The 56,738-nt window shown below is 61.9% G+C and carries 52 protein-coding genes, 1 tRNA gene, 2 pseudogenes and 3 riboswitches (2 of these 58 only partly in view); of the genes and pseudogenes, 30 read left to right on the forward strand and 25 right to left on the reverse strand.

All coding sequences use genetic code 11. The annotated features are described in order from the left end of the window. The 5 genes from WBK23_RS01625 to WBK23_RS01645 all read left to right on the forward strand — a co-directional run. On the forward strand, nt 1–793 hold the 3' portion of the coding sequence (locus tag WBK23_RS01625; protein ID WP_424482248.1) for a glutamine synthetase family protein. It extends 575 nt beyond the left edge of the window; only the last 793 of its 1,368 coding nucleotides appear in the window; its start codon lies off the left edge, out of view; the stop codon is at nt 791–793. 85 nt (nt 794–878) lie between these two features. Then, complete coding sequence (locus WBK23_RS01630) at nt 879–1,610, forward strand: substrate-binding periplasmic protein (protein WP_424482249.1); 732 nt, start codon at nt 879–881, stop codon at nt 1,608–1,610. A gap of 58 nt (nt 1,611–1,668) precedes the next feature. Further along, nucleotides 1,669–2,154: an acyl-CoA thioesterase gene (locus tag WBK23_RS01635; protein ID WP_424482250.1), complete on the forward strand. Its 486-nt coding sequence runs from the start codon at nt 1,669–1,671 to the stop codon at nt 2,152–2,154. Nucleotides 2,155–2,218: 64 nt separating this feature from the next. Then, nucleotides 2,219–3,757: a diguanylate cyclase gene (locus tag WBK23_RS01640; protein WP_424482251.1), complete on the forward strand. Its 1,539-nt coding sequence runs from the start codon at nt 2,219–2,221 to the stop codon at nt 3,755–3,757. A gap of 61 nt (nt 3,758–3,818) precedes the next feature. Then, nucleotides 3,819–4,223: a DUF3301 domain-containing protein gene (locus WBK23_RS01645; protein WP_424482252.1), complete on the forward strand. Its 405-nt coding sequence runs from the start codon at nt 3,819–3,821 to the stop codon at nt 4,221–4,223. A 43-nt stretch (nt 4,224–4,266) separates the two neighbouring features. On the opposite strand, the gene WBK23_RS01650 is transcribed toward WBK23_RS01645, so the two are convergent. Together WBK23_RS01650 and WBK23_RS01655 are read right to left on the reverse strand one after the other, a co-directional pair. After that, a complete protein-coding gene (locus WBK23_RS01650) occupies nt 4,267–5,145 on the reverse strand; it encodes an alpha/beta fold hydrolase (protein ID WP_424482253.1) in 879 nt (292 codons plus the stop codon). Between the two features lie 56 nt (nt 5,146–5,201). Next, nucleotides 5,202–6,167: a CobW family GTP-binding protein gene (locus tag WBK23_RS01655; RefSeq protein WP_424482254.1), complete on the reverse strand. Its 966-nt coding sequence runs from the start codon at nt 6,165–6,167 to the stop codon at nt 5,202–5,204. Nucleotides 6,168–6,310: 143 nt separating this feature from the next. On the opposite strand from WBK23_RS01655, the gene WBK23_RS01660 reads away from it, so the two are divergent. Further along, nucleotides 6,311–6,664: an NADH:ubiquinone oxidoreductase gene (locus WBK23_RS01660; RefSeq protein WP_424482255.1), complete on the forward strand. Its 354-nt coding sequence runs from the start codon at nt 6,311–6,313 to the stop codon at nt 6,662–6,664. Nucleotides 6,665–6,952: 288 nt separating this feature from the next. Here WBK23_RS01660 and zigA read toward each other — a convergent pair whose 3' ends face one another. Further along, entirely contained in the window at nt 6,953–8,161 is a 1,209-nt protein-coding gene (zigA, locus tag WBK23_RS01665) for a zinc metallochaperone GTPase ZigA (protein ID WP_424482256.1), read from the reverse strand. A gap of 260 nt (nt 8,162–8,421) precedes the next feature. On the opposite strand from zigA, the gene WBK23_RS01670 reads away from it, so the two are divergent. Both WBK23_RS01670 and WBK23_RS01675 read left to right on the forward strand, forming a co-directional pair. Then, a complete protein-coding gene (locus WBK23_RS01670; RefSeq protein ID WP_424482257.1) occupies nt 8,422–8,907 on the forward strand; it encodes a GNAT family N-acetyltransferase in 486 nt (161 codons plus the stop codon). Beyond that, nucleotides 8,904–9,140, forward strand: coding sequence for a hypothetical protein (locus WBK23_RS01675; protein WP_424482258.1), 237 nt, complete (start codon nt 8,904–8,906; stop codon nt 9,138–9,140). The genes WBK23_RS01670 and WBK23_RS01675 overlap by 4 nt, the downstream gene beginning before the upstream one ends. Before the next feature lie 83 nt (nt 9,141–9,223). On the opposite strand, the gene WBK23_RS01680 is transcribed toward WBK23_RS01675, so the two are convergent. Next, nucleotides 9,224–11,155, reverse strand: coding sequence for a DUF2207 domain-containing protein (locus WBK23_RS01680; protein ID WP_424482259.1), 1,932 nt, complete (start codon nt 11,153–11,155; stop codon nt 9,224–9,226). Between the two features lies 1 nt (nt 11,156). Next, a complete protein-coding gene (locus WBK23_RS01685; RefSeq protein ID WP_424482260.1) occupies nt 11,157–11,819 on the reverse strand; it encodes a LemA family protein in 663 nt (220 codons plus the stop codon). A 49-nt stretch (nt 11,820–11,868) separates the two neighbouring features. On the opposite strand from WBK23_RS01685, the gene WBK23_RS01690 reads away from it, so the two are divergent. The 3 genes from WBK23_RS01690 (at nt 11,869) to WBK23_RS01700 (ending at nt 16,502) form a co-directional block, all read left to right on the forward strand. Then, entirely contained in the window at nt 11,869–13,743 is a 1,875-nt protein-coding gene (locus tag WBK23_RS01690; RefSeq protein WP_424482261.1) for a DUF294 nucleotidyltransferase-like domain-containing protein, read from the forward strand. Continuing rightward, nucleotides 13,740–14,450 carry a 3'-5' exonuclease gene (locus tag WBK23_RS01695; protein ID WP_424482262.1) on the forward strand — a complete coding sequence of 237 codons (711 nt, stop codon included), beginning with the start codon at nt 13,740–13,742 and terminating at the stop codon, nt 14,448–14,450. Before WBK23_RS01690 ends, WBK23_RS01695 begins: the two co-directional genes overlap by 4 nt. A gap of 1,032 nt (nt 14,451–15,482) precedes the next feature. After that, a complete protein-coding gene (locus WBK23_RS01700) occupies nt 15,483–16,502 on the forward strand; it encodes a TIR domain-containing protein (RefSeq protein WP_424482263.1) in 1,020 nt (339 codons plus the stop codon). Nucleotides 16,503–16,941: 439 nt separating this feature from the next. On the opposite strand, the gene WBK23_RS01705 is transcribed toward WBK23_RS01700, so the two are convergent. Next, a complete protein-coding gene (locus WBK23_RS01705) occupies nt 16,942–18,609 on the reverse strand; it encodes a BCCT family transporter (RefSeq protein ID WP_424482264.1) in 1,668 nt (555 codons plus the stop codon). A gap of 274 nt (nt 18,610–18,883) precedes the next feature. Here WBK23_RS01705 and WBK23_RS01710 point away from each other — a divergent pair, with 274 nt between their 5' ends. Continuing rightward, entirely contained in the window at nt 18,884–19,633 is a 750-nt protein-coding gene (locus WBK23_RS01710; RefSeq protein ID WP_424482265.1) for a substrate-binding periplasmic protein, read from the forward strand. On the opposite strand, the gene WBK23_RS01715 is transcribed toward WBK23_RS01710, so the two are convergent. From WBK23_RS01715 to cbiE, 5 genes are all read right to left on the reverse strand, one after another. Continuing rightward, nucleotides 19,634–20,149 (reverse strand): DUF3617 domain-containing protein, encoded by a 516-nt coding sequence (locus WBK23_RS01715; protein WP_424482266.1) that lies wholly within the window; start codon nt 20,147–20,149, stop codon nt 19,634–19,636. It lies immediately after the preceding gene. A 44-nt stretch (nt 20,150–20,193) separates the two neighbouring features. Then, a complete protein-coding gene (locus WBK23_RS01720) occupies nt 20,194–20,700 on the reverse strand; it encodes a GNAT family N-acetyltransferase (protein ID WP_424482301.1) in 507 nt (168 codons plus the stop codon). Nucleotides 20,701–20,782: 82 nt separating this feature from the next. After that, entirely contained in the window at nt 20,783–21,499 is a 717-nt protein-coding gene (locus WBK23_RS01725) for a (2Fe-2S) ferredoxin domain-containing protein (protein WP_424482267.1), read from the reverse strand. Nucleotides 21,500–21,578: 79 nt separating this feature from the next. Beyond that, the gene (locus tag WBK23_RS01730) at nt 21,579–22,298 is read right to left on the reverse strand and encodes a cobalt-precorrin-6A reductase (protein WP_424482268.1); all 720 of its coding nucleotides are present in this window, start codon (nt 22,296–22,298) and stop codon (nt 21,579–21,581) included. Next, nucleotides 22,295–23,497: a precorrin-6y C5,15-methyltransferase (decarboxylating) subunit CbiE gene (gene cbiE, locus WBK23_RS01735; protein ID WP_424482269.1), complete on the reverse strand. Its 1,203-nt coding sequence runs from the start codon at nt 23,495–23,497 to the stop codon at nt 22,295–22,297. Before cbiE ends, WBK23_RS01730 begins: the two co-directional genes overlap by 4 nt. A 57-nt stretch (nt 23,498–23,554) precedes the next feature. After that, a riboswitch (cobalamin riboswitch) is annotated at nt 23,555–23,740 on the forward strand. Between the two features lie 96 nt (nt 23,741–23,836). Here cbiE and cobG point away from each other — a divergent pair. The 14 genes and pseudogenes from cobG (at nt 23,837) to WBK23_RS01805 (ending at nt 36,276) form a co-directional block, all read left to right on the forward strand. Continuing rightward, nucleotides 23,837–25,180: a precorrin-3B synthase gene (cobG, locus tag WBK23_RS01740; RefSeq protein WP_424482270.1), complete on the forward strand. Its 1,344-nt coding sequence runs from the start codon at nt 23,837–23,839 to the stop codon at nt 25,178–25,180. Next, on the forward strand, nt 25,173–25,799 hold the full coding sequence (locus WBK23_RS01745; protein ID WP_424482271.1) for a precorrin-8X methylmutase: 627 nt from the start codon (nt 25,173–25,175) through the stop codon (nt 25,797–25,799). The genes cobG and WBK23_RS01745 overlap by 8 nt, the downstream gene beginning before the upstream one ends. Next, the gene (locus tag WBK23_RS01750) at nt 25,796–26,548 is read left to right on the forward strand and encodes a precorrin-2 C(20)-methyltransferase (protein ID WP_424482272.1); all 753 of its coding nucleotides are present in this window, start codon (nt 25,796–25,798) and stop codon (nt 26,546–26,548) included. Before WBK23_RS01745 ends, WBK23_RS01750 begins: the two co-directional genes overlap by 4 nt. 95 nt (nt 26,549–26,643) lie before the next feature. Continuing rightward, complete coding sequence (cobJ, locus tag WBK23_RS01755) at nt 26,644–28,305, forward strand: precorrin-3B C(17)-methyltransferase (protein ID WP_424482273.1); 1,662 nt, start codon at nt 26,644–26,646, stop codon at nt 28,303–28,305. Nucleotides 28,306–28,411: 106 nt separating this feature from the next. Beyond that, nucleotides 28,412–29,547, forward strand: a protein-coding gene (locus WBK23_RS01760) for an IS3 family transposase (RefSeq protein ID WP_424482274.1) whose coding sequence is annotated in 2 segments (ribosomal slippage) — nt 28,412–28,664 and nt 28,664–29,547 — 1,137 coding nt in all. Because the reading frame shifts where the segments join, the coding sequence is not laid out codon by codon here. Nucleotides 29,548–29,787: 240 nt separating this feature from the next. Next, complete coding sequence (locus WBK23_RS01765; protein ID WP_424482275.1) at nt 29,788–30,426, forward strand: hypothetical protein; 639 nt, start codon at nt 29,788–29,790, stop codon at nt 30,424–30,426. Nucleotides 30,427–30,841: 415 nt separating this feature from the next. Further along, nucleotides 30,842–31,102 (forward strand): annotated as a pseudogene (locus WBK23_RS01770) (hypothetical protein); the annotation flags it as partial. Nucleotides 31,103–31,253: 151 nt separating this feature from the next. Continuing rightward, nucleotides 31,254–31,550, forward strand: coding sequence for a hypothetical protein (locus tag WBK23_RS01775; protein WP_424482276.1), 297 nt, complete (start codon nt 31,254–31,256; stop codon nt 31,548–31,550). A 146-nt stretch (nt 31,551–31,696) separates the two neighbouring features. Then, the gene (locus WBK23_RS01780; protein ID WP_424482277.1) at nt 31,697–32,035 is read left to right on the forward strand and encodes a hypothetical protein; all 339 of its coding nucleotides are present in this window, start codon (nt 31,697–31,699) and stop codon (nt 32,033–32,035) included. Between the two features lie 528 nt (nt 32,036–32,563). Then, entirely contained in the window at nt 32,564–32,773 is a 210-nt protein-coding gene (locus WBK23_RS01785; protein ID WP_424482278.1) for a DNA-binding protein, read from the forward strand. 5 nt (nt 32,774–32,778) lie between these two features. Next, entirely contained in the window at nt 32,779–32,949 is a 171-nt protein-coding gene (locus tag WBK23_RS01790) for an Arc family DNA-binding protein (RefSeq protein WP_424482279.1), read from the forward strand. Nucleotides 32,950–33,160: 211 nt separating this feature from the next. Beyond that, a complete protein-coding gene (locus WBK23_RS01795; protein WP_424482280.1) occupies nt 33,161–33,550 on the forward strand; it encodes a hypothetical protein in 390 nt (129 codons plus the stop codon). A 452-nt stretch (nt 33,551–34,002) separates the two neighbouring features. Next, nucleotides 34,003–35,275: pseudogene (locus tag WBK23_RS01800) on the forward strand (hypothetical protein). Then, nucleotides 35,275–36,276 carry a phage integrase gene (locus WBK23_RS01805; RefSeq protein WP_424482281.1) on the forward strand — a complete coding sequence of 334 codons (1,002 nt, stop codon included), beginning with the start codon at nt 35,275–35,277 and terminating at the stop codon, nt 36,274–36,276. The pseudogene WBK23_RS01800 and the gene WBK23_RS01805 overlap by 1 nt, the downstream one beginning before the upstream one ends. Nucleotides 36,277–36,335: 59 nt before the next feature. On the opposite strand, the gene WBK23_RS01810 is transcribed toward WBK23_RS01805, so the two are convergent. From WBK23_RS01810 to WBK23_RS01865, 12 genes are all read right to left on the reverse strand, one after another. Beyond that, a tRNA-Gly gene (locus WBK23_RS01810) sits at nt 36,336–36,409 on the reverse strand. Nucleotides 36,410–36,505: 96 nt separating this feature from the next. Beyond that, a complete protein-coding gene (locus WBK23_RS01815) occupies nt 36,506–37,390 on the reverse strand; it encodes an alpha/beta fold hydrolase (protein WP_424482282.1) in 885 nt (294 codons plus the stop codon). A gap of 373 nt (nt 37,391–37,763) precedes the next feature. After that, nucleotides 37,764–38,456 carry a pseudouridine synthase gene (locus WBK23_RS01820; RefSeq protein WP_424482283.1) on the reverse strand — a complete coding sequence of 231 codons (693 nt, stop codon included), beginning with the start codon at nt 38,454–38,456 and terminating at the stop codon, nt 37,764–37,766. A gap of 2 nt (nt 38,457–38,458) precedes the next feature. After that, nucleotides 38,459–38,665, reverse strand: a complete 207-nt coding sequence (locus tag WBK23_RS01825) for a cysteine-rich CWC family protein (protein WP_424482284.1) — start codon at nt 38,663–38,665, stop codon at nt 38,459–38,461. Beyond that, nucleotides 38,662–40,134 carry a sensor domain-containing diguanylate cyclase gene (locus WBK23_RS01830; RefSeq protein ID WP_424482285.1) on the reverse strand — a complete coding sequence of 491 codons (1,473 nt, stop codon included), beginning with the start codon at nt 40,132–40,134 and terminating at the stop codon, nt 38,662–38,664. Before WBK23_RS01830 ends, WBK23_RS01825 begins: the two co-directional genes overlap by 4 nt. 219 nt (nt 40,135–40,353) lie before the next feature. Beyond that, nucleotides 40,354–43,953: an urea carboxylase gene (gene uca / locus WBK23_RS01835; RefSeq protein WP_424482286.1), complete on the reverse strand. Its 3,600-nt coding sequence runs from the start codon at nt 43,951–43,953 to the stop codon at nt 40,354–40,356. Nucleotides 43,954–44,161: 208 nt separating this feature from the next. Then, nucleotides 44,162–44,797 (reverse strand): urea amidolyase associated protein UAAP2, encoded by a 636-nt coding sequence (locus tag WBK23_RS01840; protein WP_424482287.1) that lies wholly within the window; start codon nt 44,795–44,797, stop codon nt 44,162–44,164. An 11-nt stretch (nt 44,798–44,808) separates the two neighbouring features. Then, on the reverse strand, nt 44,809–45,537 hold the full coding sequence (locus tag WBK23_RS01845) for an urea amidolyase associated protein UAAP1 (RefSeq protein ID WP_424482288.1): 729 nt from the start codon (nt 45,535–45,537) through the stop codon (nt 44,809–44,811). A 10-nt stretch (nt 45,538–45,547) separates the two neighbouring features. Next, a complete protein-coding gene (locus WBK23_RS01850; protein WP_424482289.1) occupies nt 45,548–46,342 on the reverse strand; it encodes an ABC transporter ATP-binding protein in 795 nt (264 codons plus the stop codon). Further along, nucleotides 46,339–47,154 carry an ABC transporter permease gene (locus WBK23_RS01855; RefSeq protein WP_424482290.1) on the reverse strand — a complete coding sequence of 272 codons (816 nt, stop codon included), beginning with the start codon at nt 47,152–47,154 and terminating at the stop codon, nt 46,339–46,341. Before WBK23_RS01855 ends, WBK23_RS01850 begins: the two co-directional genes overlap by 4 nt. A gap of 99 nt (nt 47,155–47,253) precedes the next feature. After that, nucleotides 47,254–48,321 (reverse strand): putative urea ABC transporter substrate-binding protein, encoded by a 1,068-nt coding sequence (locus tag WBK23_RS01860; protein WP_424482291.1) that lies wholly within the window; start codon nt 48,319–48,321, stop codon nt 47,254–47,256. A 66-nt stretch (nt 48,322–48,387) separates the two neighbouring features. After that, nucleotides 48,388–48,497, reverse strand: a riboswitch (guanidine-I (ykkC/yxkD leader). Between the two features lie 184 nt (nt 48,498–48,681). Further along, on the reverse strand, nt 48,682–49,758 hold the full coding sequence (locus WBK23_RS01865; RefSeq protein ID WP_424482292.1) for a putative urea ABC transporter substrate-binding protein: 1,077 nt from the start codon (nt 49,756–49,758) through the stop codon (nt 48,682–48,684). A 54-nt stretch (nt 49,759–49,812) separates the two neighbouring features. Further along, a riboswitch (guanidine-I (ykkC/yxkD leader) is annotated at nt 49,813–49,935 on the reverse strand. A 253-nt stretch (nt 49,936–50,188) separates the two neighbouring features. On the opposite strand from WBK23_RS01865, the gene WBK23_RS01870 reads away from it, so the two are divergent. After that, entirely contained in the window at nt 50,189–50,617 is a 429-nt protein-coding gene (locus tag WBK23_RS01870) for a hypothetical protein (protein ID WP_424482293.1), read from the forward strand. A 23-nt stretch (nt 50,618–50,640) separates the two neighbouring features. Here the strand turns inward: WBK23_RS01870 and WBK23_RS01875 are convergent, their stop codons facing one another. After that, the gene (locus tag WBK23_RS01875; RefSeq protein ID WP_424482294.1) at nt 50,641–51,558 is read right to left on the reverse strand and encodes a LysR family transcriptional regulator; all 918 of its coding nucleotides are present in this window, start codon (nt 51,556–51,558) and stop codon (nt 50,641–50,643) included. A 97-nt stretch (nt 51,559–51,655) separates the two neighbouring features. Between WBK23_RS01875 and WBK23_RS01880 the strand changes: the two genes are divergently transcribed. Together WBK23_RS01880 and WBK23_RS01885 are read left to right on the forward strand one after the other, a co-directional pair. After that, nucleotides 51,656–53,443: an alkyl/aryl-sulfatase gene (locus WBK23_RS01880; RefSeq protein WP_424482295.1), complete on the forward strand. Its 1,788-nt coding sequence runs from the start codon at nt 51,656–51,658 to the stop codon at nt 53,441–53,443. A gap of 180 nt (nt 53,444–53,623) precedes the next feature. Beyond that, the gene (locus WBK23_RS01885) at nt 53,624–53,890 is read left to right on the forward strand and encodes a DUF1145 domain-containing protein (protein ID WP_424482296.1); all 267 of its coding nucleotides are present in this window, start codon (nt 53,624–53,626) and stop codon (nt 53,888–53,890) included. 9 nt (nt 53,891–53,899) lie between these two features. Here WBK23_RS01885 and WBK23_RS01890 read toward each other — a convergent pair whose 3' ends face one another. Further along, nucleotides 53,900–54,538 carry an ion channel gene (locus WBK23_RS01890; RefSeq protein WP_424482297.1) on the reverse strand — a complete coding sequence of 213 codons (639 nt, stop codon included), beginning with the start codon at nt 54,536–54,538 and terminating at the stop codon, nt 53,900–53,902. Between the two features lie 396 nt (nt 54,539–54,934). On the opposite strand from WBK23_RS01890, the gene lapD reads away from it, so the two are divergent. Then, nucleotides 54,935–56,738: the 5' portion of a cyclic di-GMP receptor LapD gene (gene lapD, locus WBK23_RS01895; RefSeq protein ID WP_424482298.1), read on the forward strand. 131 nt of this gene lie beyond the right edge of the window; 1,804 of the gene's 1,935 nt are visible here — the first part of the coding sequence; the start codon lies at nt 54,935–54,937; the stop codon falls past the right edge of the window.

Consider the following 56,738-nt stretch of genomic DNA (forward strand, 5'->3'; position numbering starts at 1 on the left):
CGCCGCCTGCGAAGTACAGGGCCTGCCGGTGCGCACGGCGATCTCCGAATACGCCCCCGGCCAGGTCGAGCTGACCCTGGAGCACCGCTTCGATGCGCTGCAGGCCATCGACGAAGGCGTGCGCTACAAGCGCCTGGTCAAGGGCGTGGCCAACAAGCATGGCTTGCAGGCCTGCTTTATGGCCAAGCCGTTCGGCGATCAGGCCGGCAGCGGCCTGCATATGCACGTCAGCCTGGCCGACGAGCACGGCAATAACCTGATGGCATCCGAAGACCCCCATGGCACGCCACTGCTCAAGCACGCCATCGGCGGCATGATGGCCACGCTCAACGACGCCCTGGCGATCTTCTGCCCCAACGCCAACTCGTTCCGCCGCTTCCAGGCCAACAGCTACGCGCCGCTGGCCAAGAGCTGGGGGGTGAACAACCGTACCGTGTCGTTCCGCGTACCGGGCGGCCCGGCCAAGAGCCGGCATGTCGAGCACCGCATCTGCGGTGCCGACGCCAACCCTTACCTGGCAGCGGCGGCGATTCTTTCCGGCATTCATCACGGCATCCAGAACCAGATCGACCCGGGCGAGGAAATCATCGGCAACGGCTACGAGCAGGCCCGCGAAACCCTGCCGACTGACTGGCTGACCGCCCTGCGCGCCCTGGAAAACTCGACCTGGGCCAAACAGACGCTGGGGGAAGAGTTCCTCAAGGTGTTCCTGGCGATCAAGTGGGCCGAGTTCCGCCAGTTTATGGGTGAAGTCGGCGAGCAGGACTGGCGCTGGTACCTGACCCACGCCTGAGTAACCCCACTGGATGGGTGGCACGCAAGGCTCAACCCATCCGAGCCGACTACGCTGTACGGAAATGTGCGAACCGGAGTAGTCCATGCGCCTTGGCATCATTCTGGCCTGCTGGCTGTGCAGCTGCCTGGCTTGCGCCGCCCCCCTGCGGGTCGGGCTGGAAAACCATGACTACTACCCCTACTACAGCGCGGTAGAGGGCAAGCCGCTCGACGGTTATTGCATCGCCCTGCTGCAGGCCTTTGCCAAGCACGCCGGGCTGACGCTTGAGCTACGCCCGCAACCGGTCAACCGCCTGTACCACAGCATGCTCGACGAGCAGAACCTCGACCTGCTGTTCCCCGATAACCCCGAGTGGGGCCGCGAGGCCAAGGTCGGGCAGCAGCTGTATTACAGCCGCCCGGTGGCGTTGATCGTCGATGGCAGCCTGGTCCGCCGTGAACGCCTGGGCCAAGGCCAGGCCGCCATCAAGCAACTGGGCATCGTCCGTGGTTTCACCGCGCAAGCCTGGTTGCCGGCAATCGCCACAGGCCAGGTGACACTGGTCGAAGTGCAGGATATTCAGAGCCTGATCCATATGCTCGAGCGCGGCCGCATCGATGCCCTGTACGCCAACCCGCAGGTGGTGCGCCATCACCTGCGCCTGCTGGGTATCGACGAACAACGCCTGCAGCTCGACCCGCAGCTGCCGCTGATCAACACCAGCTTCCACCTGAGCAGCTACAAATACCCCGAACTGATCACAGGTTTTGATCGCTTCCTGGTCGAGGAAGCGGGTACCTTGCGCGCCCTGCGCCAGCAATATGGCCTTCCCTGAGGCTGCGGCGCACACCCCATCCGCTATGGTTGGCCCACGTCCCTGCACAGAGCACCCTATGGAACCTGGAAACGCCCAGCTGTCGATGACCGTACTGATGACCCCGGACATGGCCAATTTTTCCGGCAATGTGCACGGTGGCACCCTGCTCAAGTACCTCGACGAAGTCGCCTATGCCTGCGCCAGCCGTTATGCCGGCTGCTACGTGGTGACCCTGTCGGTGGACCAGGTGACCTTCCGCCAGCCAATCCACGTCGGCGAGCTGGTGACCTTCCTCGCCTCGGTCAACTACACCGGGCGCACCTCGATGGAGGTCGGCATCAAGGTGGTTACGGAAAACATCCGCGAACGCTCGGTGCGCCATACCAACAGCTGCTTCTTCACCATGGTCGCGGTCGATGAGCGCGGCCAGGCCGTGCCCGTACCGCCGCTGCAGGCCGAGTGCGCCGACACCCAGCGCCGCCAGCGCCAGGGCCAGCAACGCCGCGAGATACGCAACGAGCTGCAACAGCGCTACCGCGCGCTGAACGAAGAAAATGGCTGAACGAGCAGACAAGCGATGACGTGCTCGGCACAATTCACAGCCTCTCACCGCAGCGAGTAAGGCAATGGAAAGCCTGTATTTCTCCCCCATGTTGCTGGGTCTTAACCTGATGCTGGCAAGTGCCATCGCCTGCAGCGGCCTGTGGTATTTCTCCCGGCCCTACCGCGGGCCCGGCCTATGGATGTTCGGCAGCTGGGCGCTGATCGTCGGCATCCTGCTGTTTATGGGCTTTATGGTCAGCGGCAGCAAGCTGCTGAATATCCTCGGCAATGCCCTGCAACTGGCCGGCGAGGCCATCATCCTGCTCGGGGTGTTCCGCTTCCTCGGCCTGCCGCTGCCCTGGTGGACGGTGCCCGCCAGCGCCGGGCTGATGAGCCTGGCACTGAGCTGGCATTGGTGGCTGGCACCGATCAATTCGGAATACCTGATCGCGCTGTATGCCGCGATTGGCGGCCTGCTGCCCCTGCAAGCCTGCTGGGCACTGTGGCGTACGCCCCGCGAAGCGGAGCTGCGCAGCGTCTGCCGGTTTGTCGCCATTGCCTTGCTCGGCTATGCCCTGGTGACCCTGCTGCGTGGCGTGGTCGGCATTCACGACGGCCTGCAAGGCATCGTGCACGACGATGTCACCCGCTCGGTTAGCTACCTGTTGCCGTACAACTTTGGCATTCCGCTGTGGCTGATGGCCCTGGTCGGCCTGGTGCTGATGACCATGCGCCGCATCCTCGCCGACAGCCAGCGCAACGCCCAGCAGGCAGCGGCCAACGCCGAACGCTTCGAGCGCCTGATGCGGGTCGGCAATGCCGGGATGCTGGTGCTGCAAGGCGAGCGCATCATCGACGCCAACCCCATGCTGGAGCAGCTGTTCCAGCGCAGCCGCGAGCAGCTGCTCGGCCAGCCAGTGGCCAGCCTGTTCGATAGCGCCAGCCAGGTGCATGTCGCCGAGCTGCTGCAACAGGCCGATGGCCGCCCCCACGACCTGCTGGCGCAACGCGACAACGGCCAGCAGTTCGCCGCCGAGCTGAGCATCGCGCGCCTGGCCGAGGCCCAGCAGCAGGTGGCGGAAATCCGTGATGTCAGCCACCGCAAGGCCCTGGAAGAACAGCTGCTGGTGCTCGCCACCACCGACCCGCTGACCAGCGCCCTCAACCGCCGAGCCTTTCAGGAACGCGCCGACCACGAACTGCAACGCAGCCAGCGCCAAAGCAGCCCGCTGTGCCTGGCGATGCTCGACCTCGACCACTTCAAACGGGTCAACGACCAGTACGGCCATGCCGTCGGCGATCAAGTGCTGGTGGCGTTCAGCGCGCTGTGTCGCCAGCAGGCACGCAGCACCGATCTGTTCGCCCGCTTTGGCGGCGAGGAATTCGTCATCCTGCTGCCCGACACCTCTCTTGAGGCGGCTCAACAGCGCCTGGAACGCCTGCGCGGCGCGCTGCAAAACCAGGCAATCGACACCAGCCAGGGACCGCTGCAGGTCACCGTAAGTATTGGCCTGGCCTGCGCCAATCGCGCGTGCACCCTGCAACAGCTGCTGCAAAGCGCCGATGCGCGCCTGTATACGGCCAAAGCCATGGGTCGCAACCGCATCAGCCTGACCGATTGATGGCCGCGCAGGCGGCACAGGCAGGGTCTGTTAAGCTCTGCCTTCTCTAGCCGGAGCCGCCATGATCGACCTCTTCGATATGTTTCTACTGATGCTGTTCGCCACTGCCTGCGCCTGGCTGTGGCACGCCCACGGCTTGCGCGAGCGTGCGCTGACGCTGGTGCAACAGCATTGCGCCAAGGCCGATGTGGAACTGCTCGACGGCAATGTCGCGCTGCGCAAACTCGCCCTGCTGCCCGATGCGCGCGGGCGCAAACGCCTGGCGCGGGTGTATGGCTTCGAGTTCACCGTCACCGGCGAACAGCGCCACGCCGGCAGCATCGTGATGTTCGGCCAGCACCTGGGGCGCATCGAACTGGCCGCCCACCCGTTCCGCCAACCGGCGGCAGACAGCGCCCAGGTGATCGAACTGGAGCAGTGGCGCAGCCAGCGTCAGCTGCCCGACGACAGCCTCCCACGCCACTGAATAAGGCCGGTTGCCGTTGCATCAGCACGGCACACAGCCGCGGTTAACCACGCTGCAATAGAAAGTTGGCCACCCGCGCGGCGCTGTCGTCCGGCTGCTCCTGCATAAAGCAGTGCCCGCCCGGCACCACATGAGCGCTGACCTGGGCATTGCTGGCGCACCAGCGCGCCACCGATTTAGCGACAAAGGGGTAACTGCGCTGGCCGTAAAGCACCTGGGTCGGGGTCGTCACCTTGGCCAGCGACGGCCATAGGCGCTTGGGGAACGAGCTGAAGATATCCGCCTCACGGCTTGGCCGGCATTTCAACTCGACGCCTTTGTCGCTGTCTTTCAACGCATGCTGGATATAAGCGACGAAAGCCTCCTCGGTCCAACCGCGAAACATCCCGCGACCATGCAGGGCTGTATGCGCGGCGGCGCGATCCGGCCAGCTGCTGCGCCGCTTGAGCGCCTTGCTGGCCAGGGTGGTACGCCGGCTCAAACCGACCACATCGGACAGCGCCATGACCCCGATCATCGCCGGGCTGAACAGCACCGGATCGAGCAGCACCGCACGCTGGAACAGCTGCGGCTGCTGGGCCAGCATCAGGCTGGTCAGCACCCCGCCAAAGCTATGGCCCAGCGCATACACCGACGCATCGGCAAAGCGCTCATGACCGGCAGCAAATGCCTCCAACGCCAACTCGGCGCTGCGGTTCCAACCATGAAAACGTCCGCCATGCTCGGTATCGCCATGCCCCTGCACATCACACAGCCACAGGTCGAAATCCTCGGCCAGGCGCTGCAACAACGGCGTGTAGACCCGCCCGCAATAGCCATTGCCATGCAGAAAATGCAGCAGCGGCTTGCCCGAAGGCGGCGAATGCCAGCCGCGCAGGGTGAAACCGGCGGAACAGGCGTGGGACCAGGGAAGCAGTTGCATGGTCGATATCCAGAAAAAAGTGTGCGCAGTTTATCAACACCCGCCGTCCCTTTGCCTCAGGGTAGACGGCAGCCGTAAAACGCCGCCTGCAAAGCCGCTGCATCCTGCGCCTGGGCAAAGATCAGCTCCAGCCGCGAGTCCTTGCGCCATTCGCTGTTCTGCCAATGCAGCGCCTGGCCCTCCAGGGCATTGGCCGACAGCCAGCCGGCGTTGGTCTGCAGCACCAGCTTGGCGCGCCGCCAGGGTAATGCGTTCAGCCACTGCTGCACCTGCATCAGCTCGAAACGCTGGCTCGGGTGCCAACGCCAGCCGATGCTCCAGCCCTGCTCCTGCTGCTGAACCTGACAGATCGGCTCGTCGACTACGCGCCAGATCTGGGCAATGGTGGCCTCGCCCTGCGGCAGTTGATCGAGGCCGGAGCCGGCTTCAGCTTGGGCGGCAAAACCGGGCAGTTGCGCCAACGTCAGTGCGCCATGGCTGGTCCATAACAGGGGGCGTGCGGGCAGCTGCGCCTGAATCCGTGCCTTGCTAGCGTCATCCAGAGTTTCCGCCTTATTGAGCAGCAGCAAACCGGCGCTGTTCAGGGTCGCCTGCTGACTCTCTGGCAGCGCAACACCGGCGGCCAGCGCCATGGCATCCAGTACCAGCACCGGCTCCTGCACGGCCAGCACACCCGCCCAGGGCGCTTCGCGCAGTTGTTCGAGCAGTTGCAGGGGATGGCCAAGGCCAGACGGTTCGATCAGCAGCCGATCCGGCTTGGCCTTGCGCAGCAGGCGACTCAAGCCGACCTGAAATGGCACGCCGTTGACGCAGCACAGACAACCGCCCGCCACTTCGCCCATGGCGATGTCGTCGTCATCCGTGGTCAGCAGGGCCGCATCCAGGCCGATCAGGCCGAACTCGTTGATCAGCACCGCCCAGCGTTCAGTGGCTGGGCGCTGCGCCAGAAGATTACGGATCAGGCTGGTCTTACCGGCACCAAGCGGCCCGGCAATCAGATGGGTTGGGATATTTTTCAGCATGATCGGCGCTTGCCAGTGTCCATCGAGAAGAGGGTTTCTGCTGCGGCCATTCTAACGGCGTACAACACCGCAGGAGCGGCCCTACGCAGACTGATTAAAAACAGCATGCTAGAGTCGCCGGCATATTTTTAGAGGGTCATTTGATGCGCGTTTTTCTGCTGCTGAGCCTGTTCGTACTGTCCGGCCTGGCCTGGGGTGAAGCCTGCGTGGTGCATAGCCAGGCCGAGCGCCTGGATGTGAAGGTCTGCCAGCAGAACCGCAGCATCCCGCCCAACCTGTTCCGCACCGGCTTCTGCCAACCGCAACTGAAGGGGCAGAAGGTCGAGGTCGAGTTTGTCGAGCAGTGTCCCATGGGCGCGTTCGGCGTCTGTCGCAACTCCACGGTGGGCGGCACTCCCTACAAACAGGACGTGCACTATTACGGCGTCGCCAGCGATGCCACCTACCTCAAACCCTTCTGCGAGCAGCAGAGCAAGGGTGTATGGATGGCGCGCTAGCAGGCCGTTGAAAAACGTTAGCGAGGCAGCCAGTGCAAGGCAAAACAGGCGAAAAAGCGGAGTTTACGAGCTGTAAATGAGCATTTTGAGCCTGTTTTTAACGCCGCAATGGCAACGTAGGTAGTTTTTCAACAGCCTTCTAGCCGTCATCAAAGCGTCACCCTATCTATGTTCTAGTGGCCTTGGGTACCTCACCCCTGCATGCCGGTTCACGCGTCGGCATGCCTTTCTGGTGCTTAAGGCTGCCATTATCCGCAGCCTATTTTTTTGCCTGAAATTTATAGCTTTTCAGGCCGCCAGCTCCTCGATCCAGGGCCCGAACGGATCCGCCATGGCCAGCCAGGCATCCACGCCCAGAGCCATTTCCGCATCATCGAGCAGGCAGGCATCCAGTTCGGCACTGAGCCGGGCGAAGTCGATGTTCTGGCCGATAAACACCAGCTCCTGGCGACAGTCGCCGCTGGCCGCATGCCAATGCTTGATGATCGCCTGGCGGCCTTCGTCATCCTGCGGCCACTGGGTTTTCGGCACGAAACGCCACCAGCGCCCGGCACAACCATGGCGCATCAGGCCGCCGGCCTGGGACCAGCTGCCAGCTTCCTGATACTTGCTGGCCAGCCAGAAAAAGCCCTTCGAGCGCAGCAGCCGGCCGTTGCTCCACTCGCGATTAATGAAATTGAAGAAACGCTCAGGGTGGAACGGCCGCCGCGCGCGATAGCCGCTGGATGCGATGCCGTATTCCTCGGTCTCCGGGACGTGTTCGCCGCGCAGCTCCTTGAGCCAGCCCGGCGCTTGTGCCGCGCGCGCGAAGTCGAAACGACCGGTGTTAAGAATCGTCGCCAGTGGCACCGCACCCATGGCCATCGGCACGATCTCGGCATGAGTGTTGAGGCCGCGCAGAATGGCCAGCAGCTCTTCGCGCTCGTGGCTGCTGATCAGGTCGGTCTTGCTCAGCAACAGCACATCGGCGAATTCCACCTGCTCAATGAGCAGGTCGGTGATCGAGCGCTGATCCTCCTCGCCCAGGCTCTCGCCACGGCTGGCCAGGCTTTCGGCATCGTGAAAGTCGCGCAGGAAGTTCACCCCGTCGACCACCGTGACCAGGGTGTCGAGGCGCGCCAGGTCGGCCAGGCTTTGCCCATCGTCGCCACGGAAGGTGAAGGTCTCGGCCACCGGCAACGGCTCGGAGATACCGGTGGACTCGATCAACAGATAATCGAAGCGGCCATCACGGGCCAGCCGGCCAACCTCTTCCAGCAGGTCTTCGCGCAGGGTGCAGCAGATGCAGCCGTTGCTCATCTCCACCAACTTTTCCTCGGCACGGTTCAGGCTGACATCACGCTGAACCTCGCTGCCATCGATATTGATCTCGCTCATATCGTTGACGATCACCGCGACCTTGAGGCCTTCGCGGTTTTTCAGGATGTAGTTGAGCAGGGTGCTTTTGCCGGCCCCGAGAAAGCCGGACAGCACGGTGACGGGAAGACGGTTGGGCATAGCGGGTGGCTCCAGCATTGATCAGGCACGATGAATTATGAGTTATAACATAACACTTAATCCAATCAACGAAAGCCCGATTGCACCTGAGCGCCCTGCCCTACTGCCGCGATAACCGCCTGCAGCCGGCCTGAGCGCCAGCATCCATAGGGGTTTCACGTGGAACCGCTGTATTTCCACTGCCACGGCTGTTGCGGCTAGTCGCAACAGCCGGGCTAACCTGCCAAGCTTGCCGGCACCGTTCCTCGCCGATGCAGACCATGCCAACGCCGAACCTGACCGTGCGCACTTACCAAGCCAGCGACCTGACTGCACTGGTCGCGCTCTTCAATGCCTCGGTGCATGGCCTGACGGCCGATCACTATGACGCGGCGCAGCGCCAGGCCTGGGCTCCAGCGGCTACGGACATGCCGGAATGGCAAACCCGTTTGTCTGCACTTGAGCTGCTTATCGCCGAAGATGGCCAGGCTATCGCCGGTTTTATCGGCTTCAGCCTGGCTGGCCATATCGACCTGCTGTTCACCGCGCCGGGTTATGCCCGCCAGGGTGTCGCCACGGCCTTGTATGCAGCCGCCGAACAACGCCTGCGGGCGGCGGGAGCCCGCGAGCTGTTTACCGAGGCCAGCCTGGTGGCCCAGGCATTTTTTGCCGGCCAGGGATTTTCTGTGCAGCAGGCACAGACGGTGGCGCGCGGCGCTGTTATTTTGCCGCGCATGCTGATGCGCAAACCTCTGGAGCCCCGATGAACACCCTGACGATGATCGTGCTGGCCGCCGTTGTGCTGTCCGCCTGCGCCATGGCGCTGTGGAGCTGGCACAACCAGCGCAAGCTGGAGAAGCTGGATGAACGCATCAACCGCCAGCGCGAGTTGATCGAGCAGATCGACAGCGTGCTGGAAAACCCGCAGCTCAGCGAAGCCGAGCAACTGGCACAGAGCGAGGCGCTGCTGGCCAAGCTGCAGGAAACCCGCAAGCCCTAGTGTTGCTGAGGTCATGATGTGTGGGAGGGGCTTTAGCCGCGACTAACCTTGATCGCGGCTAAAGCCCCTCCTACAAAAGCGTTCTACCAGCCGCCGCCTCCCCCACCGCCGCCACCGCCGCCAGACGAGCCACCGCCGGATGAGCCGCCGCCACCGCCCGATGAACTGCTCGACGGCGGCGATGAAGCCAGTGCCGTGGCGCTGCTCAGGCCAGCGGTCAGGGCGCTGCTCATCGCCAGTGGGCTGCTGAAATTGCTGCGGCTGTGGTACCACTGCGGTTGATAGTCACGCTGCGCCGGGTCGATCAGGCCGCTGGCCAGCGCCGCACTAAAGCGCGCACTCCACTGCTCTTCCACACCCAGGGCCATGGCGTAAGGCAGGTGTTTCTCGTACAGCGCAATGCTCATCGCCGGGGCATTCCCGGCCAGGGCCAATGCATCGCTTTCGGCCAGCTGCAGGTAATCGCGATAGCCCTCAAGACCATCGAGCAGCCGCCGTCCTTCGACCGACGGTGCTGGCAGCAGGTAATAGAACACCGCCACCACCAGCACATACACGCAGAGCAGCAGCAACGCCGGCACCGACGCCGCATCGCTGAGCATCCACAGGCCAACCGGCACCGGCCAGACAAACATCAAGCCCACCAGCGCCAAGCCGATCCGCTTGCCCCAGCCGGGTTCATGCCAGGCCATATACAGCACGAACAGCGATGGCACGCCAAAGCCCAGGGTAAACAGCACGCCGGCGAATCCAGTGGCCACATCGTCCTCACCCTGCGCCCCGGCAAACACCATCAGCAGGCACGCGGACACCGCCCAGGCCAGGCCCCAGGCCCAGATCCCGCGGTTAGTGCTGAACCAGGCCTTGCCCTGCACCTGCAGGTGGGTTTTCAACCCAGCCACGGCATCGGCCAGGCGCGGCTGGTAATCACTGCCGATCCGCAGCGCGACGCCTTCCTTGTTTGCCGGGAACAGGCGCTTGCACAGTTCGCGATCAATTTCGCTGGCGTCGTCAGGCTCGCCCGCGCCACGGGCCAGAGTAAAACCACTGGCACTGGCGTCATCTTCGATCTGCAGCTGCTTGTGGATGGCCCTATCGGTGAGCCACACACTGAACGCCCGCGCGTCCTGATAGCGGCCCTTCAAGCCGCGGTGCCAGAGGTAGCCGGCCTGCACCGCGCTCATGCCCTGCGGAGCCTCGAACAGCGCGATGATCAAGCCTTTGTCGGGGTCACGACCGACACGCTTCCAGGCGCGCAGGTAGAACAGCAACAAGCCGACCAGCAGCAGCGCACCCAGGCACGGGCCGAGGTTATCCAGCAGCAGATAGCCTGCGCGCGACAACGCACCCGGGCGCGCTACCTGACCCGCCGGCCAATCCACGGCAACCGTCAGGCCGTGGTAGGCCGGCAGGGCTTGCGTAGTGACCAGACGCAGGTAGTCGTCGCGTTGCTCGGCCACCTCGAACGCCTTGCCCTGTTCACCCGCCGCGCCGGTATAGGCGGCCAGCTCGCCGATCCGCGCGCCCTGCGGCAACTTGACCTCGACCGAGGCCTGGAGAATCGGGAAAACCCAGTCATTACCGGTGACGTTCCAGTACAGCTCGTCGCGGCCGGCGTGATGCAGCAGCTGCCGCTCGACCCGATAACGCAGCTCGTATTGATAGCGCCCCGGCTGCAGCAGAATGGACTCCGAGCCAAGGTAGTAACGCACCCAGGCACCGTTGCGCTCGGTGCTGACGTTCTCCGGCTGGCCGTCACGGGTCACCCCCAACAGGCTGATCGGGCCGCTCTTGCGCAAACCCAGCGGCAGCGCATAGCTGACCGGCAGATCACGGTAGATGCCGCGCTTGATCTGCTCACCCTCGGCCTGCACGGTAATCCGCTCGGTCACCAGCAGGCTGCCATCGGCTTGCACCTGCAGGGTGACGGCAAAATCCTCGATCACCTCATCGGCAGCGGCCCAGAGCGGCAACAGGCACAGGCTCAACAACAGCGCGCGGGCTAATCCTGGCATCTTAAAACTCCATTTTCGGCGGTTGGGCGTCATTCGGCTCATCCAGGCTGAAATACTCGGCCTGGGTAAAGGCAAAGGGTCGCGCCACCAGGTTGCTCGGCACCGACTCGACCAGCACGTTCAACTCGCGCACCGCGCCGTTGTAGTAACGCCGGGCCATCTGGATCTGCTCCTCGGCCTCACTGATGTTGCGCTGCAAGTCGAGGAACTGACCATCGGCCTTGAGCGTCGGGTAGTCCTCGACCAGGGCGAACAACTGGCGCAGCTGCGTGCTCAGGTGCGCTTCCACCGGTGCGCGCTGGCCCAGCGGCGCATCGGCCAGCTGCACCGCGCGCATGCGCTCCTGCACCAGTGCCTGCAGCGCGCCCTGCTCGTAGCTCATGTACTGGCGCACGCACTCGACCAGCGCCGGAATCAGGCTGGAACGGCGCTTGAGCTGCACGTCGATGCCACTCCAGGCCTCGGCCACCCGCGCGCGGTTGAACACCAGGCGGTTGTAGTAATAAATCCCCAGGCCACCCAGCACCAGCAGCAGCGCCACAACCCACCAGAATCCCGCACCTTGCATAGCCACTCCTTGATTGCCCATCTCACCCGCCCCCTCACCATAGCCGGCGCTGACCGAGCGTGCTGGCACACCCAGTAACGCCAGCAAGGCGGACATCCCCCGGCGATGCTCGTATCCTGTTGCAGGCCAACCCGCGAGGAACCCCATGCAAATCGAGTTACTGGAGATCCGCGACCACCTGCAGCGCTTCCCGCCCTTCGATGCCCTGCCAGGCGAGAGCCTCGACGCCATCGCCCGCCAGGTCGAGGTGGCCTACTTCAAGGCCGGCACGGATATCCTCCTGCATGGCGCGGCCATCCATGAGCTGCATTACGTACGCAGCGGCGCGGTTGAAATCTACCGACGCAACGGCGAGCTGTACAACCGTCTGAGCGAAGGCGACATCTTCGGCCAGGCCGGCCTGCTACGCAGCCACAAGGTGCGCTTCCCGGCGCGGGCCATCGAAGACTGCCTGATCTACTTTATTCCGGCCGCCCTGTTCGAGCAGTTGTGCGAACAGCACGACAGCTTTGCTGAGTTCGTCGAGGCCGAAGGCCAGTCGCGGCTGAAATCTGCCGTGGAAAACCAGGGCCAGGCCAGCGAGCTGATGCAGATCAAAGTGCGCCAGCTGATCTCCCGTCAGCCGGTCTACGTCAGCCCGCACACCCCGGTGCAACAGGCCGCCCAGCTGATGACCGAGCAGAGCGTGTCATCGCTGGTGATTGTCGACGGCAGTGAGGCCAGCGGCGCTATGGTCGGCATCCTCACCGACCGCGACCTGCGCACCCGCGTACTCGCCGTGGGGCTCGACAGCACAACGCCGGTGAGCCAGGTTATGTCGCCAGATCCCATCACGATCCAGGCCGATGACAGCGTGTTCGACGCCATGTTGTCCATGCTGCGCCACAACATCCACTACCTGCCGGTGGTGCAGCGCCGCCGGCCAATCGGCATCATCAACCTCAGCGACATCCTCCGCTACGAGTCGCAGAGCAGCCTGTACCTGGTCAACTCGATCTTCAATCAGCCCGATGTTGCCGGTCTGCAAAGCCTGCTACCCGACCTGCGCGGCACCTTCGTGCGCCTGGTCAACGAGCAGGCCACCGCGCACATGGTCGGCAGCGCCATGGCCGGCATCGGCCGCGCCTTTACCCAGCGCCTGCTCGAACTGGCCGAACAGCAACTCGGCCCGCCGCCGGTGCCCTACTGTTTTATGGTTGCCGGCTCCATGGCCCGTGACGAACAGCTGCTGGTCACCGATCAGGACAACGCCCTGGTGCTCGATGACCGCTTCGACCCGGTGCAACACGACGCCTACTTCGCCGCCCTCGCCCAGTTTGTCAGCGATGGTCTGGCCGCCTGCGGCTACAGCTACTGCAAGGGCGGCATCATGGCCAGCAACGCCCAGTGGCGACAGCCGCTGCGGGTCTGGCGTGGGTATTTCAGCCAGTGGATCGAGCAGCCCAAGGCGCAAACCCTGCTCAACAGCTGCATCTTCTTCGACCTCGACGGCGTGTATGGCGAGGTCGACCTGGTGGAAAACCTCAAGGACCTGCTCGCGCAGAAAGCCAGCAGCAACCCGGCCTTCCTCGCCGCCCTGGCGCACAACGCCCTCAACCGCACGCCGCCGCTGGGCTTCTTTCGCACCTTCGTGATGGAAACCGACGGCCAGCAGAAACACATCATCAACCTCAAGGGCCGCGGCACCGCACCGCTCACCGACCTGATCCGCGTGCACGCCCTGGCCTGCGGCAGCAAGGCACAGAACTCGCTGGAACGCCTCGACGACATCGGCAAAACCAAATTGCTGCAGCCCGAAGCCCTTAGCCAACTGCGCTACGCTCTGGAATTTCTCAGCCTGGTGCGCGTGCGCCATCAGGCCATGGCCGTGACCGCAGGCGTGCAGCCAGGCAACTACATCGAGCCGGAAAAGGTTTCCGCCAGCGAGCGACACAACCTCAAGGAAGCCTTTGGCGTACTCAGCAATGCGCAGAAATTCCTGCGCTTTCGCTACCCCGCGCAGCCGGGCCAAAGCCTGTGACAGCGCCCACCGCAGCTCTGGACTGGGCGGCGCGGTTTGCCGAACTCGCTGCCAGCGCCCGCGACCCACGCCTGCAAGCCTTCTACCAGGCTGGCTGCGTAAGCGCCGACACCCCACTGCAAGAGGTGCCGCTGCTGGCCCTGGATGTGGAAACCACCGGCCTGGATGCCAACCAGCACGCCATCGTCAGCCTCGGCCTGCTGCCTTTTAGCCTGCAACGCATTCGCTGCGGCGACGCGCGCTACTGGGTGGTCAAACCGGCCAGCGAGCTGAGCGGCGAATCGGTGACCTTCCACCACATCACCCACTCGGACATCCGCCACGCCCCGCGCCTGAGCCAGATCCTCGACGAACTGCTGACGGCCATGGCCGGCAAGGTGATGGTGGTGCATTACCGCAACATCGAGCGCAGCTTTCTCGACCAGGCGCTGCGTCAGCAGTTGGGTGAGGGTTTGCAGTTCCCGGTGATTGATACGATGCAGCTGGAGGCGCGGCTGTATCCCAAGCGTCAGCCGGGCTGGCTGGGCCGCTTGTTGGGCCGGCAAGCGGTGTCGATCCGTTTGGCCGACAGCCGCAAGCGTTACAACCTGCCGATGTACCAGGCGCACCATGCGTTGACCGATGCGTTGGCGACGGCTGAGTTGCTGCAGGCGCAGGTGGCGACGCGGTATGCGGCGAGTACGCCGGTGGGGGAATTGTGGAGTTGAGTCAGTTGTTGCTCGACTCGTTGTGGGAGGGGCTTTAGCCGCGACTGCAGCACCGTAGGATGGGTTGAGCATCGCGATACCCATCATTTGGCCAGTTCGTTGATGTGTTCGGCATTGCATAGCGTTTGCTGATCTTTCTGGTTGCGCCCCCTCGGGCGCGTCACTTGATTCGCTACGCTCACCCTTCGGGCCAGCCTGCGGCTGTTACTACGCTTCGCTCCGTTGCTATTGCTGCGCACAAGAGAAAGTAACCAAAGAGAATGCGCCCCAGCATCCGGGTTTCGCTTCGCTCAACTTCCCTCGCTCCGGTATTGCTCCGGGGGCCGGCTTACAAGGGCCATCCCTGGCCCTTTAAGCCTCTCGCCGCATCCATGCGGCTCGTCCCCCTCCGCAACACCTCCACTCGGCCTCCTGACGGGGACTTGGCGCGCGGCTGATACCTCGACTGCAACGGAGATGAGTAAAGGCAAAAGCTGCTCATACTTCGCCATGGACAGCCTCGACTCGAATGAACTAGCTTCTGGATCAAGCCTGCCAGCATTTCGCCAGTAGCTCGGGCTTGCCGTCCGCTATGCCGCGTTTACCTCCAGGTGCTGTCGCGCTGCTTCGAGCACCTTCAAGGCCAGCACAGAATTAGCCAACGACAAGGAAATTTATGCGACACATATCGCAACATGCGTATCGCATAATTAATAGCTAGGCAAACCAAGAGGGAACTTTATGACGCCTTATCGCAACCTTAGCGGCCAATCAAACGTAGTTGCTTACGAGATCACGGAGGATGCAATACATGTGGTTTTCAAATCTGGCGCTCAGTGCAATTACCTGTATAACAGCATACGCCCAGGTAAGGCTGCGGTTGACAATATGAAACAGCTTGCAAAGCAGGGGCGCTGCTTAAATTCTTATATCTCTCGCGTTGTAAAAAGTAACTTTGCTCGTAAGTGGTAAGCCTAACAACTAATATTTTCAAATCGTTCGTTTCACTTACTGAGACGGCCGCATTAATCAAATGCTATATAAGGAAGAGAAATGAGCGATGCGCAAACAGAAGAAAGCATTTCCAAATCACCAAACCCTCTAGTATTTATTAGTCATGACACGCGCGATGGCGAATTGGCTGAAGCGTTTAGCAACCTTCTGAAAAGCGTAAGCGCCGGAGTCCTAAAATCTTTTCGAACCTCTGACAGAAAAGGGAATCAAGGGATTGAGTACGGTGTGGAGTGGTATCCAGAAATTATAAAAAACATACAAGGCGCATCTGATGTTGTTTGCCTTCTTACAAAAAGAAGTGTGGACAGGCCGTGGATATTATTCGAAGCAGGCATGGCAAAAGGTAAGCTTGACACGCCAATCTTGGGCGTTGCGCTTGGGATTGAACTTAAAGACGCATCGTCAGGGCCATTCGCGCAATTTCAAAACTGTGGTGATGATGAAGACTCACTTACAAAGCTTGTTTTCCAACTTGTAAAAAGAATACCTAACTCAGAACCAGACAAAGACACGATAAAGTTTCAAGTAGGGAAATTTAAACAATCCATTTCAACCATACTAGAAAAACTGGATGCTCCAACCAAAGAGGACGGTAGCACCAAGCCATCCGCAGACATCAGGGATATCGAAAACTCTTCTGCGAAGCTTTTTGAAGAAATAAAAATCATGTTTCAGGATCTTCCATCAAGAATAGAAAGGGTAAGTCCACCCGAGGGTAGAAAACGCAGGAGAAGATTCCATCCAGCTATGCTTGATGAAATGATTCACATGACCAAAGATGGGAAGTTAGGTATTCGTATTGCACTAAGTTTTTACAGGGAAAAAATGCCTTGGGTATACGATGAAGGTGTTTTGATACTAAATAAAATTGATGGCAGCAAAGCACCAGCAACAATAAAGCGCCACTTTCATGAGTTCGAAGAGCTTCTTATGGTCAGCACTAGAAATCCGATGATGGAAGAATTTCTCATGGAGGATAAAGAAGATTATTTTCTATTAATGGAGCTTCCAAAAATTATTCTCCGCAGTTTGGAAAGGGTTGCTTTCGTACACGTATAACCTACGTAAATGAGACAAATTTATTCTTATTTCACGACAATAAATAACCCCTCCCTCTCCCGTCCGTTTTTAGTTTTTCCAGTTCATAAACTCCAAGCTTTCAGGCGCACGCCAAATCCCCCATCAGGAGGCCGAGCGCAGGCACTGCGCAGGGGGACGAGCCGCAGGGATGCGGCGAGAGGCGTAATGGGCCAGGGATGGCCCATGTACGCCGGCCCCCGGAGCAGTGCCGGAGGGAGGGAAGTTGAGCGCAGCGAGACCCGGATGCCGGGGCGTGTTTCTTTTGCTTACTTTTCTTTGCACGAGCAAAGAAAAGTGAGGCGCCCGAGGGGGTGCAACACGAGCCATCAGTGCACACGGTGGTATGCCGAACACCACAAACCCCGCGCATAAAAAAACGCGCCCGAAGGCGCGCTCTTGTACTGCCTACCAACAGCGGTCAGCGCGGTTCGCTCATCAAGCCTTTGACGATCGAAATACAGCCCACTAACAGCACCAGGGTGAACGGCAAACCGGTCGATACCGCCATGGCCTGCAAGGCCACCAGACCGCCGCCGAGCAGCAGGGCGATGGCGATCACGCCCTCGATCACCACCCAGAACACCCGCTGCGGCACGGGCGCGTTGACCTTGCCGCCGGCGGTGATGGTGTCGATCACCAGCGAGCCGGAGTCCGACGAGGTGACGAAGAACACGATCACCAGCACGATGCCGATAAACGAACTGATCGCCGACCACGGCAACTCAGCCAGCATGGCAAACAGCTTCAGCTCCAGCGCGGCGTCCTGTACGCCGGTAAACCCGCTGCCGACCAGTTGCTCAATCGCCGTGCCGCCAAACGCGGTCATCCACAGTACTGACACCAGCGATGGCACCAGCAGCACGGCAATCAGAAACTCGCGCACGGTGCGGCCACGGCTAACGCGGGCGATAAACATGCCCACGAACGGCGACCAGCTGATCCACCAGGCCCAGTAGAAGGCCGTCCAGCCTTGGCTGAAGTTGGCGTCTTCACGGCCAATCGGGTTGGCCAGCGCCGGCAGGTACTGCAGGTACGCGCCGAGGTTGTCGAAGAAGCCGGTGAGGATGGCCAGGGTTGGCCCGGCGATGATCACGAACAGCAACAGCAGGATGGCCAGGCCCATGTTCAGCTCGGACAGGCGCTTGACGCCCTTGTCCAACCCCGCCACCACCGACAGCAGGGCGATAGCGGTGATGCCGACAATCAACAACACCTTGCTGGTATCCGTAGCGGCGATGCCGAACAGTTGGTCCAGGCCGGCGGCGGCCTGCTCGGCACCCACGCCCAGGGAGGTGGCCAGGCCGAACAGAGTGGCGAACACCGCGAGGATGTCGATCACATGCCCCGGCCAACCCCACACCCGCTCGCCGAGAATCGGGTAGAAGATCGAGCGGATCGACAGCGGCAGGCCCTTGTTGAAGGAAAACAGCGCCAGCGCCAACGCGACGATGGCGTAGATCGCCCAGGGGTGCAGGCCCCAGTGGAAGATAGTTGCGGCCATGCCCAAACGCGCAGCGGCTTCGGCATCACCGGCAGCGCCAGCCAGAGGTGCCCAGTCGGTGCGTACACCATCCGCGCCGACGCTGATCCCGCCCATGGCCGCCGAGAAGTGCGACATCGGCTCGGCCACGCCGTAGAACATCAGGCCGATGCCCATGCCGGCGGCGAACAGCATGGAGAACCAGCCGGTGTAGCTGTAGTCCGCGGTGGCGTCCATACCGCCGATGCGCACCTTGCCCAGCGGCGAGACGATCAGGCCGAGGCAGAGCAGCACGAAGATATTGGCGGCCCCGATAAAGAACCAGGCCATGTGGTGGGTCAGCCAGCTGCGCATGGCGCTGAACAGCGGCTCCACTTCATTTTGCAGGGCCAGGGTCAGCACCACGAACAGCACCACGCTGAGTGCGGAAATGCTGAAAACCTTGCCGTGAATATCGAGGGAAATCGAGAACTGTCCCTTGATGTTGTCCTGACCGATCACATAGTCGGTGTCGATCAGATTGGCGTCGCCGGTGGGTGCCGGGATGCCGTCCAGAGAGACCGCTTCTGGTTGCGGGGTCGTGTCAGACGAAGGGTTTTGACCCATGTGGGGACTCCTTTGACGTGTGGCACGCTTTACGCGCACGAGGACGGGATTGCCCTACTCGTACAGCCTGAAAACTGCCGGCTGCGGGCCACAGGGTAGCAGCCCTGGCCACTGCGCGCAGGCGCGGAGCCCATAACAGCGGCCATTGCAGCCCTGTCCGGAGGTATTTTTCCAGCCGTCCGCTCAGACTTTTTCGGCACCTAACTCCCGCCAAGCACGACCATTGACTATGGTTGCGCTATGGCCCTTGCGGGCGCTGTACGAGATCCCGTCCATGAAACGCCTGCTGCCCCTGCTGGTGAGCCTGTACCTAGGCCTCACTGCGCCCGTGCAAGCCGAGACCTTCACGGTCGGCGTCGAGCTGCAACCCTATATGCCCTATTTCAGCGTGCAGAATGGGCAGTACCTGGGCTATGGCCGCGACCTGCTCGATGCCTTCGCCGTGCATCAGGGCCATACCTTTGTCTACCAGCCACTGCCGGTGCGGCGACTGCTGAGCGATTTTCTCGCTGGCAAAGTGGACTTCAAGTTCCCCGATAACCCGCGCTGGAACGCCGACCTGAAACAGGGCTATGTCCTGCACATCAGCCAGGCGGCGGCCCCGGCGGTAGACGGCCTGCTGGTCAAGCCGCAGTTCCTCGGTCAGGGCAAGGCCCGCATCCGCCGCATCGGCACCCAGCGCGGGTTCACCCCCTGGCCCTACCTGCCGGATATCAAGGCCGGAAACATGATCCTGATTCAGGCCAACCAGATCGACTCGCTGCTGGCCATGGCCCTCAGCGACCGCGTCGATGCCGTCTACCTCAACCCGCAGGTGGTCAGCCACCGTCTGATGGCCAGCGGGGCCGGCAGCCAGGCCTTGGTCTTCGACCCGAGCCTGGCGTATGTGGATGATCACTACTTCCTCTCGAGCATCCAGCACCCCGAGGTGATCGCCGAGTTTGACCGCTTTCTCGCTCAGGAAACCGAACTGATACAAGCGCTGAAGAAACGCCACGGCATCGCCGACCCGCTGAGCCATTGATCACTGCGGCTGTAAAGCCCCGCAGTCGGCCGCTACCCAGCGCGCATGGCTCTGCATGCTGCTGCTCTGGCCGTCGTAGGTGCCAGTGATCTGCGAGGTGAATTCCTTGTCGCTGACAAAGCGCGTCTCGCCCTGGCCCTGGCCATTCGGGCAGGTGAAGCGGAACTTCCACAGCTCATCACTGCGCTCGAGCACTTCATTGCTGCAGCCGGATTCGGGGTCCTGCAGGGGCAGTTGCTGGGCCTTGATCTGCGCTTCGGTCATGCAGATGCGCACACCCTTGTCGCCCAGCTGCACGCCCTTCTGCGCCATCATTTGTTCCATCATTTGCCGTTGCTCGGGCGGCAGATTTTTCAGCTGTTCGAGCATCGTCTCCATCCCCGGCACCGCCTGACCATCGACCTGCATGTTGTTGGAGCTGATTTCCCACAAGCCGGGCTGAATATCCACCGCGCTGGCCAGAGCGGGCAACAGGCAGACGCTGAGTAGCAGAGGGTTGCTGAAGACGCGGCGCATGATCGACTCCTGAAAGGTTGGCGACTCTGCAAGCGTAGCCCCTTCTACGAGGCATCTGCCTCCACGTCCTCGCGGTAAATCCGCAGGCCGCGCGCCTGGTAGTTGGCCAGCGCGCTGGGGTGATCGAGGCTGCAGGTATGCACCCAGACCCGCGTGGTGCCCGGCCAGGCCCAGGCGGACTGCAGCGCGTGGGTCAACAACGGGCCACCGAAACCACGGCCGAAAAACGCCTCGGCCAGGCCGAAGTAGAGAATCTCCACCACGCCCTCGGCGTCGCGCAGCAACTCGTAATAACCGGCGACCGCGCCCTGCTCATAGGCCACCCAGGTGCGGTGGTTGGGCTGCTCGACCAGCTCACGCCACTGCGCTGCGCTCCAGCTCAGCTTGTCGGTCCACTGCCAGGGCTCACCCACCAGCTGGTAGAGAAAGCGGTTGAGCTGATATTGCTTGATCGCGCATTCGACAATGCTCAGCTCGGCAGGCAGCCCCTTGCCGCGAATCTGCTCGGGGTGCTGCATGTCCAGGTAATAGGTAATGGTGCTCATCGGCAGGCTTAGATCTTTAGGGGTGGTGGCCAAGGCTAAACCAAGCGCAGCGCTAGCGGCAAAGGCGGCAGCGCTGAGCACGGGCTTTTTAGCCCTGATCAATCCGCAGCTCGGGCACGGCGCGGCCGGCCACCAGGCGTTCGTCGACCAGGCGGATCAGCTCGGCTTCGTCGCGCACGCGAAACCACTCGCCGGCCGGATAGAGGCTGGCGGTCGGCCCCAGGTCGCAGGGGAACTGGCACTGGCTGCGGGTGATATGCACACCGCCCTCGCACTCCAGCTTGCCGGCGGCCTTGAGGCGTTGGCGCAGGGTTTTCCACAGCTCCAGCGCGCCGCGCCGGGTGCAGCGCGGGCCGTTGCACAGCAGCAAACGCTGAGCGTGCGGCGGAATCTGCGACCAGGCGTGATGCTCCGCTATCGCGGCAACGCCAATGCTAGGCAGGTGCAGTTCGGGGCGCTCGATCAGCGCGCAGGCGGCTTCCACCGGCAAGCCTTCGGCCTGGCCAATGGCGCTGGCGACAAACAGCTGCTCAGGGTTGACCTGCTGGCTGAGCTCGCTGCGCAGCCAATCGAGATGCGGGCTGCTGCTCTGCGGCTCCAGATCGATCACCAGCAGCGGCCGCTCGCCCTCGGCCACCCGCTGCCAGAGCGGCGCATAGCCTTCGCTGGTGTCGACTATATCGGCCAGCGCCGCTTCGCTGCGCAGCTCAGCCAGACGCCGACGGAACAGCTCGGCAAAGGAGCCCTCGGCCAGGTCGGGACCGACAAACAGAATGCGGGCGTAAGGGGAAACGGGCGTGGTCATGGCGGCCTCCAAAACGGGGCGGCAGTCTAGCAGGGGATTTTTTGCCTTGGGCGGCAACCGCTCGGCGGCCAACTCGACCCTAAAGTTGCAGCGCCTCGGCCAGCGCTTCAAGGCTAAGAAACTCGCGCTCCACACTCGGCAAGAGCGGCCGACGCAGCAGCACGACCGGCAGGCCCAGCTCCCGCGCCACCTGCAACTTCGGCTCGGTGGACTGGCTGCCGCTGTTCTTGCTGATCAGCACATCGGTGCCCAGGCGGGCGAACAGCGCGCGCTCGCCATCCAGCGCGAACGGCCCGCGCGCGCCGATAATCTCGGCTCGCGGCACGGCTTCCTGCGCGGTTAGGCAGCGCAGGGTCCAGTGCTGATGCAGGGGAATCTCGTGCAGATGCTCCAGCGGTTCGCGGCCAAGGGTAAATAGCGGACGCTGGAAGTTTTGCAGCGCGGCAACCAACCCAGCCCAGTTATCCACTTCACGCCAGTCATCGCCCTCGCCGGCCCGCCAACCGGGACGACGCAGGGCCCAGCAGGCAATCGCGCTCAACTCGGCGGCGCGGGCGGCATTGGCGCTGATCTGCGCGGCATAGGGGTGGGTCAAGTCGAGCAGCAGCTCGATGCTCTGCTCGCGGATATAGGCCGCCAGGCCTGCCGCCCCGCCAAAACCGCCGACGCGCACCTGACACGCCAGGTCATCCGGCACCCGGCCCAGCCCGGCCAAGCTGTAGACGGCTTCGGGGCTTAAACGGCGGGCCAAACGCAACGCCTCGCTGGTGCCGCCGAGCAGCAAAATGCGCCGGCTCACGGTTTGCGGACTTCCAGCAAGGTGATCGGCAAGGCGCTGCGCCAGGTGTCGAAGCCGCCCAGCGGCTGCGCCTGGGCCACGCTGATGCGGGTCAGTTCGCCGCCCACCTGTTCGCGCCAGGCCACCAGCGCCGCCTCGCTTTGCAGAGTGACGGCATTGGCCACCAAGCGCCCGCCCGGCTTGAGGCTGGCCCAGCACTGCTCCAGCACCCCGGGGATAGTCACGCCGCCACCGATAAAGATTGCATCCGGCGCGGCCAACCCTGCCAACGCCTCGGGCGCGCGGCCGGCGACCAGTTGCAGGCCGGGTACGCCGAGGGCATCGCGGTTGTGCTGGATATGCGCCTGGCGACCGGCATCGGCCTCGATGGCGATCGCCCGGCAGCTGGCATGCGCGCGCATCCACTCGATGCCGATGGAGCCGCAGCCGGCACCCACATCCCACAACAGTTCGCCCGGTTGTGGCGCCAGGCGCGCCAGGGTGATGGCGCGCACGTCGCGCTTGGTCAACTGGCCGTCGTGCTGATAGGCATCGTCCGGCAAGCCCGGCGTTAGCGGCAGCAGGCGCGCATCGGGGCCAGCCTCGCATTCGACCGCAAGCAGATTGAGATCGGCGGCGCGCGGCAACGCCCAGTCGCAGGCCAGGCCGTCGATCCGCCGTTCCTGAGCGCCGCCCAGATGTTCCAGCACGGTCAAACGGCTGGGGCCAAAACCACGCGCGCGCAGCAACTCGGCCACCGCCGCCGGGCTGTCGCCGTCATTGCTTAGCAGCAGCAGGCGCGCGCCAGGGTGAATCAAGGCTTGCAGCGCCGCCAACGGCCGCGCCACCAGCGACAGCACCTCGACCTCCTGCAACGCCCAGCCCAGGCGCGCGGCGGCCAGGGACACCGACGAGGGCGCGGGCAATACACGCAGCTCAGCGGCCGGCAGCTGCCTCGCCAGGCTGGCACCAACGCCGTAAAACATCGGGTCGCCGCTGGCCAGCACGCACAGCGGCGTACCACGCCGCGCCAACACGGCGTCCAGGCTGAACGGGCTGGGCCAGGCCTCGCGCGTCGCTTTCAGGCAATGCGGCAACAGTTCCAGCTGACGCGGCGCGCCAACGATGCAGCTGGCCTCCAGCAATGCCCGCCGCGCCGCCTTGCCGAGCCCGGCGTAGCCGTCTTCACCGATTCCCACCAGGGTTAACCAGGCCGTCATACCTACTCCTCTGCGCCCGCCCGACGAGCAAGGTGCCTACACGCCAAACAAAGCGGGCATAATAGCGCCTTCGTCGGTGCCCGCCGCCATTGTGCATAGGGCCTAAGAGGGAACACGGCTAAACCGTGGCTGCCCCCGCAACTGTAAACAGCGAGTCTGCCGCAACTGCCACTGGGTAACCGGGAAGGCCGCGGCAAATAACGACCTGTCAGCCAGGAGACCTGCCGACGACGCTAGTCGCGAGTGCCAACATCGGGCGGGGTGTACCGATGCCATTGAGTTCCCCCTTGGGCGAACTCTGCTGGTTCGGTCGCCGCGTCGTAGTAGCTGGTGAACCGCTTGCGCGACCGTCCAACCTCCGTCGATCTGCCCGCCCCACGCCCAAGCGCGTGCCCCGGCCTGCTGCGCATCGTTCAGGCGTTGGACGGTGGCATCTGCCGGGTCAAGCTGGCCGGCGGGGTACTCAGCAGCACCCAAGCGCGCGCTATCGCCGAGGCCGCCGAGCACTGCGCCAGCGGCGTGCTGGAACTGACCAACCGCAGCAATCTGCAGATTCGTGGTGTTTTGCCCGGCCAGCAAGTCGAGCTGATCGAGTGCCTGCGGGCTGCCGGCCTTGGCCCAAGCAACCCGGCCGCCGACGATGTGCGCAACCTGCTGCTCAGCCCCGCCGCCGGCCTCGATCCGCAGGCCCTGCTCGATACCCGCCCGCTGGCCGCCGCGCTGCTTGAGCTGCTGCAGAACACCCCGGCGCTGCATGGGCTGTCAGCCAAATTCGCCATTCAGCTGGACGGCGGCGAAGCCCTGGCGATGCTCGAACACCCCCACGATATCTGGCTAAGCGCCCTGCCCGGATCGCCGGCACGATTGGCCTTCGGCCTGGCCGGTTGCCCGGGTGATGCGCCGCTGGGCGTGATCAACGCCGAGCAAGCCGTGCCACTGGTGGAACAACTGTTGCTGTTGTTTCTCCAGCTGGCGGGTAATGAACACAGCCGTATGCGCCAACTGCTAAGCGTGATTCCAGCCAGCCAACTGCTGCAACAACTGCAAACGCGCCTGCCCTTTGCCGTGCAAGCGGCCCCAATCGATTGGCAACGCAAACCAGTCAGCCAACACGCGCCGATCGGCATTTATCCACAGCAGCAGGCCGGCCTGTGCATGGTCGCAGCCGCCGCGCGCCTAGGCCGGATCGATGCTGGGCAACTGCGTGCATTGGCCGATCTGGCCGAGCAGCAGGGCGATGCCAGTCTGCGCCTGACGCCCTGGCAGGGTCTGTTGCTGCCAAATATCCCAGAACAATCGGCAGACAAGCTGCTGCACGCCCTGGCCGAACTCGGCCTGCTCACCGATGTGCAGGAACCACTCAGCCACCTGATCGCCTGCACCGGCTCGGCGGCCTGTGGCAAAGGCCTGAGCGACAGCAAGGCCGATGCCCTGCGCCTGGCCGAGCGCCTGCGCACCAGCACGGCGCGCCCGCAGGTGCATATAAGCGCCTGCCCGCGTTCCTGCGCCGCCGCGCATACCGCGCCCTTTACCCTGCTGGCCAGCAGCGCCGGGCATTACCAGCTCTATCAACGCACACCCGAGGCAGCCGGTTTCGGCCAGCTGCAGGCCAGCGCCATGACTATCGACGAGGCCGGCGACTGGTTCGCCGCCCACTGCGCAACAGGAAACAGCGATGCTTGAGTACATCCGCGACGGCCAGGAAATCTACCGCCAATCCTTCGCCACCATCCGCGCCGAGGCCGATCTCAGCGCCATTCCGGCTGATCTGGAAAAGCTCGCCGTGCGGGTTATCCACGCCTGCGGCATGGTCGATGTGGTGCAGGACCTGCGCTTCTCCCCCGGTGCCGGCGCTGCCGGCCGCGCGGCGCTGGCCAAGGGCGCACCGATTCTCTGCGATGCGCGGATGGTCGCCGAAGGCATCACCCGCCCGCGTCTGGCCGCGAATAACCCGGTGATCTGCACCCTGCATAACAGCGATGTGCCGGAGCTGGCCCGCGAGCTGGGCAACACCCGCTCGGCGGCGGCACTGGAGCACTGGCGCGAGCATCTGGAAGGCAGCGTGGTGGTGATCGGCAATGCACCGACCGCGCTGTTCTACCTGCTGGAAATGCTCGACGCCGGCGCGCCGAAACCGGCGCTGATTATCGGCATGCCGGTGGGCTTTATCGGCGCGGCGGAATCCAAGGACGCCCTGGCCGCCGACAGCCGCGGCGTGCCTTACGTAATAGTGCGCGGCCGCCGCGGCGGCAGCGCCATGGCGGTGGCGGCGGTCAACGCCCTGGCCACGGAGGTGGAGTGATGAGCGTACAAAAAGGCCGTCTGCTAGGCATCGGTGTCGGCCCCGGCGACCCGGAGCTGATCACCCTCAAGGCCCTGCGCCTGCTGCAATCGGCAGCCGTGGTCGGCTACTTCGTGGCCAAAGCCAAAGCCAACCAGGGCCAGGGCGGCAACGCCTTTGGCATTATCGAGCAGCACCTGACGGACTCACAGCAGCGCCTGCCGCTGGTGTACCCGGTGACCACGGAAAAGCTCGCCGCGCCGCTTTCCTATGAGGATGTGATCAGCGACTTCTACGACACCTGCGCGGTGCAGATCGCCGCTCAGCTCGACGCCGGCCACGACGTGGCGGTGATCTGCGAAGGCGACCCGTTCTTCTACGGCTCCTATATGTACCTGCACGACCGCCTGGCCGGGCAGTACCAGGTGGAAGTGGTGCCCGGCGTTTGCTCCATGCTCGGCTGCGCCTCGGTGCTCGGCACCCCGCTGGTGTACCGCAACCAGAGCCTGAGCGTGCTCTCCGGCGTGCTGCCCGAGGATGAACTCAAGCAGCGCCTGCGCGACGCCGAAGCCGCAGTGGTGATGAAGCTGGGGCGCAATTTCGAGAAAGTCCGCCGCGTGCTGCAGGAGCTGGGCATTGACCAGCGCGCCCACTACGTCGAGCGCGCGACCATGGGTAACCAGCGCATCGTGCCGCTGGACGAGGTGGAGCCGATGTCCTCGCCCTACTTCTCGATGATCGTTATCCCCGGCGAGAAATGGCGCGGTTAACCAACCGCAAACAACCCGTGGGAGGGGCTTTAGCCGCGACAAGCCTTATGTAGCTCGCGGCTAAAGCCCCTCCCACAGAACAGATGGAACACCTTATGACCGCCGCCCCTGCCATCGTTATTCTCGGCCCCTCCGCCCTGCCTTGCGCACGGCGCATCCAGGCGCTTTATCCCCAGGCCGAGATCCATGGCCTACGCGGCCGGGTGGCGGACGTCGAACGGTCTTATGACGACTTCGGCGACAATCTGCGCGCGCTGTATCGCGCCGGTACGCCGCTGATCGTGCTATGCGCCGCCGGCATCGTGATTCGCAGCCTGGCCGCCGTGCTCGGCGAGAAAGACAGCGAGCCGCCGGTGCTGGCAGTGGCCGAAGATGGCAGCGCCGTGGTGCCGCTGCTCGGTGGCCTCGGTGGGGTCAACCGCATGGCGCGCGAAATTGCTGCGCATCTGGAGGTCAGCGCGGCGATCACCACCAGCGGCGAACTGCGTTTCGGCACCTGCCTGCTGGAGCCGCCGGCCGGCTATGTGCTGGCCGATCTTGAGCAAGGCAAAGGCTTTGTCAGCGACTTGCTCGGCGGCCAGGCCGTGCGGATCGAGGGCGATGCACCCTGGCTGGCCCAGGCCAAACTGCCGGTGGATAACCATGCCAACCGGGTGATCCATATCAGCCCGCACAGCCGCGCGGCCAAGGCTGATGAACTGCTGATCCACCCACAGCAGGTGGCCGTATGGGTCGAACGCGCCGGCCCGGAATTACTTAGCGAACTGCAACAGGCGCTACAAACCAACAACCTGGCCCCGCAAAGCCTGGCCTGTGTGCTGGCCGCACCCGCCTTGATGGCTAACGCCGAACTGCACAGAGCCGCCGCGCAACTCAAATTGCCGCTGCGCTTTATCGACGACGCGCAGCAACTGCCGCCGCTGCATAGTCAGCACACCAATCTGCGCCTGCTGCTGGCCGCCGCGCCTATCGACACTGCGCAACTCGGCCGCCCCCGTGGCCGCCTGACGGTGATCGGCCTCGGCCCCGGTGCCGCCGAATTTATGGTGCCCGCCGCGCGCCAGGCGCTGGACGAGGCGCAGGACCTGCTCGGCTACGAAACCTATATCAATATGGCCGGCCCGCTGCGCCCGGAGCAGGTGCGTCACTGCACCGATAACCGCGAAGAAATGCAGCGCGCCCGCCATGCCTTCGAGCTGGCCGCCAGCGGGCGGCGCGTGGTGGTGGTGTCGTCCGGCGACCCCGGCGTGTTCGCCATGGCCGCCGCCGTGCTGGAAGCCCTGCACGAATCGACCGACGCCGAATGGCAACGGATCGATCTACAGGTATTCCCCGGCGTTTCCGCCGCACTGGCCACCGCCGCCAAGGCTGGCGCGCCGCTGGGCCACGACTTCTGCCTGATCTCCCTGTCCGACAACCTTAAGCCCTGGGCCATTATCGAAAAGCGCCTTGAGCACGCCGCCGCCGCCGACCTGGTGATGGCCTTCTACAACCCCATCTCCAAAGCCCGCCCCTGGCAGCTCGGTAGCGCGCTGGATATCGTCCGCCAACAACGCACGCCAGAAACCCTGGTGGTCCTCGGCCGCGACATCGGCCGCCCCGGCGAAACCCTGCGTACCCTCACCCTCGGCGAGCTGACGCCAGAAATGGTCGATATGCGCACCCTGGTAATTATCGGCTCCAGCCAGACCTGCCGCTTCCCCCGCGCCGAAGGTGGCGAGTGGGTATATACGCCGAGGAGCTATCCACAGCTGTAAAAGCGTAGGATGGGTTGAGCTTGCGATGCCCATCTGAGCTTCAAATTGGACTACCCCCGCTCCGGTAGACATCCCCGGCCTATGCTTTGAGCATAGGAGGAAGTCTATGAGCACCCAACGATTTACCCCGGAATTCAAGGCTGAAGCTGTCAGGCAGGTCGTTGACCGAGGATATTCAGTAGCAGAGATTGCCGCGCGCCTCGGAGTATCTACCCACAGCCTCTACAAATGGGTGAAGGCCGTCACCCCTGATAAGTCCGAGAGGCAGGCCAGTGAGTTACTCGAAGCCAAGAGTGAAATCTTACGACTGCGAGCCCAGATGCGCCGCCTTGAAGAAGAGCGGGATATTTTAAAAAAAGCCGCGCGGTACTTTGCCAGGGAGCCCGAGTGAAGTACCGCTTCATGAACGAGCATCGCCATCAATACGCAATTACCTCGATGTGCCGGGTATTGCAGGTTGCTCGCGCCGGGTTCTACCAGTGGTTGCACAAGCCAATCTCTGACCGTGAGCAAGAAAACAACCGATTGCTGCGGCTGATCCGTGACTCCTATGCCGCCAGCCGGGGTGTTTACGGTGCGCGCCGAGTTTTTGGTGACCTACGGGAAGCCGGTGAAAGCTGCGGTAAACACCGTGTCGCCCGCCTGATGCGTGCCAACAAGATCAAGGCGCTACGGGGCTATAAAGCGCCACGTCCAATCGCGGGACGCCCTTCGATCATCGCACCGAACCATCTCAATCGAGAGTTCACTGTCGAGGCCCCCAATAAGGCCTGGGTGACCGACATCACCTATATTCGTACCTGGCAGGGCTGGCTGTACTTGGCCGTGGTGGTGGATCTTTATGCGCGGAAGGTGGTTGGCTGGTCGATGAAACCGACACTGGCTCGTGAGCTGGCGTTGGACGCACTGCTCATGGCGCTTTGGCAGCGCAAACCCAAAGGCAGAGTGATCGTCCATTCCGACCAAGGGAGCCAGTACGGCAGTGATGACTGGAAACGCTTCTGCGCCGCCAACAACCTAGAGCCGAGTATGAGTCGGCGGGGCAATTGTTGGGATAACGCTGTCGCCGAGTCCTTTTTCAGCAGCTTAAAGAAAGAACGCATCCGCAAGCGCATCTACAAAACCCGCGACATGGCCAGGGCTGATGTGTTCGATTACATCGAAGTGTTTTACAACCGAACCCGCCGCCACAGTTACTTGGGCGGTGTCAGTCCTGAGGCATTTGAACGTGCCTCATTATGAGGTCGGGAAATGTCTACCAGAGCGGGGGGAGTCCAATGGTGTATTTCTGCCAATACGAGTTGAACTCATGACAGAAAAAATAACCCCCGAGGCACGTGAGCTGAAAGAGAGTCTTGTAAAAGAATTTAAGCTTGAGTCATGCCGTGATTTCGAGCACGCATAACAACTGGTTCAAACCGTTCGCTTCGCTCACTTGGACGGGCTAAAGCCCGCCCCTTAACCAAACGTTAGGTTACTGCCATGAAGTTAATCTGCGTAACATCAGTTTTTATAGTATTCGCGTGGTGTAATTTAACGCTTGCAAATTCTAACAACTATAGAAACGCAGAGGGTTTTATAAACTCTATCCCTCATGCGAAATTTTCTGAATCCTTGATCGCAGAGGGCGACTTAAACAGCGACAACCTTAAAGATCTTGCAATAGCAGTTATAACCGTTTCGCAAGAATTTAAAAGGTATAATCAATTACACGTTCTAATTCGCCATAAGTCAGGGGAGTACTCTCTTGCAGTCTCCTCACAAGAATCACTTGTAGCAGGTATGGGATGTTGCGGGCTGGAGTTTATGGAAATAAAGCGGGGCAGTATTTTTATTCAAAACAACTCCAAAACCGCTTGCGAAATAGAAGCCGCGACGCATCAGTTTAAGCTTTACAAAAACTCTTGGCGCCTTATTGGCCTTAAAATACTTAACTATCAGCACTGCGAAGACCCACAACTCAGCGAAGTGAGAGACTTTAATATTCTCACGGGTAAAATAATAAAATCAAAACAGCTCGACGACGACCCAAAGAAGTACGAGCACATGGAATTTACGCCTAGGGAGTTCTTACTTAAGGACTATGATTTCTTCAACGGTTTCGGCGCGCCAGCAACCTAACTAGTGGTTCAAATCGTTCGCTTCGCTCACCTGGGACGGGCTAAATCCCGCCCCTTAGCTTATCGTTAGGGATCACCCAAGCATAAGTGAACTAAAATCACTTATCCAGATCCAGAAATTCCGAAGCTCAATGCGTACTTAATGGGCAGAAAATCACAACTCATTCAAGTTAATTCGATTACCTGCACTGCTGCCAGCGTATAACTCGGTATACTGCCTGTCCTCCGATTGTCTATAAATTTATTTCATAGGAAGTGAAATGAATAAAATATTCTTAGCTGTCACTACATACTTACTATGCTCTGTTTCTAAATTAGTGTTTTCGACAGAAAGACAAATCGTGCGCCCTGGAATGTATGAAGTTACTTCTGGCATAGCTGATAAACCTGTCAAGACCTAGACCTGTTATAGCGATGCAGATGTGAAAGATCTCCCTACGCTTTTGCTGAAAATGGAGGATAAATTGATGCAAAAGAACTGTGGTGCTGAAATTTTATCAGTGGCTGACGGAGAGGCCGAGTGGCGTACTGAGTGCAAGACAGACTTTGTTACTCGAACTACAGTTGGTTCGATCATGTGGGGCGATACTCATTTCAGCGGCAACGCTTTTCTTACGATGGGAAGGATTGAGATGGAGTATCAATTTGATGCCCTACGCGTAAGTGATTGCAAATAAAGGGCGGCATGAAATTTTACTTAGACCATCACAATGTCAAGCTAACTTCCGGCCCTGTGCGACAGTAATCCAATGCGTATGGTTCAAGCCGTTCGCTCCGCTCACTCGGGACCGGCTAAAGCCGGCCCCTAACCACGCGTTAGAATTCATAATGAAGTTCCCGAAAAATATAACTTTTGAAGACATTATTGGAATAATTTCAGTAATATTTTTGATCTCTCATGGGTGGATAGTGACTCTCAATGAAGGGGTCATGATTTATGGCAAGCATGGCCGAGAGGCTTATATTTCTGGTTATGGTGTGCTTTGGTACATTGGGTTCACATTTCTTACTGCAGCTATATTTACGATGATGGTTTCTTTTGCAACTTTTAATATAAAAGCAAATCACTCGATTGCTATATCAATCGCTGTTCTGCTACACCCTGTTGTATATTTCTTAATCTAGGTAGTTGGCGCTGTGCAAGCTAAAGTTATGCTTGTGTCTGTATCCTAATCAAAGCCTATGACTTAACAAAAAGGAAAATCGTTCGCCTTGCTCGCTGTGAGCGGCTAAAGTCTGCCCTTTAGTCATCTGTTAGGCCCCAGAAAAAATTGAAGAAATTTATTGAATATCTGCTTGGTGTGTTTCTTGTTCTGCTTGTGATTATTGTTGCAATAGTTGCTGAGAGCATACTGAGCCTTGATCCGGACTCTACCTATGAGCTAAGAGGTAGGTATAAAGAATCATCGGACGGAGAAACATATCTTGTAATCGAAGATGATAATGGTGGTCAGTGCGGCCCGCTACTAGTTGATGAAAAAGAGTGGTCGCATGGCCTTAATAAAAAAGGTCGAGTAGCTCCCGGCGAGCACAGTATTAAGTGCGGCGCTGGGATGGACGTTATTATAAAAGAAGGTGCAACTTATTATTTTGACTATTGGGGGCCATAAATGCCTAACCAATCGTTCGCTTCGCTCATTTGGGCGGAATAAAGCCCGCCCTTTAACCAAACGTTACTTTCCGATTCTCTCTAATTGCACTTGAGTCCATGTGCTCGGGCATACCAGCGCCTAGTCACTTCCTGGGTGATCGCTATCCCGCGTGGGGTTGGCTTAAGTTTCGGTTGGCTTCGTCGTAGTCCGGGCTGGTTTGCCCGACCTCTGGTGCAGTCTGTCCGCTTGCCAGCCATAGGGCGTACTGCGGATAGATCTTCACCAGCACATCTATCTCTTCAGTGCTGACCCTCACGATTCCTTTGCTCACGCTTCGCCATCTCTCGTAGTCCCCACCGTGCTCGCTGGTCTTTTTGGGACCTAGCTTCTTCAGTAATAGGCGAGCTCTATCTGCTGCTGTCGTCATATAGAAAACTATGCTTGGGAAGTATTTTACCATTTAATCGTGATGGTAAATAATTCCTTAGTGGTTAAATATTTCCCGTTGCGAGTGGGGTTAATGCTGAACATAGTGGATTAAAGCTTATGGATACGGAAGGTCTCGACCCTCAAAAGCTACACGGTGCGCCGCCCTTGATGTCCTGGCCCAAGTTCGCCGAGTGGATCGGCATGGGCGATGAGCCAATTGTTGTCCGCACCTGGGTAGAGCGCGGCTACCTGCCATCGAAGAAGGTGGGCAAACGCACCATGGTTAACGTCGTGCGGCTGGTGCAACAGCTGCTTGATGAGGAGTAAGGCACATGAGCCGAACAGACCCGCAATTCAAGCTGCGCGTGCCTGCCGCACTGTGCCTGCAGATCGAACAAGCCGCCCACGCTGCGCGCCGTTCGATGAATGCTGAAATGGTCGTGCGCCTGGAAGCCAGCTTCGCCAAGGAACAGCCCCTGCAGGAGAAACCCCATGATCAGTGACGACAGCCTGGACCTGTGCAGCGTTAAGACCTTCGCCGAAATGAGCCGTTCTGCCGCTCGGAGTATGTCATCGGCATCGTTCTGCCGGTTAAAGGCGTGCAAGAGTAGGCCTATCTTATGGTCATGAGCCCTGGCGAAGAGTTTCCCGTGGAAGCCTACCTAGAGGACATCCGCTCCATCCGCATTGCTGATCAGATTGAGGGCTGCAGCCATGCCTAGCCCATGTATATCACTGGATGCCGCCACCGCTGTCAGCTACATCGGCAAAACCGCCCTTATGGAATTGCGCTGGGACGATGAACCGGAATCCATGTGGCAGCTCATGCACATCGTGGGCGTAGTCCTGCCCATGGAAGGTGTCTGCGACCATTCGTGCTTTATGGCTGTGTACTACGGCACGTCTGATCCGTACCCGGAGCGGGTGTTCTTCCACGAGATCCGCACCCTTCGGGCGATGCAGCACCGCGACCGGCATGGTTTCGGCAACGTACTGGGCTGCATCGCCCACCCTAACTCGGCTGGGTCAAGGGCCGCGCTCCCGGCTCGTCGGAACAGCTCCACCGTTCCGTCGAACGGAAGCACGGGCGCAGCGCACCCTTGACGCGGATTGCCTATGAACAGCCTATCAGCGGGAGTGTGGGGTAGCTTCACCACCCCATGCTCCCGAGCCCTCGGCGGCAAGAGCGGGATGACAAGGGCAGCGCCCTTGGTGTGCTTTGCCTTGTATCGCCAGCGCCGGCCGCATCCAGCCTTTCTGCTCAGCCCTGGGCATTCCCGCCTGCACCGACCGCCGCGCGCCCCCGATCTCCGCCCAGTCCTGCTCGGATTACTCCTGCTGCTTGTCCTCGCGGTGCCCTGGAGCAACGCCATAACGCCTACCACCCAGAGTGGTCAGGTGCATGAGTCATTGGTAGGGGAAGAGCCGGCTGTGCCTGGGACGTCACCGGCGGCGGATCGCCAGCGTAGCGCACCGGGCCGCCGCCCGGTGACGTCCCTGTAACACGTCAGATAACGACTTTAGAACTTCCGCAATAACTGGCATTAGGTGAAGAAATGACAATGGTAAAAGATCATCAGCGCTTGAATCTTCTGACTGCAGAGGATGACAAACACGGGCGTCTGTTTGTTGACCCTGGCAACGTCACGTTCACCGACCTGTCAGGCGTTCGCCTGCTGCGCTGTGGCGTCGATACCGTGCGCCAGTTGTACAAAGGGCTGATCCGCCCTGAGGTCATGGCGTTGTTTGAAAACCCGGGCACCTTGGTCGACTTTGCGGGCCAGCGTTGGCATTCGGGCCGGGTAGGGCGTGACTCCGGGTATCAGTACAAGCTGCAGAATGCAGACCTGGGCTTCATCCTGCTGGTGAAGAACTTCAACGCCAAGCTGGAGAACATCGGGCCGCACCTGAAAATCGAAGTGTCGCCCCATGCCATCGACAGCCTGTCGCCTGAGCGCCTGCAGGCCCGGTTAGATTTCTATGCCTCCCAGGTGCTGACCCATGTGGAGATTAACCAGTGTGCCGTTAGACCTGCAGGGCTGGACGCCTCCCGCCGATCTGGTGGCCCGCATGCACTGCAAGGCCCGCACGCAACGCGACATTACCGGCATCAATGAAATCAACTGGGCAACCAAATCCAGCACCTACGGGCGCGGGGAAACGTCCATGTTCGGTTCGGCCAGTGGTGTGCAGCTGTGTATCTACAACAAAACCGAGCAGGCCAAGGCCGCGGACAAGCTCGACTACTGGGAAAACGTCTGGCGTCGTCGTGACAGCTTCGATGCTGCAGACCCGGAGAACTACAACCCCGATCAACCCGTATGGCGTGTAGAGCTGCGCTATCACCACTCGATCATCCAGCAATTCGCCAGCGGCTCCCTGGACGTGAACACCGGTAAGGCTATCGACACACAATCGTTTGCCGCATTTTCCGGCCATCTGGAAGGCCTGTGGCGCTATGGGCTGCGCCAGTTCAAGTTCCTCTCCCGACCGGGCTACTTCGCCCCGATTTGGACGCTGATGCGCGATGACGTGCGGGTGGATCTGCCGGTGGATTCGCTGCTGGATGACACGCAATACAAACGCTACTACAAGACCTCGCGGGGCTTCTCCGGCAAGAACGTGGAACTCTTCCTGGGAAACTTCGTAAGCCTGCTGGCACGGGAGCGAGTGGGCGCTAGACGAGCATTTCACACCCTCAAGGATTGGGACTGCTGGCCGGTAATCCGTGATCACTATGCCGCCAAGGGCATGGATGAAGACGGACTGTATAAGCACATCAAAGGCATCCTGGAAGAGCGCAACGTCAGATGGGGCAGGGCGGTCTGATGGCTATTGAGCAACTGGCTGATGACCGCTGGAAAGTCGATGTAGAGCCGATCAAGGGCAAGCGCTTCCGTAAGACATTCAAGACCAAGGCCGAAGCATCACGCTTTGAAGCAACCTACAGGGCCAAGGTGATTGAAACGCCAGATTGGGCACCCAAGCCAAAGGATCGCCGCAAACTTTCCGAACTGGCCCAGCGTTACTACGATCTGCACGGTCACACCCTGGCTGATTCGGTGAGGCTTAAACAGGTACTGGAAAAGCTGGTGCGCGAGCTGGGCGACCCTGTAGCGGTCAAGTTCACAGCTGATCAGTTCTGCAAACTCCGTGGCCTGCACCTTGCAGACGGCATCCACGGCAAGACGCTGAACAACCGACTCGGCTACCTCAAGTCGCTGTTCAATGAGCTGCACCGCCTGGGCGATATCGACTATCCGAACCCGTTGGCCAAGGTTCGCCCGCTGCGCCTGCAGGAACGCCCGCTGTCGTTCCTTTCTCATGCCCAGGTAACCGAGCTGCTGCAGACATTCGACACTTACCCGAACTGCGAACACTTGGCGCTGATCGCTCGCGTCTGTCTCGCTACCGATGCGCGTTGGGGGGAGGCTCCGGGGCTTGTGCCTGAGAGGGTGAAAAGCGGGGCTGTGACCTTCGCCAATACCAAGTCGCGTCGGACTCGTAGCATCCCGATTCATCCAGACCTTGAAAGGACGTTGCTGGACTACTTCAAGGCCCATGGCCCGTTCCCGAACTGTATCCGGCATTTCAGCCGTGTCCTGGACTCCACGTCGATCAAGCTACCAAGAGGTCAGGCTACGCATGTGCTTCGCCACACGTTTGCCAGTCACTTTGTCATCACTGGCGGGAACATCCTGACCCTGCAGAAGGTGCTTGGCCATGCGTCCGTCACGATGACCATGCGCTATGCGCACTTGGCCCCGGATCACCTGCAGGACGCTTTGCGTCGAAATCCCATCTTCGACACTTTTTCGACACCGACCTAGGTCGGAAAGCAAAAAGCCCCGAAATCTTGTTAGAAATCAGGGCTTTAAAAACTGCGATTTGGAGCGGGCGATGGGAATCGAACCCACAGCTCTAGCTTGGGAAGCTAGGGTATTACCACTATACGACGCCCGCAGCGGGTGCCTTTATACCGGAAGTCTTGGCCGAAATGAAGCCTGCAGCACGGCTATCTGTGGCAATGCGCTGCAGGCTTGGGGTGGCGGCGCTGCTTCATACGGCAATCGCATGGTGCAGGTCGTGCTGCGGACGATAGCTGGAGCTGTTGCGCGCCGGGGCTTGCAGGAAGCTCAGTAGGGCGGCCTGGCTTTGCTGCCATGCACCTTTGTGCTCCATGTCGAGAAAGTGCCCGGCGTTGTTGATGGTGACGAACTGGCAGTCGCTCAGGTACTCGGCAAACAGGCGCACATCCTGCGCCGAGGTGTATTCGTCGTGCTCGCCGTTGACGAACAGCAGCGGGATATCGATGGCGGCCAGGCATTCCATCTGGCAGTGGTTGTCCATGTGCACCACCTGGTCGATATGCGCGTGCATCTGCAAGTATTCGTGGCTGTCGAGGCTGCTGATATGGCGCTGGTTGTAGCGCTTGAACAGCGAGGGCAGGTATTTGCCGATGGTGCTGTTGACCAGTTGGCCGACACGTTCGCCATCGATGGCATGCAGGCAGACCATGCCTTTTTCCAGGTAGTCGAGCATCGGCTCGTTGAGCACCGGTGAGAAGGAGGTGATCACCGCCTTTTCGATGCTCGCCGGGCGCTGCGCCAGGGCCAGCATGGCGGCGACGCCACCCCAGGAGAACGACAGCAGGTAGTCGACCTGAAACTGTTCGATCAGCTCCAGCAGGATGGTCGCTTCATCTTCCTTGCTGATCGGCCGGGTGTGGCTGTTGTGCGGCTTGGACTGGCCGGCGTAGGGCTGGTCGTAGAGCACCACATTGAACTGTGGCAGCAGGTACTTGAGGGTTTGCGCAAAGGCGGCGGTGGTGGCCAGCGAGCCGTTGATCAGGATGATGGTCTTGCGTGCGCTGGGATTGGCGTAGAACTCCGTGTGTACCTTGAACGTCCTGTGAATATCGACGACAGCGATGGCTGGCTTCATGTCGTTTCCTCCTGGCGCAAAAATGGGCATGGCAAAACGGCGGTGCCGTTGAACCGGGCTAAGTAGGACAGTCAGGAAAGCGCCTGGACGTGACAGCAAGATGTCAGGCTGGAGGATTTTATAAGTTATTTATTTTCAATCAGTTAGGGCTGAAATAGAGCATCGGCCACGGCCTTTTGGCAGGCGTGGAACGATGTCGTGTAACCAGGCAGGAACCCATTCGCGCAGAGCGCAGACAACCGAGAGAACGCTTTAGATGGCTTTTGTGACTGTTAAGTCACGTTAAGACCTTGTGGTTGGATTTAAGCAGCCGGCTGCGCTGCTGACAAGCCTTAATTAGGCTTTTCTTCGGTTGTTTACGCATGGCAACGGATCAGCAGCTGGCCATCTCAGCCGGGGTCAACGCGCGGTATTGACCGGGGTCGAGCAGTGGGTCGAGCTGGATGGCGCCCATGCTCAGCCGATGCAGGCCGATGACCTTGTTCTGGAAGTGACCAAACATGCGCTTGACCTGATGGTAGCGGCCTTCGTGCAGGATCAGCAGGGCGCTGTGGCTATCCACAATGACCAGTTCGGCGGGCAGGGTGGTGAGGTCCTCGTAGGCGAAGTACAGACCTCGGGCGAACACCTCGATGTACTCAGGGGTGATTGGTTGTTCAGTCTCGACGCGGTAAACCTTGCCCAGGCGGCTGCGCGGTTCGGTCAGGCGGCGTGACCATTGGCCGTCGTTGGTGATCAGCAGCAGGCCGCTGGTATTCAGGTCCAGGCGGCCGGCCAGGTGCAGCTCGGCTTTATCCGGCTCATCGAGCAGGTCGAGCACCGTGCGGTGTTGCTCATGCTCGGTGGCGCTGACGACACCGATGGGCTTGTGCAGCATAAAATAGCGCGCGGCTTTGCCGGCTTGCAGCAGCTCGTTATCAAGCTCAATGCGGCTGAACTGGCTGACTTCATACAGACCATCGCAGATCACCGCGCCATCCGCCCGTACGCGGCCGCTGGCCAACAGTTGGCGGGCGGCCTGGCGATTGAGCTGGGGCAGGTTGCTGAGAAAACGATCGAGGCGCATGGCTAGTCGGCAGACGGCTCAGGCAAGCCTTGCGCGCAGCGTGGGCACAGGCAGCTGCGGTTGCGCTGCTCGGGCGGCAGCTTGGCCAGCTGCTCGGCATCGACGGGCACGCTAAAACACCAGCAGTCGCTCACCGGGGCTTCTGCGGCGGCCTGGGCGCACTGGTTAAGCTGGCCGCAGCAGGGGCAGTGGGTCGCGTCATCACTCATGCGGTTTCTTCACACAGGCGGTTGCGGCCGCTCTGTTTGGCGCGGTACAGCGCGCGGTCGGCGCGGGCGATCAGTTGGTCGAGCACTTCATCCGGCTGCAGCTGAGTCAGGCCAATACTGGTGGTGATGCGCAGCTCGCCGCCGTTGTAGCTGAAGCTGCTTTGCTCGGTCTGTTGGCGGATTTTTTCGCCCAGTTCGCGGGCTTGCTCGATGGGGGTGTCCTTGAGCAGCAGAATAAATTCCTCACCGCCCCAGCGGCAGATGATATCGGCCTGGCGCACCGCGCTTTGCAGGTTGGCGGCAAAGCCGCGCAGCACTTCGTCGCCGGCCAGGTGGCCCTGGCTGTCATTGAGCTGCTTGAAGTTGTCCAGGTCGAGCAGCAGCGCGCACAGCGGGCTATGGCCGCGCCGGGCTTCCTGCACGGCCTGGTTGGCCAGCAGGTTGAAGCCACGGCGGTTAGGCAGCTCGGTCAGCAGATCGGTGGTGGCCAGGGCGGTGATGCGCTGCTGATAGCGGCGCAGGGCCACGCTGACCAGGCTGATAACGATCACGGTGACCAGCAGGCAGATCAGCAGGTTCACGTACAGCGACTTGCGGATGCCGGCCAGCGCGCCGTTCTCGTGCTTGTCGACGAACAGGTACCAGTTCAGCTCGGGGATAAAGCGCACATTGAGAAAGTGCTCGCGGCCATGCTCCTGGTATTCGAAGTCGCCGCTCTGCGGGTGCGGCAGCTTGGCCATCAGCTCTTCGAGGCCGGGCAGCTCGCTCAGCGACTGGCCGACTTTTGCCCCGAGCGGGCCGCCGCTGGCACCGGTCAGCACCAGGCGGCCGTCGGTGTCGACGAAGAACACGCTGCGGTTGTAGCGCTCTTGGTAGGTGTCGATCAGTTTGACCACCGCATCCACGGTCAGGCCGACACCGGTCGCGCCGATAAAGCGCTTTTCGTAGTCGAACACCTTGTAGTTGATAAACACGGTCAGGCGGTCCTGATTGGCCATGTCGGCGTCGACACTGATCTCGTAGGGGGCCTGCATATCGCGCACGCGAAAATACCAGGAGTCGCGTGGCTCGCTCGGGTTGACCTGCTTAAGCACGCCCTTGGCCTGGTAGTAGGTGGTGCTTTTATCGGAAACAAAGAAGCTGGTGACGGTGCCGTAGTGCTCCTGCACCTCGCGCAGGTAGCGGGTGATCTGCTCGACATCCTGCTCGCCGCCCAGCACCCAGTCGCGCATATAGGTGTCGCGCGACATCATCGAGGAAATCAGGATGGGCCGTACCAGGTCTTTCTGGATCTCCGAATAGACGTTGTCTGAGGTCAGCGGCAGTTCGGTGTTGATAATCCCGGAGCGGATTGATTCGAGAGCGGTGTAGTAGCTGGCCAGGGACGTGGCGAGAAAACCGCAGCCAAGCAGCACCAGCAGCAGCGCAATCAGGGACCACTGGCGGGGCGGGGAAAATGGCTGCGGCATGCACGGCTCTGCTGGCTGAATAATGGCCGCATTGTAGCGCCCGGCCGCCTGGCGTGCTGGCCAATCCATGCCTGCCGCTGGATTGGCCGCCACAGGGCTATGGCGGCTGCATAAAAAGAGTCGCTCAATGCTGTGGGAGAAGGGCTTGAGCCGCGATCGGCCTTCGTTGAGCTGAAAATATCGCGGCTAAAGCCCATCCCACGAGTGCTGTTCGAGGGGTTAGGCTTCTTCCAGCACCACCACGCGCTGGCCGGCACGCACCGGCGAGCCCGGTTGCACGCGGACCTCGCGCACCACGCCGTCGCGCGGGGCGGTGAGGGGGATTTCCATCTTCATCGACTCGAGAATCACCAGTACGTCACCGGCTTTCACCGTGCTGCCTGCCTCGACCTGCACCTGCCAGAGGTTGCCGGCGATATGGCTGTCGATGCTGTGCTGGCCGGCCGAAAGCGGCGCGTCGTCGCCCAGTTCGGCAACTACTTCCTCGCTCTCGTAATGGGCCTGGCCGGAAGCGATCCAGCGCTGGCGTTCGGCGTCGAAGGCGGCGCGTTGCTGGCTGCGGAAAGCGTCGATGCCCTCGGCTTCCTCGGTGAGGAAGTCCTGGTAATCGGCCAGGGCCAGTTCGCTGTCTTCGATGCGCAGTTCATAACGACCGAGCGGGAAGTCGCGACGGATCTGCAATAGCTCCTCGGCCCCCACCGGGTAGAAGCGGATCTGGTCGAAGAAGCGCAGCAGCCAGGGCTTGCCGTCGAAGGCGGCGACTTCACGGTAGCGGTTCCACATCTGCAGGGTGCGGCCGACGAACTGGTAGCCGCCGGGGCCTTCCATGCCGTACACGCACATATAGGCACCGCCGATGCCCACTGAGTTCTCGGCGGTCCAGGTGCGCGCCGGGTTGTACTTGGTGGTGACCAGGCGGTGGCGCGGGTCCAGCGGCGTGGCCACCGGCGCGCCGAGGTAGACGTCGCCCAGACCCATCACCAGGTAGCTGGCGTCGAACACAGTGCGGTACACCTCGTCGAGATTGGGCAGGTCGTTGATGCGGCGGATAAATTCCAGGTTGCTCGGGCACCAGGGCGCGTCCTTGCGCACGGTGGTCATGTACTTGTCGATCGCCAACTGGCAGGCCGGGTCGTCCCAGGACAGCGGCAGATGGACGATGCGCGACGGCACCTTGAGGTCCTGGGCGTTGCACACCGCGTCCCACTCGCCGATCACCACTGCCAGCAGGTTGGCCAGCGACAGGGTTTCCGGCTGGTAGTGCACCTGCAGCGAGCGGATGCCGGGCGTGAGATCAATCACACCGTTGAGGTCCTTCGCTTCCAGCGCCTGCATCAGCGCGTGGCCGCGGAAGCGCAGCACCAGGTCCAGCTCGGCCTGGCCGATTTCCAGCAGCAGGTGGGTGTCGCCGGAGAGACGGGCGACCAGGCGCTTGTCCTGGCTGCCGATGTCGAGGATCACCGGCGGCTCCAATGGAATCGGCTGCCAGTTGACGGCGACTGGAGCCAGTCCGCGGGTTTCCTCTTTACGCGCCTTGGCCAGGGTGCGCGCGGTTTCGATATTCACCGGCACGAAGCGCAGTTTGTCGCCGGCCTTGAGCTGGCCGAGCTGCCACAGGTCGGCCTCGATAATGGTTACCGGACAGACAAAGCCGCCGAGGCTCGGGCCGTCCGGGCCGAGGATCACCGGCATATCGCCGGTAAAGTCCACCGCGCCGATGGCGTAGGGGTTGTCGTGGATATTCGATGGGTGCAGGCCGGCTTCGCCGCCGCTGTCGCGTACCCATTCCGGTTTCGGTCCGATCAGGCGTACGCCGGTGCGGCTGGAGTTGAAGTGCACTTCCCAGTCGGTGGCGAAGAATGTCTCGATATAGGCCGGGGTGAAGTATTCCGGCGCGCCATGGGGGCCATAGATCACGCGGATTTCGCGTACGGCGGGCAGGGCGCTGCACAGTTCGCTGGGCAGTTGTGCGCCGTTGTCCACATCGCTCAGGGCGGGGATATGCAGCACATCGCCGGCACGCAGGGCACGGCCACCGTGGCCGCCAAACTGGCCGAGGGTGAAGGTGCTTTTGCTGCCCAGATATTCCGGTACCTGCAGGCCGCCGCGCAGGGTCAGATAGGAACGTGCGCCGCTACCGGCGATGGTGCCGAGGCTCAGCGTGCTACCAGCCTTGATCAGCAGCGCGGTGTTTATCGGTTGAACCACGCCGTCCAGAGTGACGGGGATTTCGGCGCCGGTCACCGCCACCACCGCATCGGTGTTGAAGCGCAGCAGCGGGCCGCTCATGGTGATTTCCAGGCCGGCGGCCTCTGGTTCGTTACCGAGCAGACGGTTGCCCAGTCGCAGCGCGCGGTCGTCCATCGGCCCGGAAGGCGGCACGCCGACGGCCCAGTAGCCGAGGCGACCGGGGAAGTCCTGCACCGTGGTCTGGGTGCCGGCAGAGAGCACTTCGAAGGTGTTGGCCTGGTAGGTCAGGCCTTCCAGGCAGCGGGTCCAGGGATTGCCTTCGGCGAACGGTGCGTCGACCAGGATCTGCCGTAGGTACTGGCTGTTGGTTTCTACGCCGTACAGCAGGGTATCGGCCAGGGCCTGGCTCAGCGCGGCACTGGCCGCATCACGGGTCGGCTGCCAGGTGATGACCTTGGCGATCATCGGGTCGAAATAGGGTGGAATCTCGCAGCCGGCTTCGACCCAGGTGTCGATACGCAGCGCTTTGCCATCGGCCTTGGGGAAGTCCACGGCGGTGAGCAGGCCGGGGCTCGGCTGGAAGTCGCGGCCCGGATCTTCGGCGTACAGGCGTGCCTGGATGGCGTGGCCGCTGGGTTTCAGGCCTTTCGCCAGCTCGCTTAGTGGGGCCAGGTCACCGGCCGCCAGTTCGATCATCCAGCGCACCAGGTCGACGCCCCACACCTGTTCGGTGACGCCGTGCTCGACCTGCAGGCGGGTGTTCACCTCTAAAAAGTAGAAACGCTCGGCCGCGCTGTCGTAGACAAATTCCACGGTGCCGGCACTGCGGTAGCTGACCGCCTTGGCCAGCTTGATCGCCGCCGTGCACAGCTCGTCGGCCATGCCGGCCGGCAGGTTGGGTGCTGGGGTTTCTTCCAGCACCTTCTGGTTACGCCGCTGCACCGAGCAGTCGCGCACGCCGAGGGCCAGCACGTCGCCCTGACCGTCGCCGAACACTTGCACTTCCAGGTGGCGGGCACGCTGGATGTACTTCTCGATAAATACGCCGCTGTCGCTGAAGTTGTTCTGCCCGAGGCGCTTGACCGCGTCGAAGGCGTCGCTCAGCTCACTGGCGCTGTTGCACACGCGCATGCCGATGCCGCCGCCACCGGCGGTGCTTTTCAGCATCAGCGGATAGCCCACTTGATCTGCTGCAACCAGCGCGGCGTCGAGGTTTTCCAGTAGCTCGGTGCCTTCCAGCATCGGTACACCGTGCTGCTTGGCCAGCGCGCGGGCGGTGTGCTTCAGGCCGAACACGCGCAACTGCTCGGGCGTCGGGCCGACAAAGGCGATGCCGGCGGCCTCGCAGGCTTCGGCGAACGCGGCGTTCTCGGAGAGGAAGCCGTAGCCGGGGTGGATGGCTTTCGCGCCGGTCTGCTTGGCCACGGCGAGGATCTTGTCGACCACCAGGTAGGTGCCGGCGGCCGGGCCTTCGCCGAGGCTGAAGGCTTCATCGGCCTGCTGGATATGCAGGCTGGCGGCGTCGGCCTCGGAGTAGACGGCTACGCCTTTGACGTCGAGCTGACGCAGGGTGCGCAGGATGCGGCAGGCAATGGCACCGCGGTTGGCGATCAGGAGTTTATTGAACATGGAGGTTGCCCCATGCAGTGGCGGGCCGTCCCGTCTTTAGTCGTCTGCACCGCGGTCGTCCACGGCTGAAATTCGTCGTTATGCGGCTTTGTAGGATGGGTTACGCCTTCGGCTAACCCATCCTACGGTTGATCCTTGTGCTCCAGGCACTGGCCCGAGCGGCTTTGGCACAGCTGATACAGCCAGCGCCGCAGCGCTTGTAGCCTGGTCAGTTCCATACCAGCACCTCGGCGGGCGTCGGGTTCCAGCCGTTGCACGGGTTGTTCAGCTGCGGGCAGTTGGAGATCAGCACGATGACGTCCATATGCGCGACCAGCTCGACGTACTTGCCCGGCGCGGAGATGCCGTCCGCGAAGGTCAGGCCGCCTTCCGGGGTGACCGGCACGTTCATAAAGAAGTTGATGTTGGCGCCGATGTCGCGCTTCTCCAGGCGGCCGTCGTGCAGGCTGGCGCGCAGGAAGTTGTCGCGGCAGCTGTGCATATAGCGCTTATCCAGGGCGTATCTGACCGTGTTGCTCTCCTGGGCGCAGGCACCGCCGAGGGTGTCGTGGCGGCCGCAGGTGTCGGCGCTGATGGTCAGCAGCGGGTTACCCAGATTGGAATAGAGAACCGTGCCGGTAGTCAGGTACACGCTGTTCTGCTTGCGCAGGGTGCGTTGCGGGTCGTAGCGCTCGCGCGGGTTTCGGGCCGAGAAGAACAGCGTGTCGACCGCCTGGTTGCCTTCCAGATCGAGCAGGCGCAGGGTCTGCCCGGCTTTGACTTCACAGAGAAACGGCTCGCCGGCCGGGATCTCGTGGCGGTAGACGGCGGCTTCGGGGTGCTTGTCGCTATGGGTAAGAGTCATGCTGGCCGGCCTCAGATATACAGACGTTCGGTGTTATGGAAGCCGCGGCCGTTTTCCGGGCGCGAGGTGCGGCAAAGCACGCTGATGCCGTCGCTCTCGACGCGGCTCCAGCTCAGTTGCACCGGCTTGGGTGCGTACTGCGGGTTGGGGTCCAGCGGGTGCTGCAGGGCGGTGAGCACCACCAGGCAGTCCATCGGCGCGTACAGCTCGATGTAGTCGCCGGCCTTGGAGTTGCCCGGCTCGAAGTGGAAGCAGCCGTCGCCATCGACGCTGACCTTGCTGAACAGGTTGAGCGTCATCAGCAGGTCCTGCAGGTTCAGGTTCCACTTGCCCATTTCCACCAGCAGGTTGTCCACTCCGTTGCGGAAGAAGCCATTGCGCAGTTCCTGGTAGCGACCGGCACCGTATTTCTCGGCGACTTCGGATGCAGAGAGCACGCCGCCGAAGCTGTCGTGCCAGCCGCAGGTGTCGGCGGTGATGGCGGCCAGTACGCGGCCCATGTCCGAGTACAGGCAGTGGCCGGCGGTGAGCTTGGCGGTGTGCTGGCACTTGAGGGTGTCCGGCAGGTTGAGGCGCTCGCTTTTCTCGGCGGCAGAGAGCAGCAGCAGGCTGACGTTGGCGTCGCCTTCGATATCGGTGATGCGCAGCAGCTGGCCGCGCTTGAGGACGAAGGAGGTGTGGCCGCCGCCGGGTACGAGTTCTTCGTACAGGCTGGGGCGCAGGGTGAGTGCAGCAGTCATGGTGTGCTCCTTACAGGGCCGGTTGCGGCTGGCCGGTGACATGCGCCGGCAGCGCCTCGACGGCGGCGCGGGTGGCGCGGCGGTCGCTGTTCAGGGGGATGTCGTAGGTGATGCGCGCGCCGAAGGCGTTTGGTGCGTGCGGGTCGATGCGAGTCTTGTCGAACACCAGTAGGCGGGTGCCGAGGCTGAAGCCTTCACTCAGGTCATGGGTGACCATAAATACGGTCAGGCGGGTTTCGCGCCACAGCTCCAGCAGCAGGGCGTGCATGTCCTTGCGGATGCCGGGGTCGAGCGCGCCGAAGGGTTCGTCGAGCAGCAGCACGCGCGGCTTCATGATCAGCGCCTGGGCGATGGCCAGACGCTGTTGCATGCCGCCGGAAAGCTGGCTGGGGTATTTGTCCAGGGCGTGGCCGAGGCCGACTTTCTTCAGGATCACTTCGGCCTGGGCGCGGGCGTCGCGCTTGGCGCTGCCGAACAGGCGACCGAGCAGGGGCGAGCGCGGCAGTTCCAGGCCGATGGCGACGTTGTCCAGCACGGAGAGGTGCGGGAACACCGAGTAACGCTGGAACACCACGCCGCGGCTGCTATCCGGCTCGCCGGCCAGTGGCTGGCCCGCCAGCAGAATCTCGCCACGGCTGGCGCGCTCCTGGCCCAGCAGCAGGCGCAGGAAGGTCGACTTGCCGCAACCGGAGGCACCGACCAGCGTGCAGAACTCGCCTTCGTTGATGCTCAGGTTCAAACGCTCAAGCACGACTTGGTCGGCATACTCCTGCCAGACATTCTTCACCTCGATAAAGGCGCTCATGCTTTCGCTCCTTCATACCAGGGGAAGATCAGGCGGGTGGTCTGCCGCAGGCCCAGGTCCATCAGCCAGGCGAGCAGGGTGATCCACACCACGTACGGCAGGATCACGTCCATCGCCATATAGCGCCGCACCAGGAAGATCCGATAACCCAGGCCATCGGTGGCAGCGATGGCTTCGGCGGCGATCAGGAACAGCCAGGCCGAGCCGAGCACCAGGCGCAGGGCGATCAGCAGGCGCGGCAGCAGTTGCGGCAGCACCACGCGCAGAATCAGGGTCCAGGTGCTGGCCCCGAGGGTCTGCGCCTTGATCAGGATTTCCTGGGGGATTTCGCGGGCGCGCTGTTCCAGGTCGCGGGCTAATACGGGGGTAATGCCGATGACGATCAGCATCACTTTGGATAATTCGCCTAGGCCGAAAACGATAAACAGGATCGGCAGGATCGCCAGCGGCGGCACCATCGACAGCACGGTCAGCAACGGCGACAGCGGCGCGCGAAACAGCGGCAGGATGCCAGCGGCTATCCCCAGGCACAGGCCGACCAGGGCGGCGATGCCGATGCCCATGCCCAGGCGGGCCAGGCTGGCGGCGCTGTCCTGCCAGAACAGGTACTTGCCGCTGCGCTTGTCCTCGGTAAAGGCCAGGCGGTCGATGGCATCGGCCATCTGGCTGGCGCTGGGCAGCAGCTTGTCGTTGGGGTTGTCCGTCAGCCGCGCCGCCGAGCCCATAAAGTAGGCAAACAGCAACAGGGCGAAGGGCAACAGGATCAGCAGCAGGCGACCGCCGCGGTCCGGGTGTCGGTTGATCAGGCGCATAGGTATCTCGTCGTGCGTAGGGTGGATGGCGCTTTACCCATCCACCACCCCACCGGGTTCACGGTGGATGAAAAGAGCGTCATCCACCCTACGGAGCGATCAGAGCGTGCCGTCGGCCGCCATCTGCATGTACGAAGGATCGAAGCGCAGCTTGAGGTTGCCCGTATCGCCGGTGGTGATGCCTTTGGCGAAGCCCATGCCGATGGCCTCGGCACTTTTTGCGCCTTCACCGAGCAGGCCGTGGCTGAAGGAGAACTCGGCCACCTTGTTCATGGTCGCCGGCAGTTTCGGGCTGTTGGCGAAGGCCACGGCGTCCTTGGCCGAATAGAACATCTTGGTCGCGGCCAGTTGCGCTTCGTAGCCGGCCAGGTCGGTGCCGGAGGCCTTGGCCATATGCTCGCGGGCAGCCTTGCCAGCGGCCGAGTCGGCGCTCATGGTCGCCATGATTTCGTACCAGGCACCGGTCAGGGCTTTGCCCAGGGCGGGGTTGTCTTTCAGGGTGTCGCTGTTGACCACCATCAGGTCGATGATTTCACCAGGGATCTGGCTGGAGTCGAACACCTTGGTCACGCCAGGGGTGGCTTCGATTTCGGCCAGCAGCGGGTTCCAAGTGGTCACGGCGGTGACGTCGTCGGTGGCGAAGGCCGCGACCAGGTCGGCGTCGGAGGTGTTGACCACGGTCAGGTCTTTTTCACTGAGGTTGGCCTTTTCCAGGCCGCGGGCCAGCAGGTAGTGCGATACCGATAGCTCGACCAGGTTGACGTTCTGGCCCTTGAGATCGCCGAGGGTCTTCTTCTCGCCCTTGAGCACCACACCGTCGTTGCCGTTGGAGAAGTCGCCGATGATCAGCGCGGTGGAATCGACGCCACCGGCGGCGGGAATGGTCAGGGCGTCCATGTTGGTCATGGTGCAGCCGTCAAAGCCGCCCGCGCTGTACTGGTTGATCGACTCGACGTAGTCATTGATCTGCACCACATCGATGTTGATGCCGTACTTTTCCGCCCACTTGTCGACGATGCCTTCGGCCTCGCCATACTCCCAGGGCATCCAGCCGGCGTAGATGGTCCAGCAGACGCTGAAGTCGGTTTTAGCCGCAGCATGGCTATTGAAGCTGACCGCGGCGAACAGGCCGGCAGCGAGAACTGAGCACAGACGGGGTTTACGCATGGTGGAACCTCCAGTTCGAGAAAGTGCGGGCAGGAGTGCGCGGCGGTTCCCCACGGATGGGGCGCGTTCTCCCGGGCTTTTATCCCGCCGTGTAACCTCGAAGGAGGTCGCCAACTCTCGGACCAGTCACGCCGCGATCGGTTGATCGCTGCGCCGGAACCCTAGTCAGCCATTGCAAATTGTGGTGCCGCGTTCCCGCCGAGGCGGGTTGCTCCTGCATGGGGTGAACATTGCGAACATCGTGCCAGCTAGCGTCATCGCGCTAACCGGCGGGTTTCTGCTGTGGCGCTGCCGGCATCCTGCATTTGCGTGCGCCGTGGCGGTGCGTTGTCGCCCCGGCGTGCTGCATTGCGGGGCGGCTTAGAGTTTGTGGTCGGCGGCCATCTGCATATAGCTGGTGTTGAAACGCAGTAGCACGTTGTTCGGGTTACCCAGGTTGCGTTCGCCGCTGAACTCGATACCCAGTTTGTCAAGGCCGTTGCCGTCGTTGCCCAGCAGTTTCTGCCGGTCGGCGAACTGGGCGACCCGTTGCATCAGCTCCGGCATCTTGTTGGCGCGGGCAAAGGCCAGGGCGTAGCGCGGCGAATAGAAGGAGCGCAGGGTGTCGAGTTGCAGGCTGAAATCTTCGGCCGTGGTGCCGGCGGCGCTGGCCATCTTGGCCCGTGCGGCGCGCCCGGCGTCAGTGGGCATGCCCATCAGGCGCTGGGTTTCGAACCAGGCACCGGTCAGCGCCTTGCCCAGCTCCGGGTGCGCGGCCAGGGTCTTGCTGTTGACCACGGTGAGGTCGACGATCTCGCCGGGAATCAGGTTGGAGCTGAACACCTGACTGACTTTGGTCTGCTGCTTGATCTTGGCCAGAATCGGGTTCCAGGTGATCACCGCATCGCCCTGGCCGCTGAGGAAAGCTTCGGCGATCTGCAGGTCGGAGACATGCTGGATTTTTACGTCCTCGGGCTTGAGCAGGGCCCATTCCAGGGCGCGACTAAGCAGGTAGTGCGACACCGAGTTCTCCACCAGCAGCACGGTCTTGCCCTTGAGGTCTTGCAGGGTCAGGCCGCTGCCGCGCAGCAGGATGGCGTCGGCACCGTTGGAGAAGTCGCCGATGATCAGTGCGGTGGAATCCACGCCGGCGGCGGCCGGAATGGTCAGCGCATCCATATTGGTCATCGAGCAGGCATCGAACTCGCTGGCGCTGTATTGCTCGATGGAGGCCACGTAATCCGGGACTTCGGCCACTTCGATGCGGATGCCGTATTTGTCCGCCCACTTCTCCACGATGCCTTCCTGGGCGGCGTAGCCCCAGGGCATCCAGCCGGCAAAGATCGACCAGCAGAGTTTAAAGGTCGGTGGCTGGTTGGCGGCCTGGGCCGGTTGCAGCAACGCGACGGCGAGCAGGCAGGCTTGGGTCAGGCGCAGAAACAGGGTGCGTAGGGGCATGGGTAACCTCGGGTCAGTCAGCGGAAACAGGAAAGCGGACAGCAGCGCTGTGCGTTCTCCCGGGCTTTTGTCCCGCCGTGTAACCCCATGGCCGTAGCCACTGCTTGAGGTCGCCGACTCTCGGACCAGCCACCCGCTGAGTGTGTTCAGCGGGTCGGAACCCTAGTCGGCTATTGCAAATTGTCTGGCTGCAAGCGAGTTGCTGCCGTACGCCTTTCCCTGATGCTCGCAACCTTAAGCGAGGACTGTGCCAGGTTGCGCTGGCAGCAAAGAATCGGTGATGGCTCGGGTGCGAGGCTGAAACAATTTGTCATTGAATCTGGCTCTGAGCGCCTGCGCACGGGATGTTCAAACGCAGGTCATATGCAGTGGGAGCGATCCCTGGCGTCGACAGCGGTCGATGCCGCACCCGCGGTCGAAGGAGGCCGCCATGTCATACACATCCCTGCTGGTGGCGTTGTTGGTTTTGTCGTTAAGCGGTTGCGCGGTTTACGGTGGTGGTGGTTATGGCCATCGCGGCTATGACCGGCAGTATTCGGGTAGCTATTACCAGACGCAGCGTTACCCGGTTTATGTCGTGCCGCAGTATCAGCGGCATAAGGTCTATCGCTATGACGGCCGCCGTTATGACGACCATCGCTACCCGCCGCGCCACTACGCACCGGCTCCGCAGCCACGTTATTACCAGACGCACAAATACCAGCAGCGCCATGATTACCGCGTGGTGCAGCCATATGCGGGCTGGCAGCAGCGCGGTGAACAGAGCTATCGACGTGGCAATGAGCGTAATGAGCGGCGTCACTCGCAGGAGCAGCGTGGGGATAGGGGTGACCGCCGTGGTTGGGAGCGTCAGCGCTGATAATCGGAAACAGCGTCTAACGACTAGCCGGGGGCTGCCGGGTATTTAAAGCTATGCGCATCGGCGAGTATCTCGCTGCGCATGGCCTGCGCCGCGGGTGACAGGCTATGCCCGGCGCGACTGACCAGACCATAGGCCGAATGCTCGCTGATTGCGCCGGCTTGCAGCGGCAAACAGGCCAGGCGGCCGGCCTGGATATCCTCGGCCACCACATCCCAGGGGGCCATGCTCAGCACATCGCTCTCGGCGACCAGGGCCTTGAGCAGCATAAAGTTGTCGCATTGAATGCTCAGCGGCTGCTCGCGGCCACTGAGCATGCGCAGGTTTAGCTCAACCGCTTGCGGCAGCTGGGTGCCGGCCAGCGGGTAGTCGAGCAGGTCGCCCATTTGCAGGCTGCGTTGTTGCAGCAGTGGATGGCCCGGGCGGCAGAACAGCACGCCGTGGTGCGCAGGCAGCGGCTCGATGCACAGCAGCGGGTCGTCGAGCAGCTCGCGGCTGTCGGCGACAAACAGTTCAAGCTGGTCGTCCAGCAGGCTTTCGCGTAATTCCTGCCAGTTGGCAATGCTCAGGCTCACCCGCACCCGTGGGTAGCGCTGCGCCAAGCGCCCGAGTGCGTGGGGCACCAGGCGTGCGGCCGGGTAGGGGCCTGAGCCGAGGCGCAGTTCGCCGGCTTCCAGATTGCCCAGCTGGCTGACGGCGTTTTTCAGCGCGCGGCTGCCGGCCAGCAGGCGTTGAGCATGCTCGAGCACCAGCTGGCCGTGGGTGGTCAGGCTGATGCCACGGCTGTGGCGATCCAGCAGGCGGCAGTCGAGGCTGCTTTCCAGCGCCTGGATACTGCGGCTCAAGGCCGGCTGGCTAAGGTGCACGGCTGCGGCGGCACGGGCGAAGTGGCCGTGTTCGGCGAGGGCGACGAAGTGGCGGAGTTGGCGAAGGTCATTCATGCGGGCTGTGCATCGCTATTGGTTTTGGAATGCATTGGAATTATTGGTGCTGATTGGCCAATCTGCCAACACTGCTAACAACAATGAGTGTCGTCGCATGTTTTTACTCAACCGAACTGCCGCTGTGCTGTTGAGCCTGGCATTGCCTTTGGCCAGCCATGCAGCCTTGCCCGAAGAACAGATCAGCCCTTCGATCAACCCGGAACTGGCCGAGCACACCAAGCACTTTGCGCAGAATGTCTACAAGGTGGCGGACAACGTCTATTCGGCGGTCGGCTGGCAACTCGGCAACGTGGTGATGATCGAGGCACCCGAGGGGCTGATCATCGTCGACACCGGAGAGTCGGTCAGCGAGTCGCGCAAGATCATGGCGGAGTTTCGCAAGATCACCGACAAACCGGTCAAGGCGGTGGTTTATACCCACTTTCACCCGGACCATATCAATGGCGTGAAGGCCTTCGTCAGTGAGGAGCAGGTGAAGAGCGGCGAGGTGCAGATCTACGCCCAGGAAACCCTGCAGGAGAATGTGGTGACCCAGGGTGCCCTGGTCGGCCCGATTCTCGGCCTGCGTTCGGGCTACACCTTCGGTGCCGCCCTGCCGGCGAGCGATACCGAGGGCATGAACGGTGGTATCGGCCCGCTCGCGAAGGTCGAGGCTTCCACCTTTATTGCGCCGACCATCACCTTCAAGGACAAGCTCGACACCACCATCGCCGGCTTGCCGGTGCAGTTCCTCCACGCGCCCAGCGAGGCACCGGACGAGATCGTCCTGTATCTGCCCGGCAATCGCGTGCTGATCAGCGCCGAGGTGGATCAGGGGCCGACCCTGCCGAATATCCACACCCTGCGCGGCACCAAGTTCCGCGACCCGGTGCTGTGGGTCAACAGCCTGGACAAGTTGCGTGCCTTCCAGGCCGAGCATATGGTGCCGCTGCATGGTCGGCCGGTATCCGGGGCGCAGAAGGTTGAAGAAGTGCTGCGCATGACCCGCGACGGCATCGCCTATATCCACGACCAGACCGTGCGCTGGATGAACAAGGGCCTGACCCCGGATGAACTGGTGGAGAAGGTCAAACTGCCGCCGCACCTGGCCGGCTACACCCCCTACCTGCGCGAGTACTACGGCACGGTTAAACACAGCGTGCGGCAGATTTACCAGGGCTACCTGGGCTGGTTCCAGGGCGATCCGGTGGCGCTCGACCCGATCCCGCCTAAGGAAAAAGCCAAGCGCCTGATCGAGTTGATGGGCGGCCACGACAAGCTGTTGCTGAGCGCTGGTGAGGCCTATCTCAAGGGCGATTACCAATGGGCCGCCGAGCTAGCCAGCTACGCCATCAGCGTGGACAACGACGACAAGCTGGCCCGCGATATCAAGGCGCGCAGCTTCCGTAAGCTGGGTTATGCCAGCATGAACATCAACTGGCGCAACTGGTACCTGACCTCCGCCATGGAGCTGGAGGGCACGCTCGACGAGGCCGCGGCGCTCAAGCTGGGCAAGGGCGCGCGCGACGCCTTTCTCTCGGCGGACATGCTGAAGAATCTGCCGGCGCGGATCTTCCTACAGAACTGGATCACTCGGGTTGACCCGGACAAGGCCAATGATGTCGAGCTGACCCTGGGTTTCAGCTTCCCCGATATCAACGAGCAATGGGCACTGGAGATTCGCCGCGGGGTGGTCGAGTTGCACAAGGGTATCCCTGCGGGCACCACGCTCAAGTTGACCTTCGACAAAACCTACCTGGACACCGTGATCAGCGGCGAGAACGGCCTGCTCAAGGGCGCGCTACTGGGCGATGTGCAGGTGGACGGCGATCTGCTTGATATCAAGACCTTCCTCGGCTGCTTCGATTTCGAGGATGCGCCGATCGCCCTGACGGTGCGTTGATAACCTGTTTACGATCGGTTGCGGGCCAGTCATGAGCTGTTACTGCGTAGCGCCTGGTCTGGCCCGCGTTTGCGAGATCGTAAAGCCGGTTCTGGGAACGGATTTTCCAGCCGAAAGTGCGGCCGGCCGCTCAGGTCAACTTGGCACACTGCGCGGGTCGTCAACCAATGGGAAGCAACCATGTATCTACTCGCGTTTGCCAAGGGGGCCCTGGCCATGTTCTGGCTGGTGGCCGTGCTCAACCTGATCTACCCCTTTGCCGCGCCGCTGCACGGCTGGCTCAACTGGGCGGCTGGCCTGCTGCTGCTGGCGCATGTGGGGGAAATGCTGCTGTTTCAGGCGCGCCTGCATGCCCGTCCGCAACCCTGGCTGGAACGCGCGCAGGTGGTGCTGTTCGGCTTTCTGCACCTGCGCGGCCTGCCCAGACCTGAGCCGCACAGCCGCTAGAGATCGCGGCTAGACATCCTCGTCGCGGTCGCTCATCAGCATCAGGCTGCGGGCGACCGCAATGGCGATAAACATCACCCCGGCCACGGCTTCGGCACCCGCCAGCAGGCGCGCGGCCGGGGCCAGGGCGTGGATGTCGCCGTAGCCCACGGTCGTCAGCGTGACCAGGCTGTAATAGACGAAATCATGCAGGTGCAATACACCGCGGGCATTCCAGAAGGCGTCGGGGACAAAGCCGTTGACCACTTGATAGGCCATGGCAAAGGCCATCGCCAGTTGCAGGTAAAGGGCCAGCAGGCCGTAGATCAACTCGCCAGTCACCGGGCGTTCGTGGATTACCCGGTGGAACAGTGAAGCCACCATCGCCAGGTAGAACACCATCAGGCCCAGGCCGTCGCTCAGCGGCGCGGGCAGGTTGACCAGTTTCTCCAGGGCCAACAGCAGCAGGTTGGTCAGCCCCAGTATCAGCAGCATGCTCATCACCAGCCGCTTGTGGCGCAGGGTATTGATGCCGGCCAGCACCAACAGCAGCAAAGCTGTCCATTCCGGCCATAAACCAAGCTTTGGCCAACCCATCACGCAGGTCAGCAGCACGCTGGCGAAGAACAACAAACGCAAGCGGTAGTGCAGCAGGAAACTGTTGAGCACGTGGGATTCTCCGACCGAGGTTCGGCAGTCTGAACATGCCGGCTTGGCGGTGTCCAGCGTGGCGCATCCTTGATTGTATTTTGCCCCCGTGACCCTCACCATTACGCCCGCCGTTAGCGGCCTGCGCGCCGATTTTCTCTGCCGGATACTTACATTTTTGGCTTGGCAGGCTCTGCTCTGCACCTTTGCTGGCAGTGCGCTGGGCGCAAGGCGGATGCGCCTGCGTGTTTGAGTGCACGCCTGTGCCGAGATTAGTGGCCGCGATAACACGGAATATGCAACTGCCAGGGTTGGCGAAGCAGTGGTCGATAGCCAGCAACTGAGGCCTGGGCCACGTTTGTTGGAACAGATTCGAGCAGTAGGCTTCCATCGAAGCCAACCCGATAGGAGTGGTTGATGTCGTTATTCAAGCAGCTGTTTATAGCCATCTGCGCGCTGATGCTGGTGAATTTCACCGGCAGCTTTCTGGTCAGCGTGGAGAGCTCGCGTGAACAGCAGGTCAACCAGCTGCGTTCCCACGCACAGGATGCGGCCACCGCCCTGGGTCTGTCGCTCAGCCCGCATGTGAAGGATATGGCGATGATCGAGCTGATGGTCAGCTCGATCTTCGACAGTGGCTACTTCGAAAGCATTCGCGTACTCGACCCGGCCAGTGGGGAACTGCTGGTCGAGCGCAGCGGCGTGCCGGTGACGAGCGCGGCCCCCGAGTGGTTCGCTCGGTTGGTGGATCTGGAACCGGCGCGCGGCGATGCCATTGTCAGTGACGGTTGGCGTCAGGCCGCGCAGGTGCAGGTGATCAGCCATCCACTGTTTGCTGTCGGCAAACTCTGGCAGAGTACCCTGGGTAATCTGCTCTGGTTGGCCCTCAGCGGCATGCTCTGCATCGGCCTGGGCGTGTTGCTGCTCAAGCGCCAACTGCGCCCGCTGGACTATATGGTCGAGCAATCCAATGCGATTGCCCGGCGCGAGTTTCTCAGCCTGCCGGAACTGCCGAAAACCCCCGAGTTTCGCCGGGTGGTAAACGCGATGAACCAGATGGTCGGCAAGCTCAAGGCGCTGTTCGCCGAGGAGGCGGCGCGCAGCGAGGTGCTGCGTGCCGAAGCCTATCAGGACAGCCTGACCGGTCTGGCCAATCGCCGCTATTTCGATCTGCAGTTGCATGCTCGCCTGAGTGTCGAGGAGCAGGCATGCAGCGGTTTTATCCTGCTGCTGCGAGTCAATGACCTGGCCGGCCTCAACCAGCGCCTGGGTGGTCAGCGTACCGATCAGTTGCTGGTCAGCATCGCCGAGCAGCTGCAGCAACTCAGCCAGGGGCGCTTTGTTCTGGCGCGTAACCGCGGCGGTGAGTTTGCGCTGCTGGCCCCAGGCCTTGAGCGTGGCGAAGCGCAGCAGCTGGCCGAGCGCCTGGAATTGGCCTTGCTCAGCCTGCAACAGACCGGAGCCAGTGATTGCCAACCGGTGGCGCATATCGGCCTCAGCGCCTTTGCCCCAGCTGATGAAGCCGAAGAGCTTTATCGCGCCGTGGACGCCGCGCTGGTGCAGGCTGCCAGTCAGGCACAACCTTGCTGGGCGTTCAGCCAGCCGGCGGAACATGCGCAGTTGCTGGATGAGCGGCAGAGCTGGTACCAGCTGCTCGATCAGGCGCTGCAGCAGCAACGCTTCCAACTGTTCTTCCAGCCGGTGGTGGCCGCTGGCGAGCCCGAGCGGGTGCTGCACCACAAGGTGCTGGCACGCTTGCTTGATGAGCAGGGCGCGTTGATTCCAGCAGGGCGTTTTCTGCCTTGGCTGGAGCGCTTTGGTTGGTCGGCTCGGCTCGATCGAGTGATGCTGGACCTGGTGCTCGCGCAACTGGAAAAACACCCGGCGGCGCTGGCGCTCAGCCTGTCTGGTAGCGCCTTGCGCGAGCCGGCGGCGCTGGCTCAGTTGTATAGGGTGCTGCAGCAATCCCGCCATCTTGGCGCGCACTTGACCCTGGAGCTGGACGAGGATCAGTTACCCGATCAGGCCGCGCTGGAAAGCCTGACTCAGCGCCTGCGCGGGCTCGGGTTCGGCCTGGGGCTGCAGCACTTCGGCGGGCGTTTCAGCATGATCGGCAACCTGGCCAAACTGGGCCTGAACTACCTCAAGGTCGATGGCAGCTATATCCGCGCCATCGATCAGGAGAACGACAAGCGCCTGTTTATCGAAGCCATGCAGCGCG

This window comes from Pseudomonas sp. (genome assembly GCF_049653025.1).
GTDB lineage: Bacteria > Pseudomonadota > Gammaproteobacteria > Pseudomonadales > Pseudomonadaceae > Aquipseudomonas.

Coding starts and splice junctions, on each gene's coding strand:
- WBK23_RS01630 (WP_424482249.1), top strand. CDS start 879: ATGCGCCTTGGCATCATTCTGGCCTGCTGGCTGTGCAGCTGCCTGGCT.
- WBK23_RS01635 (WP_424482250.1), top strand. CDS start 1,669: ATGGAACCTGGAAACGCCCAGCTGTCGATGACCGTACTGATGACCCCG.
- WBK23_RS01640 (WP_424482251.1), top strand. CDS start 2,219: ATGGAAAGCCTGTATTTCTCCCCCATGTTGCTGGGTCTTAACCTGATG.
- WBK23_RS01645 (WP_424482252.1), top strand. CDS start 3,819: ATGATCGACCTCTTCGATATGTTTCTACTGATGCTGTTCGCCACTGCC.
- WBK23_RS01650 (WP_424482253.1), bottom strand. CDS start 5,145: ATGCAACTGCTTCCCTGGTCCCACGCCTGTTCCGCCGGTTTCACCCTG.
- WBK23_RS01655 (WP_424482254.1), bottom strand. CDS start 6,167: ATGCTGAAAAATATCCCAACCCATCTGATTGCCGGGCCGCTTGGTGCC.
- WBK23_RS01660 (WP_424482255.1), top strand. CDS start 6,311: ATGCGCGTTTTTCTGCTGCTGAGCCTGTTCGTACTGTCCGGCCTGGCC.
- zigA (WP_424482256.1), bottom strand. CDS start 8,161: ATGCCCAACCGTCTTCCCGTCACCGTGCTGTCCGGCTTTCTCGGGGCC.
- WBK23_RS01670 (WP_424482257.1), top strand. CDS start 8,422: ATGCCAACGCCGAACCTGACCGTGCGCACTTACCAAGCCAGCGACCTG.
- WBK23_RS01675 (WP_424482258.1), top strand. CDS start 8,904: ATGAACACCCTGACGATGATCGTGCTGGCCGCCGTTGTGCTGTCCGCC.
- WBK23_RS01680 (WP_424482259.1), bottom strand. CDS start 11,155: ATGCCAGGATTAGCCCGCGCGCTGTTGTTGAGCCTGTGCCTGTTGCCG.
- WBK23_RS01685 (WP_424482260.1), bottom strand. CDS start 11,819: ATGTCCGCCTTGCTGGCGTTACTGGGTGTGCCAGCACGCTCGGTCAGC.
- WBK23_RS01690 (WP_424482261.1), top strand. CDS start 11,869: ATGCAAATCGAGTTACTGGAGATCCGCGACCACCTGCAGCGCTTCCCG.
- WBK23_RS01700 (WP_424482263.1), top strand. CDS start 15,483: ATGAGCGATGCGCAAACAGAAGAAAGCATTTCCAAATCACCAAACCCT.
- WBK23_RS01705 (WP_424482264.1), bottom strand. CDS start 18,609: ATGGGTCAAAACCCTTCGTCTGACACGACCCCGCAACCAGAAGCGGTC.
- WBK23_RS01710 (WP_424482265.1), top strand. CDS start 18,884: ATGAAACGCCTGCTGCCCCTGCTGGTGAGCCTGTACCTAGGCCTCACT.
- WBK23_RS01715 (WP_424482266.1), bottom strand. CDS start 20,149: ATGCGCCGCGTCTTCAGCAACCCTCTGCTACTCAGCGTCTGCCTGTTG.
- WBK23_RS01725 (WP_424482267.1), bottom strand. CDS start 21,499: ATGACCACGCCCGTTTCCCCTTACGCCCGCATTCTGTTTGTCGGTCCC.
- cbiE (WP_424482269.1), bottom strand. CDS start 23,497: ATGACGGCCTGGTTAACCCTGGTGGGAATCGGTGAAGACGGCTACGCC.
- WBK23_RS01745 (WP_424482271.1), top strand. CDS start 25,173: ATGCTTGAGTACATCCGCGACGGCCAGGAAATCTACCGCCAATCCTTC.
- cobJ (WP_424482273.1), top strand. CDS start 26,644: ATGACCGCCGCCCCTGCCATCGTTATTCTCGGCCCCTCCGCCCTGCCT.
- WBK23_RS01765 (WP_424482275.1), top strand. CDS start 29,788: ATGAAGTTAATCTGCGTAACATCAGTTTTTATAGTATTCGCGTGGTGT.
- WBK23_RS01775 (WP_424482276.1), top strand. CDS start 31,254: ATGAAGTTCCCGAAAAATATAACTTTTGAAGACATTATTGGAATAATT.
- WBK23_RS01785 (WP_424482278.1), top strand. CDS start 32,564: ATGGATACGGAAGGTCTCGACCCTCAAAAGCTACACGGTGCGCCGCCC.
- WBK23_RS01790 (WP_424482279.1), top strand. CDS start 32,779: ATGAGCCGAACAGACCCGCAATTCAAGCTGCGCGTGCCTGCCGCACTG.
- WBK23_RS01795 (WP_424482280.1), top strand. CDS start 33,161: ATGCCTAGCCCATGTATATCACTGGATGCCGCCACCGCTGTCAGCTAC.
- WBK23_RS01805 (WP_424482281.1), top strand. CDS start 35,275: ATGGCTATTGAGCAACTGGCTGATGACCGCTGGAAAGTCGATGTAGAG.
- WBK23_RS01815 (WP_424482282.1), bottom strand. CDS start 37,390: ATGAAGCCAGCCATCGCTGTCGTCGATATTCACAGGACGTTCAAGGTA.
- WBK23_RS01820 (WP_424482283.1), bottom strand. CDS start 38,456: ATGCGCCTCGATCGTTTTCTCAGCAACCTGCCCCAGCTCAATCGCCAG.
- WBK23_RS01825 (WP_424482284.1), bottom strand. CDS start 38,665: ATGAGTGATGACGCGACCCACTGCCCCTGCTGCGGCCAGCTTAACCAG.
- WBK23_RS01830 (WP_424482285.1), bottom strand. CDS start 40,134: ATGCCGCAGCCATTTTCCCCGCCCCGCCAGTGGTCCCTGATTGCGCTG.
- uca (WP_424482286.1), bottom strand. CDS start 43,953: ATGTTCAATAAACTCCTGATCGCCAACCGCGGTGCCATTGCCTGCCGC.
- WBK23_RS01840 (WP_424482287.1), bottom strand. CDS start 44,797: ATGACTCTTACCCATAGCGACAAGCACCCCGAAGCCGCCGTCTACCGC.
- WBK23_RS01845 (WP_424482288.1), bottom strand. CDS start 45,537: ATGACTGCTGCACTCACCCTGCGCCCCAGCCTGTACGAAGAACTCGTA.
- WBK23_RS01850 (WP_424482289.1), bottom strand. CDS start 46,342: ATGAGCGCCTTTATCGAGGTGAAGAATGTCTGGCAGGAGTATGCCGAC.
- WBK23_RS01855 (WP_424482290.1), bottom strand. CDS start 47,154: ATGCGCCTGATCAACCGACACCCGGACCGCGGCGGTCGCCTGCTGCTG.
- WBK23_RS01860 (WP_424482291.1), bottom strand. CDS start 48,321: ATGCGTAAACCCCGTCTGTGCTCAGTTCTCGCTGCCGGCCTGTTCGCC.
- WBK23_RS01865 (WP_424482292.1), bottom strand. CDS start 49,758: ATGCCCCTACGCACCCTGTTTCTGCGCCTGACCCAAGCCTGCCTGCTC.
- WBK23_RS01870 (WP_424482293.1), top strand. CDS start 50,189: ATGTCATACACATCCCTGCTGGTGGCGTTGTTGGTTTTGTCGTTAAGC.
- WBK23_RS01875 (WP_424482294.1), bottom strand. CDS start 51,558: ATGAATGACCTTCGCCAACTCCGCCACTTCGTCGCCCTCGCCGAACAC.
- WBK23_RS01880 (WP_424482295.1), top strand. CDS start 51,656: ATGTTTTTACTCAACCGAACTGCCGCTGTGCTGTTGAGCCTGGCATTG.
- WBK23_RS01885 (WP_424482296.1), top strand. CDS start 53,624: ATGTATCTACTCGCGTTTGCCAAGGGGGCCCTGGCCATGTTCTGGCTG.